Source organism: Rhodococcus sp. 06-235-1A (assembly GCF_002258785.1).
Classification (GTDB): domain Bacteria; phylum Actinomycetota; class Actinomycetes; order Mycobacteriales; family Mycobacteriaceae; genus Rhodococcoides.
In genome coordinates this window covers 57,672-115,342 of record NZ_NOYI01000011.1, presented here as the reverse complement: position 1 = coordinate 115,342, position 57,671 = coordinate 57,672, and the positions used below count along the sequence as shown (strand labels likewise).

Here is a 57,671-nt window from a genome sequence, read left to right as displayed (position 1 = left end):
GACGGCGAGGGAGTACTTCGAAGCAGTGGCACTGGCCCACCCAGGTCAGTACTTCTGACAGCTCGGTTGATCGATTCGACACCGAGTGAACTTTCGCGATTGGATGGAGCAATGAGCAAAGTTTCCGACAGGCGAACTCCGTGGCCCGAGCTGATACTACTTGCATTAGGTGTTGCAGTCGGGCTCACCGCAGGAAAGCTCGACTATGACGGCGTGGGAACGGTGTGCGCGTGGGTGTGCGCGTTCTCCGTCGTGGCCGTTCTGGTCACCTTGTTCCTATCCCCCTTCGGGTCTGCGCTTCAGATGATTGCGATTGGGATCGGTTCGGTCGCCGCGATCTACGCAATTTGGTGGTACCAGCAGCACCAAAATGAGCCGTACATCTTCTCACCTGTTCTCGTCGGCTATGTCGGAGGCGGCCTCGCACTATCGGGGTTCATCACCATCGTCTACCGATCAATCACACACCCCGACAGAGCAAACTCGATATAACGGCAGGACAGTCGAGCGGCGGACTCTTACACAAAGGTCCGCCGCTCGACCCATGCCCAGGGTTCACGACCCAGCTGAACGGCCGAGTGACCCAGCTGAACGGCCGAGTGATGCGCGCGTTCTAACAACGGCTACACCCCTGAGGCTCGCACAAGGAAGTCCTGCACCACCGGGCAGCGAACCAGAGTCGATCACCGGATAGGTTGCGCGGCGTCGGCGGGACACCACTGGTGATCGAGCTGAAGAAACCCTTTGCCATTTCCGATCGGTATCTGGAAGCTGAGGCAACAAATCCACTGTCCCCGTGACGTTTTCGCCCACGCATGGAGAAGACCGGGGGCCTTGACGTCCATCGAGAGCCCCTCCGACCGGACCTTGAGAGGCACCCCGTCACGGAAAGATCCTCCGGACGACCCCGCCACGGTAAGCGCGACGCTGACCAGGACTCTCTGCGGTGGATCGACGATGCGGCGTGTGGGCGGCTCGAAAGTGACGGGCCAGTTCTCGTACAGGGCGGGGGTCATTGCGCGACCGCCAATCGGTGCGGAAGGTGCGTAGCTGCCGCGTCGACGCTGACCGGGGTCCAGCGCAGGCCCTGCTCGCCGAAGGTGGGCGCGGTGAGGGTGTAGCGGCCGGTGCGCTCGGCGATACCGCGACCGTGCACGGTGGTCTCGAGGGTGATCGACCGGATACGGCCCCTGCTCTGCTCGATTCCGCCGTACGCGACAGGCCTCGAGGAAATTGTCAGGTCGAGACCGGGCATGCGGCCGTTCGTGATCGCGAGAATCCCAGCGTGCGTACGGTTTCGGGCCAACAGGGCACGCGCCCGGGTCGGCGGAACATCGCGTCCGTGCACGGTCGTCACGACCAGATCGAGGCCCTCGATACAGATGCTCGCAGCGTCGAGAGGGTCTGCTTGGCCTGGGTCGATCAGATGAATCTTCGACAGGTCGCCGCCCTGCTCGCGGACTGCGAGTAGTCCGAACTTCGACTGCCCGATCAATGCGACGTGGTGGCCGGCCGCGCTGGCGGTAGCGACGAGACTGACGAGGATCGATCCGGCACCGGTAATCGAGATGGCCGTTCCTCGGGCCAGCGCACCGCGTGGGAGGAGTTCTGACAGTGGCGTGGGCACGGGGATGGTGCGCAGGGTCTGTGGACGCACAGGGCCGCTGAGGGTCTGTGCGTCGGCGGGCGGGGCCGTTGGCTGAGATGGGGCGAACAGGGATGCGTCGACGGGCTCGGTGGGTGCGTGGTCACGTCGTCCGGGGATCGCGGCCATGCTGCGTCGGAGCGCGGCGAGCTGTTCGGCCTTGGCCAGGCCGGTGAGGTCCCCGATCGCGTCGACGGTGGCCATGTGAATCGACCTTTCGCCGTACCGGTAGGAACCACTGCACTTTATCGAACGCACGTTCGACTGTCGAATGTGCTGGTGGATGGGTTCAGCGGTGGACGGTGTGGGTGTCGAGGTCGTCTGCCGTGAAGGTCCAGGCAATGTGCCGGTACAGGTGAAGCGTTCGTTTCACCTGCTCGAGGGCGCTTACGACGGCCGGGTCGCTGGGGTCGCGCCCCTCGTCACGGATGGCTGCGCACTCGTCGTCGTCCATGCTGCGTTGGACGCACAGCGCGGCTTCGTGGTTCCCCGGCAACAGTCATTCATGTGAAGGACTGGACGAGCTGCGTCGTCGTTTCCCGGCATGACGGCGCATCGGTCTTCTCAAGCCTGCGTCGAGGCGTTCCAATCTACGTCTAGTTCGACGCGTCGGCCTCGGAGGCGGTTGCTGCGTCGTAGATCAGGTCGTCCGAGCCGTGGTAGCGGTAAACACGCTGTCCGCTGGGCAGAGTCACCCACCCCGCCTGTCCGTGATCGGCGTCCGGATCGAAACTACGGTCGTTGGTCATTCCACACTCTCATTCTCCGCAGGCGGGCGCACCACAGTCACCTTGCTCTTGACGACAATCGGGGCATCCGCAGGCCCCTGCAAATGCTCATCGATCCACATGGGTAGATGCCGCTTCTGCGATGGATACCAATGCCGACGCCAATGCCCCCGAACGACGTGGCGGTGCGAGAGCTTCCCAGATCCTTCCGACGATGAAGCACTGGACGCCGACCGCGGCTGCCGGTACGACAAATACGTCACCTCCCGCATCCGCTTCACCACGCCGTCGTTGTCTCGCATGCGCGCCGACTGCTGGCGGGTGGACTCCACGAACTTGTCGCGTCGCAGCATGTTCACCATCGAGAAGAACGTTCGCGCAACGTAATCCAGGTCATTCATGGCGGTCACGGAATGCGCAGGTTCGTCGGGACCGACGTCCGTGAAACCCGCGCCTCCGGATCGGTTCGGTGCACTGGGCGCGGTATCGGACTCCGCTGGGCTGAGCTGGACCTCGGCGAAAGGAAACAACGGTAGGTAGTCGTTGACGACGCGGTACAACCGGTTTCCGTCAGTAGGAAGTGCCCCGTCGGCCCGCGCCAACCACCACCGCAAAGCAGGAACGGTAAGCATGGCTATCAGGAGGACGTCGGTTCCACTTTCACTGTCGCGACCTGTCTCGTTCCACACCAGGACGCGCCCGTGGTCGGGCACTCCGTCTGCTGGAGCGAGATAGAGAACTCCTCTGCTCGAGGGAAGATCTGCCACGGTCACAGCAACGTCGTGGTCTCGATCGGCACTCTGGCCGGCCTCGATCAACGCAGTCATCTCCGGCGTCGCATAGTAGGCATATCGGTCCGCCGTCGACGCGCGCAGTAAGGAAGTGGCTGTAGTAGAGCATCTGGAACCTACGGAAGGGCTGCAGGCCGACATCGTGCGATTCCGGTTCGTCATCGAGCCAGAAGGGCAAGTGCTTGTGGGGCTCCCGCGCGACAGCTTCGACCGGCAGCTTCGTCAGCCGGGACAACCTGTGGAGCATCTCGCCTACGTTGGTCGGGTCGGACCGAAACCGGATGACGTCGTAGCCGCCCTTCAGGAATTTTCCCAGGTAGGTCTCCACCGGCCAGGCTGCGGCCTCGATGGCCTCGAGCACCAGCGGCCACCGCGCGGCGGTGACCTTTGCTTCCAGGACCTCGGCGGCTTGACGGCGGATACGCATGTCGACCCAAAATTGTTGCCCTGGAACGAACTCACCGTCGAATCCATCTCGGCGAACCCGAGTGTCCTTCGCACTCCGGGGCTTCTGCCCTCTTCTGTCCGATCGCCGCGCCATACCTTTTCCTACCCAATCCTTTCCGCTTACCGCTTGATCGCACAGACCATCGAACCTGCGACCGTCGAAACGAACTTCATCATGCCCGATTTCGGCCGCGCGAGGTATGAGCACCACGGAGTCGGCGACGTAGAGGCACAGGCCGCCGGTGCGCATCGAGCCGCGCACGCAGGTGCTTCGAGCGTGAGTTCAGAGATGGCTGGGGTGGTCGACCGACATCGCGCGGGTGCGCGCTCCTCTGCCGGTGATTTCACGTGATTGTCGGCGTGGACGACTCGTTGTGAACGAACACCGAGTTTCCGCCAGCATGCTTCGCGGCGTACATCGCGATATCGGCTCTTTCCAGCGCCTGCTCCAGGCCGGTGGTTGGTGAGCCTGATCCAGGGTGGTGAGTGACACCGATACTCACCGTCGCACTCAGGTCCGCTTGAGCCGCACACCATTGTCGCAGTGCATCGGCCTGGTCGGCTGCCTGCGCGAGTTCGGTGAACGTGACTACTGCGAATTCCTCTCCCCCGGTGCGCGCGGTGATGGACGGCGGCAGAAAGGTGCTGTGTATGGCATCGGCTGTACGTCGGAGAACGACGTCTCCGTGTGCGTGGCCGAACCGGTCGTTGACCAGCTTGAATTCGTCCAGGTCGATCACCATCACCGTGGCCGGACGACGATGGGCCCGATGCTCGACGATCGCCGCGTCGAAGCCGCGCCGGTTCCGCAAGCCGGTCAGCGGGTCGTAGAACGCTGTCGCCGCGTCACGGCGTAACAGCAACAACAGTGCATGCGTCAGGATGGGCGCGGAGAACAGAACGAGGGTCAGCACGAGCAGGTAGATGCATGCGAGGACCACGTCTGCTTCGGGCATCACGATCGCTCGAATGAAGAGTGAGACGACGGTAGCCAAGGCCTATACTTGATGTGCCAGAAAGAGTTTGGGGCTGTGGAACGCGGCGATGTAGCTGCCGATAACGCCGAACGCCGACGCGCAGGCAAGCGCGACGAACGGATCGGTAAGCAGCAACAATGCCATGGCAGCGGACAGTTCCAAGAACCCGACGAACACCCGAGAAACCGTCTCACCGGGAAATGGTCCGCACATCCACCAAGCACCGAGGACAGCCAAGCAACCGGCGAGGACATATGCAAATAGCTGTCCATAGACTGCGACGATGCCTGCAGGGGTGTGTACACCGAGGATGCACAGTGCGGCGTAGAGCCAACACCACGCGCCTACCGCGATATGGGCGTGGCGCAAAAGGGGATTGGTGCGGTGATACGCCGTCGTCCACGCATAGTCTGCGGGGTGGGACCACCATCGAAGGAGCAGGCTCATGTGTGGGCGTGACCCTTTGGTCGGAAGCCGGGATGTCACTGCGGCCCGATACACCGGTGTCGGGCCGACCCCACGTCCTGCAGTGACAGATCGCATTCTGCCAGAGACCTGGGCGTTCGGGACGAACAGCACTGACGAGCTCGCAGAGTGAAACGGCGCGCGCTCGTGAGCCACGCTGCCGCCTCGCTTCTACGCGACCACCCGGGAGTCGGGGGCCACCGTCGGGGTCAGCCTGACGAACATTTCGACGCAGAGCTCCCGTCCCCTGCTGGCGTGGTCGGCTTCGGCCTCGCTCCGGGCGTTGATCGCGGCGGCTCCGAGATCTCCGGCCACGCGGTAGAGGAACGAGGTCAAGAGTGCGAGGGTGCGTGGAGCGGTGGATGTGTCGATGGGTGTCTCTCCTTGCTTAATAGCGGCATCTGAGCTCGATCGACTTCCAGGTCTGCGTGTAGGGCGGATACCGTTCATGGGCTGTAGCCCCAGGTATGGAATCTGGTTGCGGTGCAGTCCGTGCAGTAGTTTTCGTCGGTGTCGTGACTCCGCTCGGGCTGAGCCCCGAGCGCGTGGTCGGCGGGGCGTCTGTCGACGATCGGTAGACCGCATCCGGTGCAGCAGATGCCCGACCACCGTGCGCTTTCGATTCGGTCGGCGTGCACGATTACCTTCCCGATCATGACGGCTACAACTGCCGAGACCACCAGTGCCCCAACGCTAATCGACACAATTGGGATTGTCATATGCATCTATTCCGGCTTCTCGTCGGTGGCGGTTGCTCCGTCGATGGGTCCGGTCTGGGGGTCTTCGGCTTGGACGGTGCGAAAAGTCGGCGCGCGGCATGATGTCTGGATGAAATCGCCATGGTGTGCGGCGTTCTCGTCGGTGTGGTGGCGGTGAGGCTTTTTCGGTGGGCATATCTGTTTGTTCCTTTCGGTGATGGTCAGTCCGTGTCGATATCTTCGAGTTGCACGACGAGCCTTTCCCCGACGCTCTGACCTGGTCGCTCGTAGGGGACGATGTGCGAGTTGACGACTCGGTAGCGGGTGCCCCGTGGGAGGAGGTGGCTCGTGTCGTCGCCCTTGTCCGATGCTCCGAGGTACAGCCCTCGTGTTGTTTGGATCTCGAATACGGCGTCCGTCGGATGGCTGTGTGCGTCGAGTTCGTGGATCGAGTGGCGAGCGCCGGTGAAGCGGTCGAAGGCTATGACCGAGCCGGGTGAGAGGGTCTCGGGTAGCTCGGATGGATGGATGACGGCGTGGGGCAAGCTCACGACGGTGTAGACCAGATGTCCACGTCCGGACTCACGCTCGTATCGCTGGATTGCGCGGTCGACTCTCTGGATGTGGCGGCGCTGGTCGTCGTCGAGCCGAACTGCATCACCGTTGACATCGGACAATGCGTCGTTGGTGCGTTTCCAATTGTCTGGATCTCCGATCAGTGTGCTCATCGCACGGTGCTGGGCGCGGGGAACGCTCTGCTCCACAGTCCTTTTGGTGGCTGATCGCGCATTGCGCTGGCGTGCGCTGAGGCTTCGGCGGAGTTCGATCGCGGCCGGCAGCGAACGTCGTTTTCGTTCGTTCATGATCGGCGCGGCGGTGTTGCGGGGGAAGGCGCGTTCGAGGTCGCGACGCGCGCGTGTCAGACCGGGCAGTCCTTCGATGTCGGTATCGAGGCCGCGGGCATGCTCGCGATTCGCGGCTCGGTCGGCGAAGGATGCGTGAGGGAGCACCACCCCTTGCTTCTTCTCCAGCTCTCCGCTGGATCCGCGATCGGGGTCGAACGCGCCCCCGTCTGGGGTGACGCGGTTGCGACTACGGCGCGCGGAGGACATCGGACCTCGCCCGGAGGGGGTCTTGCGGTCCCGGCTGCAGAGTCGGTACTGCGGCCCCGCGGGGGGCGGTACCGACTCGACCTGCAGCGCCGCCGAAGTATTCGACGGCGCTGCAGCAAGTGCACGCTCGGCGGACGCCGCCGCCGAGCAGTGCGACAGCTTGGGTCATCGTCCTGGCCGGCCGGGCAAGTCGGTTGCGGTTCCTATCGTCCATGCGACATCGACGACGTCGGACAGGGTCCGGCTCAGGTGGCCACAACTGGTGCATTCGCCGGGCAGTTTCTGTGAAATCAGATCGAAGAAGTGCTCGTCGCACGCGAGGTGGGCCATGAGCTGTCCGCCGGCGCAGCAATCCTTCATGGCCACCGCCCACCGTGCGCCCCGCGGTCCTGCTCCCCCGTCCCGGGGTTCCAGCGCGCAGACGTCGCATGCAAGCTCGATATGGGTGATGGCGTCGGTTCGTTCGGTGCTCATCGCACGGCCCCCTCTGGTTGTCGACGGGATGTCATGTCAGCTCGCCATGGCGTCGTGTTCGCTGTGCTCGTTCTGGTGGCGCTCGGATGCCGGCCCGTCGTGGTTCTGCTGTCCGCTCTCGTGCCCGTGGGGGTCGCCGCCGGTGGCGTCGGTTTCTGCCGGCGGGGTCTGCGTGGGTTCTTTCTTGCTGGTGGCAGGTTTTGCGGCTCCCTTCAGTGATGGACGGACGTAGCCGCCCTTCTTCAGTTGGGCGGTGGTGAAGCCTGCAGCTTTGGCGGCGTCGTAGGCCGCGATGAATTCGGCGGTCGAGTCGACGTGTTCTGCCTGGGCTTTGGCGACTGCTTCGGCCTTCTGTCGGCTGTTCTCGGCTGCTTCGACGAGGTTGCGCATTGCGGTGAACTGCGGGCCGAGGATCTCGCGGGTGGTTGCATCGGCCTGGTCGGCGGTCTTGGGCATGATTTCCTTCTTTCGTGTTGTGTGCGAGGGACTTTCATTTCCTCTTGGGGAGGAGATTTGTGTGGCCGATCGTGTGGTCAGTTCGCCGGTTCGGTCTCGCCCGCAGGGGTCGCAGCGGTGTTGTCGAGGCCGCAGAGTTGCGTGGCCGCGGCGGCATCGCCGCGGGTGATGGGCAAGGCGTATGTCTGCGCCACGCGAAGGTATTTCGCCGCGAATGCACATGCGAGGTCGTCGTTGTTCGGATGCCACTGAGAAAGCCCACGTTGGGCTCGGTGTTCGACTGCCTGCGCGCTGGCGACGATGATGTTGTTGTGGACGTCGCTGACGAATCGTTGCTGCTGTTCGGGTGCCCATGCAGCCGCGCCCAACGCCCACGCCGCGTCCAACGGGTAGACGTAATCGATTGCTGCAGCATCTTTTTCGGATGCTGCATCGAATTCGACGGTGACACCGGTGTATGGATCGTTCAACACGCCCTGTGCCACAACGCAATTTTCCGTTCCGACAGCGAATGTGACGTCGTCGAGCTCCGCTGCCAATGCGATGTTCTTGGTGTCGCATCCGTGATCGCTGCCTGGCGGCCGCACGAGCAGTTCCGCCGAGCGCTGACCGTCGGGCCACCTGGCCGTGCTGTCGATATCGTCGACGACGGGCAGGGCGTCGAGAAGGCTCGCAACGGTGATGACGTCGTGGAAGACCTGGGGTGGTGGTGGCGCAGTGTCGGCCTCGTGGTGATCCGTCGTGATCACCACGGCAGCCGCGGCCGCCACAGCGACCATCGCGGCTGCGGCAATGGCTGTCCATGCGGTCTGATGTGTCTTCGCCATGATGGCGATCACCTCTTCGGGAGCTGTCGAGTTCGGGGAAGAAAAGAAATCTGTGGCAGGACGACGTGCAGGGAGGAGAAGGGTCAGGACGCGACGAGGGCGAGCGCGGTGCCGAGTACGAGATACGGGCCCAGCGCGATATGCGACCGCGCAGGCTCGGATCGGATCGCTCGAAGAACTCGGGCGACGATCACTCCGACGAATGCCGTCAGGATCGAGAACACCAGCGCCGCAGGGAGAGCCGTCCAGCCGACGTAGCCGAGGACCATCGCGAGCGAGACCGTCAGGCGCGCATCACCGATACCGATTCCGCCGCGCAGAAGAACGGCAAGCGCGAAGAACACCACACCTGCTGTAGGGCCGGCGAGGAGGGCGCGGCCGACCGCGCCCCAGGTGCCGTGAACGACACCGGTGAGCAAGATCATTGCTGCAGTTCCGCTGGCGGCCAGATACGCAAGAGCGGTCGGAATCCGTTGCACGCGTTGGTCGATCCATGCAATCCAGGGCAATACGAGAGCCAAGAACACCAAAGCCGCATGCGGTGAACTCGTCGGAGTGCTGGCGGGCACAGAGACGACGCCCCACACGACGCCGGAGACGATGACGGGAACTTTCGTCCCCAGCGCCGCCTCGTCGACAGAGATCTCGACCCGTTCACACACTGCGATGACCGTGGGCCGCAGCGCGGCCGCCAGAAGTGCGCCGACGATCCCAGCCATCGCAACGATCGAGATGCGGTTGACAGCCGCAATCTCGGTTCCTGCCTGGGTGCCGGCCCAGGATGCCGACGAGGCCACGATCAAGACCCAGAGGAGGCCTGCCACCAGGGCGACAACGACACTTCTGACGTAGTCGCTACGCAGCATCAGCTTCTCGTTCACCATCAGAACGAGCGGCGTACACGGCCATCCGGGCACGGTAGCGAATCTTCTTCTTCAGCGCTGAGCCGAGATCGATTCCGAGCACGTCCGCGAGATGCTCCGTGGACCACTGCCGCCGAAGCGCGATCGAGACGATCTCTGCCTGCTCTGCAAGTGTGAGCGGCAGTCGCCATTCGCCGCACAACCGACGGTAGACGGCCGCCTCGTCGATGCCGCGGATGCCTCGGGGCGAATGCGGACGCGCTCGGGGGTCGTCGATTTCGTCGTCGTCCCAAGCAAGAGGCGTCGCCCATCCCTGCTCGCGGGCTGCGTTCCGTACATGTTCGTCCGGACCTGGTGTCATGGAGATCTGGTCGTAGACATCGTTGATGACGGACCAGACCTCACTGGGGACGACTTGATCAGACGGCAACGTCGAGAGCTTGGGGACCGACAGTCTGGTCAATTCGGACAGCGCTTGCACCGAGTAGCCCATCGCGACGAGTGCCCGGATTCGTCGCTGAGCTCCGACACCGAGTGTCATCGCCCGACCCCGGCTGGGGTGGAAGGTGACGCCGAGAATCGCTTTCGAGATGCTCGCGGTGATCTCGGTACATCTGAGGTTGGCGACCGTTTCCAGATCGCTGAGGTTGAGCTTCGTCAGGTCGAGGATCATCTGGTCGGGCATGCCGCCGAGCCGTAAGGACAGCAGATGGCGGCGGGCCGGGCCGGAGGGCACCGATGAGGTACTCCCACGGCGAGATGTTCTGTTAGATCCCGCCGTGGGAGCGGAGCGAGGCTGCGCACACGCAGCACCACTGCCGTCGCTCGTCGGACCGAAGGAACCACCCCTCGGCGTCGTCGAGCAACTCCATGAACCGGTATTCCGGTCGCGATTCATTGTATTGCTATCGGGCACTGCATCACACAGTGCGGGGGGAAGTTTATTTTGCGTACGCGAAACCACGTCGACGTCAGTCATAGTGCATCCCTTTTCAGTTGATGCGGTTGGTCAGACCGCACATCAGATGTTGGGGACACTACCTCGCGGGGGTGCATCGCGTCCAGACCGTCGGGTCGTTTTTCTTCGGTGATGAGAGCGCCGCGGTCGTACAGTCCGCCGGCCGCAACGCCGGTATAGCGATCTGCCTCGGCTCTTGTTCGGCATGCGACGAAGGCTGCGAGCGGGCAGATCTCGCATGCTTCGAGGAGATCCGCTGCAGCGAGGGTTGCTTGCCGGCGGCGTTCGAGGCGTGGGAGCCGTGACTGCAGCATCTCTGCGACGGTCACTTCACGCGGGGCCCAGTTGCTGTCTCGGACACACTGTCCGAGTGGCATCGTGAACGATTCTCTGCTCGCGATCGCGCGTAGTTCTGCGCGGCGACCACTGGTGGCTTTCGTTCTCATCCCCGGTCACCTCGGTGCAGACGAGCCTGTCGGGCTGAATAGGCGGTGCGGCCGGCGCTGATCGCGACGGCCCCGAGTGCGATGACGACAGCGAGAGCGATGATCAGTCGTCGACCGTCGAGACCGGCACCGTCCGATGCCGGGATCGCCACCATTGGGGATGCCTCACTGGCGATCAGGATGGAGTGGTCGACCATCCAGGCGATGGCTGTCGACCACCACAGGCCTGCGGATCCGAGAGCCATGGTGGCCGCGAGTGGGGCGATCCAGATTAGCGCCATCTGATCGTCGTCTGAGAGGGCTTTGCTGTTGTTGCCGTGCTGGGGCATGTGGTTGTTCCTCTTCTGATCGTGTGTGTCTCGCAGGGTGATTCAGGTGGCGAGGGCAAGAGGGCGACGAACTTGAACGGTCACATCGAGAGGAATGTCGAGCATCCCCTCGGCATCGCCGTCGCCGCGCCAGGTCAGCCCGACCATGTCGTCGCCGGAGTCGTCGCCGTAGATGTCGGGCTCGTTGTCGACGACCACCCAGATCCCGGCGTCCTCGTCGAGGAGAATCAGGTCGCCGGCCACGAGGTCGACCGGGGCGGTGTCTTCGGATTCGCCGTAGCCTTCCCAGTCGTCGACATCGACGTCCGAGTCGGAGTCGGGCACCACCTGCAGGTGCGGGCGGTCGAAGCGCACCGGCGAGGCCGGCACGAGGACGGCATGCTCCTCTTTCGGCGTCTGAGAGTCGTGCGCGGGCCCGCGAACGGCGGGGGTGTCGAGGTTGAGCATTGCCATCGGCGACGAAGCGCGACGAGCGGTCTCACTGTCCGCGCGAGTCTTTCGCCTGGCGACGGGATCGAGGTTGGGATGGTTCGCCGCGCGCGCCCACGGCGCACCGGTGACGTGATGGAAGCGGATCTCTTCTTCTCCGTCCTCGGTGCCGCCGGGATCCGGGTCGAGAATCACCAACCGCTCGTGCCGCACTTCGATAGGACGCAGGCGGTCCAGCACTGCGGCGTCCTCAGTGTCTGGCGCGGTTTTGCGGGGGTCGGGAGTGAAGTAGGTCTGAATTTCGACGGCTTGGTTGTGGTCGTTGACACTGGTCGCACGCCCACGACATCCGCGCGGGATACCGACTCCGGTGGTTGCCGATTCCCACATCATCATCGCGCCCTGCGGACTCAACCGACCCATCGATACGCGCTGGCGAAAGTTGTCTCGCATGTCTCCGCCGAAGTACTCGGCATCGGGACGCTGCGTTCCCAACACCATGTGGCACTTCGCTGTGCGACCTTTTCGCCCGATCGACGCCACTTCCTGGAGGGTCTTCGGCTTGGTGGGGTCGCCCTTACCTTTGATGCTCGAGTACCAGTTGAGCAGGTTGCCTCGGAAATCGGCGTACTCGTCGATGAACAGAACGACAGGCTCGAAGTCGGCCTCGGTAGCTTCTCCGTTGACGATCAGCGAGTACCGGGTTTCCATCAGCTTCCAGAACCGATGAATTACTGCGATCTGGTGCTCCATGTGACTGGCGACGATCTGCACGTTCGGCCAGTCCTGGAACCCCAAGAACTCGACCCCTTTTCCGTCGACGACCCACACAGGCCAGCCGTGCGCGGTGAGCTGTGTCAGCAGGGTGTGAGCGGTGACGGTCTTTCCGGTTCCGGATGCGCCGACGAGCATGAAGTGCGGGTCGATCGCCGGCCGCCACACCATGGGGTTGCCGTCCTCGTCTTCGCCGTACGAAATCGCGACCGAGTCGTAGTCGGAGTGCGCCAGGTCGCTGAGGTCGACAGCGGACTTTTCGTCGACGAGACCGGCCGGGTTGTAGAGCTTCTTCGGAAAGGTCGGACGCACCTCGAAACGCACCCAGTCCGTTTCGAGGTTCCAGCGAGCACGCCACCGCCCGGGCAGATTGACGCTCACCACGCGCTGCACTCGGGCCCGATAGCCCTCGGACTCGAGTCGATGTCCTACTTCGTGAGTGGCTTCGACAGCGAGTAGATCCCCGGTGCTCGAGTCCGTCTCGTGCTTGGTGATCTTTCCGGTCGGCCCCAGCAGCGCGAGAATTGTGCGCGTGGCTTTGACGAGTTCGGGCGATAGGTGCGTCTCGGAGACGGACCGAGTGTCTGGGACGAGAACGAGTCGGCGTTTGCGTGTGTTGTGCTTCTGGATCCGGTATCGGCCCCAGTTCTGCTGGGAGAGCAGTTCGACGACGCGGGGCTCCCACTGTTCGTCGAGAAGGAGCGCGGCCGACTGGTATCGGACGGTGATCCGGCCCGGGCGGCCGGGCCATTGTCCGCTCCACCGAGTCGCCGTCATTACATCGCGGGTCGGCGGTGCAGCGGTCAGCCTGCAGAGCTGCTCAATAGCCCGATCGGTCTCCTCGGCTCGGATCGTGGCTCGATAGCCGTTGTAGCTGACTGCCGCGCCCGCCCCGACGCCGAGGGCTCCCCCACCCCATGCGATCGCGGTGTCGAGGTCGAGTATCGGGCCCAGTGCTGCCGACACGACTCCACCGGTCACGCAGAGCACGCAGTTGCGGATCCACGGATTGTTTCGGGGCTCAAGCGAGGGTGCATCACGCAGCGACCGGTATCCGTCGAGGGGAGCCTGAGTCGGACTAGGTAGCGCGCACATCACGCATCCCGGGTAATCGTGATCAGGAATTCCTCACCGGAAGTCCGACGCATCGTCGCGGTCAGTGCAACGCTGCGGCGACCGACTTCGTTGTTGAGATGGGACGGGTTGTAGTCGAGGGTGAAACCGCACGCGGCATTGGCCCGGCAACGGACTGCGCGGACCGCCGCATCGACGAGCCTGATCAATCGCTCGTCCTCGGAATCGACGAGCAGGTTGCTCGAATCCCACTCGACGACGAGTGACCAGACCTCGTCGGTGGTTGCGATGGTCACGATCCGGTCCGCGGGATCGTTGAGCTTGAACGTCTCGATGCGAGCGAAGTTGGGTAGCGCTCCCCGATCGATGACAGAGCTGAGGGGGCCGGACGTGGATCGGCTGCTTCTCGACCGTGCCCTCGCTACGTGTAGTCGTGTCGGTGCGCTCATGGGACTCCCTGTCTCGTCGTGCCTTCTCGAGAACAGGTAGATCCAGATGGGCCGACTTCTGTGACAGCTGCGGGGAATCTTTTTCCGAACAACCCTTCATCTCGCGCAGCAGCGCATGCGTTCATTGCCTCATCAGTGGCGCACCGATCGGTCACCGGTGGTCTATCGGTGATGGTGCGGCCGGGGACCGGCACGTCGAGTCCCGTGTTGCGACCGACCGTCCCAGGAGTAGCTATGTGCGCTCGACACCCCTTGACATGGGGGGTACGCTGCAAACGGCGAAGCGAAGCGAGCAAGGCTTGCAGCGACCTTCCCACATCCGGGGCATATAACCCCCGATTTGCTTCAGCATCGGTGCCTCATCAACGGCTCATTGGATGTCGTTCGATTCCCCTCTCACGCACCCTTGAGCAGAGTTCTTCCATCAACTGCCGCGCCGGCATGACCGCCACGAGATTCGATATGCACAGGCTGCCTGAGGGTCTGGTCTTTGCATCGAGGATCTGCGAGTCAGGCGTCGACGCATTCCGTTGCCAGGGAGCGCGGGAGGGTCATGAGCGACGGTGACCGGGCACGGACACATCGATCGTGAGGCGTGGTCCCTGCCCAGGGCAGTCGGTTCAGCGGCCGGCGGCCATTCGTAGTCGGGACCGGCGAGACGTCAGAAGTCGAGCGTGTCCACACTCCACCCGGCTGCGGTCAGCACTGCCGATACCCACACGGTCGTGGTGGAGTCGACGGGGACCGTGGCGTCCGAGGTGACGGCCGATTGCGTTATCTCCGCGACTCGATAGATTCGCTCGGCGGTATCTGCCGGGCATCCGGAGCAGCCGATCGAGACGGTCGCGGTGATTTCGGCGTCTTCTTCCTTCCACTGTTCCCACTGGGCACCTGGGCCGCGCTCGGTCGTTGCAGGGGTGGAAAGTTGAGCCGCGAGGTTGTCGGTGAACCATCGGCGGGCGCGCAGAAAAGCATCGGTCGAGCTCGTGTCGGTGCTGGGGTACCAGGTGAACGAGGTCGTCAATGCTTGTCGGATTACGGTCTCCGCGGCGGCGGCATCGCTGTTGATCGGAGCGGGGATCTCGGTTGTCTCGAACGGCTGTGGGGTGATCTCGGGTAGTGCAGGCGCGATCGGCCCGCTCGTTGTCTCCGGTATCGAAGCAGGCTCATCGGGGTCGGGTGAGCTGCAGGACCAGGCGATGGCCACCACGGCTACAACGGCGACGAGTACGGCTATAAGGCGTCGGCCGACAATGGACATCAGATCCTCCGAGCTTTCATTCCAGCCATGAGCGGAGCCTGCTTGACGACGTCTCCTGTGGTGGGGGCATGGATCATCTGGCCGCCACCGATATAGATGCCGACGTGCCCTGGGCCGTTCGCCTCGAACGATCCGAACACGAGATCACCGGGCATCGCTTGATCGATCGGGATCTCCGAGCCCACTCCCCACTGGGCCTCGGATGTGCGGGGCAGGGTGATGTTCTTGCCCGAAAAGTAGGCGAAACTCGTCAGGCCCGAGCAGTCGAATCCCCCTCGGGAGGGACCGTTGATATCTCCGCCGCCCCAAACGTAGGGGGTTCCGAGGTACTGGCGTGCGGCCTCGACGACATTGTCTCCGTCAGCGCCGGTCGGCACGAAGCGGCCTATGGAACCTTCGGATGTGTACTGCGCTTGTCCGGCCAGAATCTTCGCCACATAGGGCTGTGTTTGCGTGGTGTAGTCACCGCCGGACGGCATTCCGCCGGCGGCGAGCACTGCGCCGGGGCCCGCGTTGTAGGCGGCAATGGTCAGTGCCGTCGGGTCACCCTTGACTTTTCCTGCTGCGATGGCGGCGGTGATATCGCCGTTGATGGCGCACATGAAGTGGGCTTGCGAGATAACAGCGTCGCCGATTGAGTTCGGATCGGCCCGGCCGTCTCCGTCGTAATCCTTGCCCCACGTCGCCCATGTACCGGGCATGAATTGTGCCGGTCCCATCGCGCCGGTGCTCGATACCGGAGCGTTGGGACCGTAGCGGAACCCGTTCTCTGCAGAGAGCTGAGAAGCGATCAGAGGAGCACTCACGCCCGGGCACACAGCCCCTGCTTTGCGAATCCACGGCTCGAACTCCGGCGGCGCGGACCCGGTTCGGAGATCTCCGCCGGCCGTGCCGAAGCCACAATCGACAGCAGTGCCGACGCCGGTCGGTGAACCAGCACCGGCCGATTGCGGGCTCCCTGCCTGACCGAGTTTGATCATCGGGTCGATAGCCGTACCGCCCTGCAGACGGCCACCTTCCCAGTACTCGAAGTGCAGATGTGGGCCGGTGGAACCGCCGGCATTGCCGATGTCGGCAATATGGTCGCCGACCTTGACCTGTTGTCCCTCTTTGACGAGGACACCGTTGGGGTACATATGCCCGTACACGGTGGAGACCGGTTTTCCGTCGACGATCGAGTCGAGAACGATCCACATTCCGAAGCCTTGAGCGGGCTCAGCTTTGACGACAGTGCCGTCGAGGGCCGCGTAGATCGGGGTACCGATCGGGCCTGCGAAGTCGACACCTCGGTGCATCGTCCCCCACCGCTGCCCGAAGGGGGACGTCATCGTGGTCGTGCCATCGCGGGTCGGCTTACCGATCGGACCGGACGGTGTCAACGGCGACGAGTCATCTCCACCGGCACCGGACGAGACCGTGGGAGCGCAGCCGCTCGAACCCGACGACGTGACGATCACGATGACCACCAACGGAACGAGAACAACTACACCGAGAGCGGCGATCCCGGCCGCCAGAGCGAGCTTCCACCATCGACGTGGCGTTTTCGAGTCCGGCGACACCACCGTCTCAGGTGGGGCCACCAAAGTCATCGCCGCGCACCTGACGCAGCTCGATGGAGGATCTCCGTCGGATTCGTAGTGGAACCTGGTTCGACGGTCGGTCGTGCACGGCGCGGAGCACTCGCCGGCCGCGAGGGCCGGGCGGGAAGCAGTAGCGGTGACCCCTCATCGGTGGAGTACTCGCGGAACCGTCCGCCTCCGGGGCCGGTCACTGTGGCACGGCTGACCCGAACGTCTCGGCTTCCAGGAGTCGACAGCGCGGGAGCGGTGGCCACCGGACGCTTGATACCGGGCGCGTTCGTTGCCCTGTCGGCTTGAGAGCTGCGGGCCGATCGGTCCCCGGCGGAGCTGGGAGCCGGAGTGTGGGATTGACCGGACCCGACGACGGACTGCGTCGGGGGAAGGTCGATGTTGACCGGCTTTTGAAGCCGGGGATGGGTTTTGGCTGCCTTGGGCGTGCTGACGCCGGCGGCCTCGGCGGCTTTGGCGTCGCTCCGTCGACCGACGACTTTCTTGACACCGGCCGTTGCGATTTTTCCGGCCGAGTAGACCACGGCAGCAGTCCCCAGCGTCGCTGCACTGCTAGCGGCTGCTGTCCCGTCGACGAGAGCTTTACTGGCTTTGGCGGTTCGGGCCGTCGCGTGGCTGGCTGTCTTGGCCAGTCCCTTTCCGCCCTGATAAGCCTGGCGGGCAACCTGCCCGGCATAGGCAGCTTGTGCGAGTGGACTTGTGGGGGTCTTGGTCGATATCGCGGTCGGTGCCGCTCCTGGTCTACTTCCGAGCTTGCGCGCGAGGGCGTCTGAGGCTTTCCGTAGGCCTTTCACTGCGCGGCGGTAGAGAATGATGCCCGCGATCAGAACGATGTCGGTCAGGATGAACTTCATCATCAGCGGAGAGTCACCGTCTCCTCTGAACAGCTGTCCGATCACGATCATGTACCCGACGAGAAACACCACCGCGAAGATGACGATGACCATCGACATCAGCACCGCGGCGAGGGTCTTCCACAATGCTCCGCGGCCGGCTCCGGGCAGGATTCCGATGACGGTCACCACGATTCCCTTGACCGCCGATGCGAGGGCGGTGAGGACCGCAAGGATGAGGGTGAACGCCAGAACCGTGGCGAAGCCGAGCAGGATGACACCGGCCAGCAGCATCGCGATTCCAGACCCGACCTGTCCCGGTCCGGGGTGATCGGCGAAGTCCTTCATCTGTTTTGCGCCCTCACCACCGCAGCCTTTGATGTTGTCTTTGAGGGTGTCTCGGGTGTTGCCGTCTGCTTTTTCGTGGCCGGCGTCCCAGGCTTGGGTGCAACGTTCTCCGTCGGGCGAGCCATCGATGACGCGGCCGAAGTTGAGCAGTTGGGTGGGCTGCCTGATGAACGTGTCGGCCATCTGCTCCGAGATCTGGTCGATGAGTTCGTCAGAACTCGACGTCGTGTCTCCTTCGTTGGCCAGTCCCGCCGCGAGCTGCACTCCGGCGTCGCGGGCCTGCATGATCAGGCCGTCTTGTCCTGCGACTCGTTCGACTGGATTGGAGAGGATCCCGACTGCCGCAGCAGCGATCGCTGCTGCCATCAGGAGCTCGTAGACTCCCGTCGACCACCGGCCGCGAATGACCCACCATGCTCCGATGCCGGCGGCAGCAGTGAGAAGTAGCCCCGTGAGTTGAAATTGGTCGGTGACCGTTTGCATCGCATCGCCGATCGAACGGAACGGCGCAGTCAACAGCTCGAGCCACTCGAACCGCAGAGCGTAGGTGACGAACCAAATCGCGAAGCCGGTCACCCCGCGGTACACCTCGTACTCGAGCATGATGAAGGTGGAGAACACGGTGTACATCGGGTGCCCGACCGAGCCTTCGTCGATGGACATGAAGTAGTCCCAGACCAGAATTCCGTGAGAGTCACGGACTTCCATCCAGCTGAATGTGCTGTTGGTGGGCAGGGTTTCACCCGGGTCGGCATGAGCCGGTGACGCCAGGGCGATCGCCAGCAGACCGATCATGTGCCAGACAGCGACACCTGTGACGATCGCGCGGCGGATTCGAGATGCCACTACCCACTTGACGACCGGGCCGAGCAAACGAGCGAGAACACTGCACCACGACCGCGGGATCCACGACCACAGCACGAGCTTGAGAACCGTCTTGACGCCGCCGCCAATCGAACCGGGCCGGCGCACAACCCGTTTCGACATCACCATGTCGCCAACTCCGCAGCGCGCTCCGTAGTCGATTCTTTCGGAGTCGTACTCGCCGCTTGATATCTCGCTTCCGATGCCGGAAGCAAAACCTTGATGCGGCCGACGTTGCCGGCAGGATCGCGCATGTAGCCCTCTCCGCGGCGATGCGGTGCGACGTATCCGTCTTTGCCTTCGACGGGCGACGTGTTCTCCATCAGCTCCTTGAGCAGGTCGACATCGTTCTCCCCGACGCCCAGCCATTTCAACGACTTCTGCGCTAGCCGTCGATCCGTTTGCCGGAACACGAGCCGGGTGGGGATGAGCCCTCGCAGCGTCTCGGAGCCGAAGTCCGCTTCGGGGTCGTGCGATCCGAGCATCACCGCGGCATCGTGTTTACGGCCGTCTCGAATGAAGTCGATGATGATCTCGACACCTTCGCTCGAGCGCGTCAGGTGATGGCATTCGTCGAGCAGGAAAACCGCGAGGGTGTTGGGGTCCGCGAAGCAAATGCCGCGGGCGATCTGCGCGATGAGGGTGTACATCATTCGCCCTACCCGCTTCTGGAGCGACATCTGCTTGAACAGATGCTCGTTCTCCACTTCTCGCTCCGAGGGCAATTCCAGTGTGTGAGTGCGGAAGACGATGGCTCCTGCACGTGGATTGAACGGCTCCAGGTCCGGCCGAAACAGCGCTGCTGCATAGGATTTGGTCGCGTAGACCTTCAACTTTCCGGCAAGCTCGGCAGCTCCGTCGAGGGTGCAGTCCTTCTCGAGGTGCGAAACCAGGCCTGGGGTAGTGAAATTGCCGAAGCGAGCGCGGTATTCCGGCTCGAGCACTTGAGACAGCAGTACCCCCAAGCGGTCGTCGGGCTGAAGTTGCAACAGCGGCAACAGAATAGACACCGCAACTTCCCCTCCTCGTGCGGGCGAGAACAGCCGAAGAGGGTCCATCGTGACGTCCGGTGCTGCGGTATCGACGACCACCGCGTCGGTGATCGCTTCGGCCCACAGTGCGTATTCGCCCAGAGGGGTCCGGTCGACCACGATGACTTGGCCGCCGCGGTCGACGACCTGGTTACCGGTTGTTTTCAAGTAGCCGGACTTGCCCGATCCCAAGTTGCCACACACTCCCACCGAACCCGAAACGTCACGTGACGCTTTCTTGGCGATGTCGTGGTGCACGACGCCAGTGCGGGCCGAGGAAATGTTGAGTGCGATCAGCGGGCCGTCCCCGTCGCCGAGATCGTTGCGGGTGACCGGTACGTACGCGGCAAAGTGTTCGGACGCGGTGATCTGCGCGAACTCGTTGCAGATCGCCGGCGTCGGCACGCCGGGTGTCATCGCCCAGAACAGCTCCTCCTGAAATCCGATCGGTGCCTGCAACCTGTATGTCGAACCCTCGAACTCCTTCGCCAGCTCCCGCTGATATGCGATGGCCGTCTCTTCGTCCGCGGCCGCGACACAGAAGATGGTGGTCGATTGCACTTCCATCTCCATCGCGTCCGCCTCCAGGAGCGCGTTGTACTCCGCGAGGGCGACGGCAGCATCGTCGAGGACACTGCCGGTGCTCAATTCGTCTTCTCGCTGGGTGTATTGGTCGTTCATCTGCACCAGGGCACGACGGTTCTTCTTCAGTACCTCTGAAGCAGCGGAGTTCTTGAACCGGATCGCCCAGTCGACATCGACGCCGCCGAGGTTGTCCGCGAGTGTCAGATACTCCGAGCCTGGAAACAACGTGCCGCCCGAAGGAGTGGCGGCGAGCACCAGGAAGCACTGATAGCTGGCCGGCGGTGGCGTTACCTCCCAGGGCTGGTCGACTTTGAGCACACGCGACAAGGTCGGTGCCTTAGCCCGCCAGCCCGATTCGGGGCGATCGCTTTGAGCCCCTTCGTCGAGCCGCGCGGCAGTGAAGGATCCTCGGGCAGTACCTGCCGGATGCTCCATGGCGGTGGGCATGTCGGTATCGAGGCCGAGGCCACGCTGCAGAGCATGTTGGTGCAGCCACACCATCTGGGAGGGGGTTGCTGGGGTCGCGTCGTAGAAAGCTGGGATGGCCGCCGCGATCTGCGCGGCCTGAGCTGCGCGGCGTTCTCTCTCCTCGACGGGAATCGACGAGGGCGGCATCCCCATAAGATCGGCCACCGAGGACCATGCGGCGGACGTTGCCGACTTGATGGTGTCGCCGAAGCCGTGGTTGGCCAGGGGGATGGAGAGCCAGTAGACGCGCTGGCCGGGTCGGATCTCTTCCAGGCGGTCGATCGTGGCGTCGCATTCATCCGCCCACGCGGGGTGAAGATCGAGATCGACACCTCGTTCCATGCGCTCGACGATGGTCATCGGGTCCAGACTGACCGCGACACTGAGCAGGAGGGATTCACCGGGAAGGGCGCGCAGAAGCATCTTGTGCATCGCCCGCGCGGTCTGCCGGTCCTCGATCGGTCGGTACCCGTATGGGATTCCGGTCAGGACGTAGTCCGCCCAGACGACCCCGGAGCGGGTCCAACGCAAGTTCGAGGTGACTAGCCTGTTCGGTTGCTGCATTACGCCTTCTCTCGGGTCGGGGTGGGGGCCGCTGCAGCCATGGCAAGCAGCTGCTGAACGCTGCTCGCCGGTGCCAGGTTGGCGACGTCGAGCGCTTCCGCCAGGGCTGGACTCTGCGTGCGCTGGCGTTCGTCGTCCGCTCGCGGCCGGGCCGGCGCAGGTACGGTCTTTCGCTCCGGTCGCGGCTGGGTCAGGGGTCTGAATGCTGGCGCGGCCGGTACTGCGTTGTCGTCGAGCTCCACCGGTGCCGCGGCATTCTCGGCTCGATCGCGGGGTGCCCTGGCGGCTATTGGTTCGCCGATAGCACCGCCGTCGATTGACGGGGTGTCGAGGATGATCACCGACCCCAGTACCGCGTGAGGGCGTTTGATCCGGATCGGCTCACCATTGATCTTCGATGGCGACATGGCCCCGGTAGCCGCCCGTCCGACACCCCGGACTACTGAGATCGGATTCCGTGCCCCCTGCGGCAGCCTCCCCAACACCCACAGGGTGCCGCCGGTGATGCCGAGGAAGATGGCACCGTTGGTGATGACACTGCCCTGCGCCCACAGCGACTGGGTCAGCCACAGCAGGCCGCCTGCGATACCCGCGCCCACGAACTGGGTCAGGGTGTAGGGGCCGCCGGGGATCTTTCGGCCGTCTGGCGCTTTGCCGATCAGCTGCGGAAAATTCCGCGCCTTGGTGAACATCTTGACCACGCTTTGCGAGGAGGCCTGCTGTTCGGTCATGGTCGGTCACACTCCTGCGGGTCCGTTAAGTCGAGGTGTTCGTGGGTGGCCGAGCAGTGTCAGATGAACGCCGAGATCGGATCGGGCACCACAACGACCTCGCTGCTCTGTGACGAGGCGGAGCCGGGAAGCTCGTCGCCGACACTGTCTTTGACGGCGGTCATGTTCCACGTCACCCAGATCAATGCCCCGCCGACCACGATCGTCACCAGCGTTTTGGCAATGGCGAATTGACTTTTGAAAGCAATGGCGGCGACAAACCCGACGACTCCGACAGCTACGACGGCGCGAACGAGGTCCTGCACCTCCGTGGTTTTCTGGTTTGCCCATTCGATGATTCCTACGGCGACGACGGTCGACGACGGATCGGCCAGGATCGAGGTAATGGTCATTGTTCGTACCTTTCGGATAGAGAGAACAGAGCGTCAGTTCGGTTGAGCCGGCGCTGCGGGAACGGCGGCGGTAGTGCTGGCACCAGTCGAGGTTGGCCCCGCAATGGTTGAGGTTGCTGCGCTGGCACCGGTCGAGTTCGCGAGCAACGGCATCGGGTCGAGCGCGGACACCTCCCACCGGCCGCCCCGAGCGATCGCGGTCAGCGGATATTGCACGGTCGAGGTCTGCGCTCGATCCGTCGCTGTGACGGTCGCGGTGGCGAGCACCCGTACCGTCGCGCCGTCTGCCGGCGCTCCGGACGCGCCCGCCGAGAAGTCGGTGTCCGAGACAAGGTCGGTGATCTGGACACTGGTGTACGGCGCAGGGGTGACGGCACGGATCGGTGCGCCGGGTGAGGTGTAGCGCGAGATTTCACCGGCACCGGCAACCATCGCCGAGAGAAACTGGCCGATCGACTGGTTGAGCGAGTGCTCGAGGCCGACTCGGAATCGGTAGCCGAGCGTGAGGTCACCACCGGTCGCCGGGGCCGCCACAGCAGCGGGTACCGCTGCAGCCCGCGCATCGTCTCCCACGAACACGACAGGGACCGAGAAGTATCGGCGTTCCGGCGTCGCAGCGGGGTCTGCACCGACCGGAACCACCGAGACCGACACCACGATCGCGTAGTTTTGGCCGGCAGCTTGTAGCGGTCCACCTTGCGACGTCGATCCCGTAGAACTCTGATTTCGCGTCGGTGGATCGATTGCTTTCACGCTCGCGATTCGAGGCTCGGACGCGGTATAGCTCGCCTGAGCCGGAAGCGACATTCCGTCCGTGCGGACGAAGCGCGCGAGGGCCTTCTCGTCTCCCCGCTTCGATTGCAACCACGTCAACACGAAGTCCTGCGCGAGGTCGGTCGCTGCTGCCTCACGGGCTGCGTCGATGACGGGCTGAGTGCTTGCCTTGCTCTGAATCGGAGTCGTGGACCCGACGCCGGCCAACACGAGAACCAATGCCACCACTCCGGAGCCGATCGCCGCGAACAGCCCCAATTTCGTTGCCTTGGTCGCGGTCGCTTGCTTGCCGGCCCACTGATGAAGCTCCGTGGACAGTGCTGATTCTTTCGGCTCATCCGAGCTCTTCTTGCGGAGACCGATCTTCATGAGATCTCCTCGTGCCGAGAGGGCTCGACCGAGGTGGGGGTGAAGCATTCGTCCACCAGTCGCAGGGACACTCGCCCCCGGGTCGCCATCATCCGTTCGAGCGCTGCTCGCGCCTGCTCGGCCGGTGCACCGAGCACGACCTCGCGGACCCGGCCGGCGATCTCTGCACTGAGCGGATTGTCACCGAGCTGCGCCGCGAGGCCGCGGATCTCTTCGGACACCGAGTGCACGCAAGCGGTGTCCGAGAGCAATGCGGCCGACGGATCGTGGTCGTCCATCCGGGGTCCTCCTGTCGGTAGCCCGCCATCTACGGGCTTCTGAGAACAGGTAGATCCCTTCGAGTGAGGGTCTGTGACACAGCCGGCCGAAAATTTCTCGAACTTTTTTCGCCGCCCCGCTTCAACTCGTCCGGCTGTTATCACCGCTGACGCGAAACTGCAGGTCACAGGGGTACATGGCGAATGAGTGGCGCGGCCCTTTTCCGATCCCGCCGGGCCCGACGGGTATAACAGCACAGCCGTTTCGAGGAAGAATCCGCAGCTCAGCGGATATAAGGCGCTGTTTGTGTCAGAGGCGATCGAACTTCAGTTGCCTCTTCCAGGAGCGCCCCAGTGACCTCGCCGCAGCCTTCCTCGCCTTCCTCCACACCACTCGGATACAGCACATCGCTATTTACGACGATCAACGCCGAATGGAGAACCCTCTGTGTCGACGCTCTCGCATGCCGCGAAGTCCGCACGTGGGCAGACCGACACCCCACATGGTCCGCCGCTCGCACCGTGGCCGACATCGCCGAGCTTGCCGCTCAGGACAGTGACGCCACCCTGTCCCTGCTGCTCTCCGAGCACAGTGCCGGTAGCGCCCTCGCCGGCACAGTGCTCGTCCGGCTGATGCTCCCCAAGTTGATCCGAATCCACCGTTACGCGCGGCTCGACGGCACCGATCACAGCCGCGAAGAACGCGCCTCACGCACCATCGCCGCCTTCTACGAGGTGATCACCCTGCACCGTCCCGGCGGCACTGGAATTGCCGGGGCGCTCTCGCTTCGAACGCTGGGTCTGATCACCAAAACCTGCGAATCCGCGGTGGAAACCCCCGCCGAACCCGACCAGCTACAGCAAGTGGCCGACGGATCCACTAGCCGCACAACCAACAATCCGGGTGAGGTATCAGCGCGGGAACTGCATTCGGTTCTCGCATGGGCAGTGCAGTCCAAGACCATCACTGCCGACGAGCACTCACTTCTGATCCGCGCATATCTCGTCGCCGAAGGTGCCGATCTCGCAGCGCTTGCCGCCGAGGAGGACTGCTCACCGGCAGCTCTTCGACAGCGTTTGAGCCGCGCTGTCGCGCGCGTCCGCGACGGAGTGGCAGCACGCACCGGCAGCGCTCCAGCAACCGGGAAGCGGACGTTTTTCTACACCCGATCCCACCATGAGTCCGCCTTGGCGAGCTGAAGTTCACCACCACCTCACCTACGAAGGACGCTCATCATGACCGCATCTCGTACACGCAAAAGGATTGTTGTCTGCGCAGTCGGAATCGCCGTCGCTGCCAGCATCGTCGTCATTCCCTCCGCCATTGCCGACCCACAAGCCGGTGCCCCGGCATGCCCGGACAACATCTTGGTGGCCATCCCCGGCACCACGGAAACCAACGAACAAGCCGACCCGAATGTGCCGGTCGGGATGCTCCGCAACGTCGTGGACCCACTCGACTCCGAGTTCTCATCTCAGGAACTGCAGACATACACAGTTCCCTACGTCGCGACGATCGTGAACGACAAAGCCCAGACCTACGGAACCAGCAAGAAAGAAGCGATCGACCGCGCATCGCAACATATCTCTGAGAAGGCAGCCGAATGCCCAGGCACCAAATTCGGGCTGACAGGCTTCTCTCAAGGTGCCGACGCAGCGGGAGATCTAGCCAGCAAGATTGGGAACGGCGAGGGCCCGGTGAGCGCGGATCGCATCTTCGCCGTGGGCCTGATGGCCGACCCCGGCCAGAGCCCGACAGCCGGTATTCAACTCGGAGCCAAGACAACCGGAAACGGATTCGTCGGTGCGCGCGCCGAAGGATTCGGAGCTCTCAACAACGTCACCGCCAGCGTGTGCGATCCCGACGACACCTACTGCAACACCCCCGGCGACGCCATCGCCACACAGTTCGTCGGGCAACTCGGATCGAAAATCGACGCCTCCGATCCCGCTTCCTCGGTAGCAGGAGTCGTCACCACACTGCTCGGCCTCGACGGCCAACCCCTGACCGACACGCTCGGCAAACTCAACACCGCAGTGACCACAGGCAACATGCTCACCGTGCCGCAGCTCGCACTCGACCTCGCCGGCAACGTCTCCACGCTGAGCGCAAAAGTGGCAGAAATGACCATCCCCGGAGCAGACATCGCCCCGATGGCCACTACCGTCTCGCAGCTCACGGATGCGATCCACCGCGGTGACATGTTCGCTGTACCGGGCCTGCTGGCGACCCTCACACCCCAAGTCATCACCTTCGCCAGTCAATTCAGTTCGATGATCGGCACCGTGGTTTCCAAACTGCCCATCAACGAGTACATCGCGATTGGCACCACCGCAGCGCGAATCTCCACCAACGCAGCCGCTCAGAACTATGTGGCACTACCGGCCGATCTCGGCAAACTCGTCGGCCAAGTCAACAACGCGGTCCGCAAAACCCTCCGCGCCCTGCCCCTCGACGAGTTCCCCCTCTTGAACCGGCTGGCCGACGATCTCACCCCAGGCCGCGTCCTCGACGAGGTGCTCAACTACGCCACCTCTCTCGCCACCGACTCGCACAACTCCTACGCGAGCAAGCCGATGGCCGACAACGGTCGAACCGGAGCAGACGAGCTCACCAACCTCTTCCGCACACGCATCACCAATCCCACTGCACAGATCGCTTCGTAGCCGACCCACCTCACTACGCGAACACAAGGAACCACCACGATGCTGACAGAGCTGGACGACCCCGACACTGACCCCGACATCGCTGTCCGCATCGAGCCATACGACGCTGGGGGTACCAAAACCTGGCACCCCCAGCGCGACGGCCATCTCCTCCTGGACGCCGATCCCGCGGCGTCGACGCACCTCGCACACACCCTCGCCGACACCCTCAGCGGCCACTCCCCGCACGTATGGATAATCACGGGCCCGTCCAGAACCCCTACGTTCTTGATTACCGCGGACGCGGACACCGCCCCTGACCCTGTCGACGTCATGGATTTCGTTTGGCGATTCACAACCCAACGCAAAACTCTGATCGACAACGGTCAAGCCACAACCCGCGACTTCACCCCCGCATACCTCGTCATCGACTCCCTCGAAGACGTCGTAGACACCCTCCGCCTCACCTGCCTGCGCAGTCTCCAACTACTGTCCGTCCTCGCTCACCGCGGACACCGCGCCAACGTCTACCTCGCCGCAATCACCGATCTCACCGCCCCCCGCATCTGCGAAGACCTCTGGAGAGACCTCGAAACCACGGCCCGATGACGGGGCTTCTTCTGGCAGGCAGAAAAACACTTCTACTCATAAACGAGTGTTGATTACTACGTTTGAACGCTCGACAAATCATCGCCTCCTGCAGTGTTATTGAGTTTCACTGATCACTTTGAGAGGCGAGCTATGCCATTGAAGAAATTGCGTCGCGCAGTTGCAGTGCTTGCGTTCACTGCGGCCGCCGCGGGCAGTTCAGTTGTCCTCGCCCCGGCCGCCGACGCTGTCACGGGATGCACCGTCTGGGCCGCCACTGACAATCGCGCCTACGCACAATGCTCAGGCGGGTCTGGCTACCAACGAGCAGGCGCAGCGTGCGCCTGGAACGGAATCTATGTGGGCACCGCCTACGGTCAGTGGGTGAAGGCCGGGCAGGTGTCGGTAGCCGACTGCTCCTACCCACGCAAGATCGACTTCCAGCGTGGTCGCCATGTCGTGTGGTGGGAAACAAAGTGAAGCCCAGCTGAATGACCCAGGGGACGTCGTAGGGCGTCCCACGAAGATGAGTAAAGCGCTCCGGCACCGGTGTGGTCGACACACAGCTACACCGACAGACTGGGATCCTCAACGACGCCCCAAAGCTGTTAGCAGGGACTCCCGCCCACTGCTGCGGTCGAACGCAGCGAAACAACCGGCGACAGCGTGCGCCCGATCCAGCGCCGAAGGAAATTCCGCGAGCTGCACATCCCACAATTCGCAGCACACCTCAAGACGCGGAATGTTGGTCGCGGGGATCCCATGGGCACCTGCGGTCAACGCCGCGATATCTACGGGCAGATGGTGCCAACACGACCGGACACCATGCCGGTGAAAGACCTTGCTCAAAAATGCCGCATGTATCTCCGGATCCGCACCGCCGAGCGTGTTTCCAGCCAACGCATCACTGAGCGCCGCGAGCTCCGATTCGACGGTCGACGCGTCATGCTGCGCCTTTTCCCCCAGTCGTCGGCGGTGGTAGCCGCTGAGCTGCAAAAACGTAGGATCTGCCCGTTCGAGCTGCACCGATGTCAAAGGCAGCGCGAGATCCCACACCCTCCCGGATGCACCGTCGATCGCGGCGAGCTCGAACACCTCGTGAGCCTCGAACGACGGCCCCGTGGTGTGGACGTCGACAACGACGAGCTGCCGGCCCCTCATCCCCGCAACTCCCCCTGCCACACCGAATCGATACACGGCACACCCACGCCGGCAGAATCAACATCGAACTCGGTCATCACCGCGGCGAACCTGCTCACGACGTGTCCCGCAACGTCCCCGCTTCCGTCAACGTTCACATCTCCACCGCTCTTGTCTCGCATGACCATTCATCCCCACCGAGAGGCCAAGCCCCTGTTGGCTGTCTCTGTCGATGCACATTAGCGGCAGGACCGGACACCACGAACAGCTCGAATCTCATCCGCAGGCCAACTCGTCTGTCATTCAGACGGTTGTCAGCCCTAACTACCAGTGACATCGCCCCCCAACACGAGGACCATCAGAAGCGGCCTGGTCGCAACGATCAGCTCAGCGGGTTCGCAGTTGCACCCAGTATCTTTACCCGTCGGTCTGAGTCGAGGACGACGAGTTACAGCGGGGCATGTGCCTGCTGCGACGAACACTCGTGGAGGTTCAGATGGGCGAAATGGAATGCCGACCGTTGATCCTGATCAGGGGGTTCGGCGGGGTTGATGTCGCCGATGAGCAGCGTAGTGCGTATCAGGGATACAACGACGGCACGGTCTACCCCACCAAGCGTGGTGACAATTACATCTACGAGGGGTTCCTGCTCCGCGCACTGAAATCGAAAAGGTACCGCTACACGGACGCAACGAACGTTGTGGGCTACTACGCGCAGGATGTCGACGCACCCGCCGACACGGGCGGACACCCCCCCTCGGACGTACGTGGCACCGTTGTCATCGATCCGCGCACGGCCGCGCGCGTTCTCAACGAGGCCACTTCGGGGACGATCTGGGTGTACCGATTTTACGACCTCTCACCGCGGACCCTGGCCCGATACGCTGACGGGCTGGCCCGCCTCATTTCCCTGATTCAACGATCGTCAGAACAGCACAACCAGAAGTTCGACGGCGTCGACGTCATCGCCCACAGCATGGGTGGGCTGGTTCTGCGGGAGGCCCTGATAGCGATGGGTAAAGACACGTCACAGGACCTGGTGCATCGCATCGTCACCCTCGGCACACCGCACCGCGGGATTGCGTTTCAACGCGTGCCCCGCTGGTTGCTCGATTTGCTGCCGGGCGCGCGCGACGCAAGCGACGAACTGGCCTCGTTCTCACCGTCGAGCACAAGGTTCTTGAAGGTCTTAGACGCATTTCCTGCCCGGCGGATCCTGACCGTGGTCGGCACCAACTACCGCACCTACGGCGCGAGCGGAGCTTCCATGGCGAATCGGCTGTCCACCCTGTTCGACGGAGGTTCACTCAGCACGAACCGCAGCGATGGGCTCGTCAAACAGTCCGCCGCGCAGCTTCCCGGCGCGCCCCGCACCTTCGTACACAAATGCCACGGCGGGGTGGACTCACTGGTGACGTGCAGGGAATCCTACGAGATCGCTATGCGGTTCCTGCACGGGTCGCATCACATCCAGCTCTGGCTCGACGAGGCAAATATCGAGCGGGGACAGGACTGTTTCGGAAAAAGTGAGTTCTACTTCGGGGTGACAATCAAACCGCGGTACGTGGACTTCGAGCTGTTTCACCAAAGCCCGGAGGCGGAGAACTGCTACGGCCCATTCGACCGTCCGGACCTGCTGGGCGGGCCACCCGACCTAAAGAGTGAACTCGAAAAGTCACTGGGCGATGCCGGCGATCACACCACGGGATGGGCTGGCCCGAAGCGGTTGGTCTGGGAAGGCTGGGTCGACCAAGACGACAAACCTGATCCGGACGCACTCGGACTGGTCTTCCGCCTCGACGTGTACGTCGGCGAGAGAGACAGCTACGGCGTAGGGTTCTCCGACAACGTGATCTTCCGAAAGCAGTATTACGTACAGGTGTTCCCTCGCGCTGATGGACCGGCCGTGTTCGTGCACACCGGTGAACGGTTTCTCGGCAGCAACGACCCGCAGTCCGAGGCCGAGCTGGAACTTCTCGCCGACAACACGGCCAACGGAGTGCAACAGCTGGCACGCAGCGACGCCGGTGACTGGACGTTCGACGTCGGAAGAACAGGCTCAGGGTTCAGCGGAAAGTTTCGAATCGCGATCGAGGAGGACCTCTGAAGGGACGCCCGATCCCCTCCTGTCAGGTGTATTGCCACATGGCCGGAACTCTTGCATGAAGGCCTCGGTCGCACAGAACCACGTCTGGACCGGCAGAAAACCCCTCAGCCTGTTCCACACAACAGCCCGGCGGCTTGACTCGATCGATGGGTAGTCAGCGCACCGGTATCGCCGCTCATCTCGTGTTCGGACGAGAGATCGGAAGTCTTAGAGATCGACCCATGGCAAATAAGAGCCAATGCTGCTGATTACAGAGCATTCCGGACATCGCTGGCTGGGCGTCGTCTTCTTGCGCGCATTGCATGCTTGCTGAGTCGTCAGCATCGATTACTCACACTTCCCACACTAACGCTTGTGCAGTTCGCTTTAGAGATCAACCAATCAATGTACAACAATCGATCGGGCAAACGTCTACGCCGGTGATCGGGAACGAATAGTCCGCAGATACGTGGCTCCTCTCGATGAAATCTCGTAACCAACATCCAGGCTGCGTGTCAGACCAAGGTTCTTCAGCTTGCGGACGTCGAGTTTCAGCGACTCTTTTTCTCGGCCAAGTAGAGTCGCCAATTCAGCTGCTCTGCATCCTTGGTTATCAGCGACAGCTACCAGCACTGCGGTCGTCCAAGCTCCACGCCGACTTGCCCGATCCAGACGCTCCAATGCCGACGAGATTTCACCAACCTCCAGTTCGGACAGGTCTGCGCGATCGCTCAATTCAATGCGCTCGTCGGGGCCCGTGTAGCGAACTTCGATTCGAAACACGGGGTCTAGTTCCGTACCGCGAAGAGTCGCCGAGAGTGCGGCCAGACTCTGTTCTCCTGCCGCGCGAGCGTCATCGTCCGAAATATCTTTTGTATCGACCCGATCTACACTGACAATCTCGACAACCCCGGCTTTGGTGTGAAGTTTGGTGCCTACGCGTACTCTCGGGGCGGCCCAGCGTCGGAACACACGAGTGACCTTTCCTGATGCAATTCCACGGGCGACACGATCGGTGAAAATCATTGCGACCGGACTGCGCCGACCCCGGCAAAATCCGCGAATGTACGTGCGGACCTTCCTAATACGTCGGCAACATCGGTCGTCGTCGATGCCGCGTATCCGTTCGCGATAGTCGAGAACAGACCGAGCAACGTGTCGATGTACTCGGCGTCCCAACTCAGTTCCAGGGCAAATCGTTTGAACTCTGAGTCCGACACCGCTTCGTAGCTTTCCACGCCGATACCGGTACCGGCAGTCAAAGCAGCTAACTCATGGAAGGTGAGCGAATCTGGCCCGGTCAACGCATACTCGTTGCCCGCGTGGCCGTCTACGATGAGAGCCTCGGTCACTACCGCCGCGATGTCGCGGGTATCGACGAAGCTGACCGCGGCCTGAGCAACTGGAAGCCGAAGTGTTCCAGCCCCTGCGGCGGCGATATCTTGCAAGGGCCCCTCCGTCACGTTCTGGTGGAACCAGTTCGGGCGCACGATCGTCCAGTCGAGAGACGATGCCTGCACTCGCAGTTCCAGTCGGCGCTGATCAACAGTTTCTGGCGCATGCTCCATCCCCAGAGCGGTCATGAGGACAACGCGCTTGACACTCGATCGTTCAAGTACGTCCAGGAATCTGACTGCGCCGTCGCCCAAACCGCGAACAGAACGATGGCCGTCGTCGCCGCCGGGAAGGACAATGAATACTTTGTCGATGCCGAGAAGTGCCTCCTCCCAACCGTGCGGATTCTGCCAATCGAACGGAGGGCAGGAACTGCGGCTGGCCGCCCGCGCCTCCACGTCGCGGCGGCCGAGTTCGGCGAGTACCTGCGACCCCACTTTTCCTGTCGCGCCGGTTACCAGAACTGTCACGTCTGTACCCCTAATGTAATTGCGAGCTGATCGAGAAGTACGGCCCGAAAACCGTCCATCTGCGGATACGGCTGTTGCAGCACCCGCGGAAAACAGAGGCCATCGAGCGAGGCCACCACCAAGTCGATGACGGAACTGATGTCGTGCTTTGGATGGAACACACCGTTGTCGACACCGAGTTGCAGTGTTGTTTCGAAGGGTTCCCGGTACCGTGCCTGTAGGCCAATGCTGTCGGCCCGCAGCTCGTCGTCATGCGCGGCGGCGGTCCAGAATTCCATAAGCATTCGCCATACCGGCGTTGGGGTGTTGATGCCACGATCAACCAGCAGCACCACTTGCTGCCATAGGTCCTCGGTGCTTTCACTGGCTCGACGCATCTCGGTGACCTCGCCCTCGGTCGCCGCCTGTAGAGCCTCGACGAGCATGTCTTCCCGTGATCCGAAGTAGCCTTGCAGCGTGCTGATAGCAACCCCGCTAGCATCCGCGACGTCTCGGAAGCGGGTGTTGTAATAGCCCCGCTCAGCAAGGACCTCGATTACGTTCCTGAGAACTGCTTGCCTGCGTTCGCCACCTGCACGTCGTCGCCGAGTATGAGCAAAAGTCATCGGCGAACTCTACCTCTAGCTCCCCTCATTGCCCCGGACGCGGTGCCGTCCTTGACTCCGACGCCGGCAAGGCCGAAAACCTTTCCGACGTACCGCTCATCCGACTCTTTGCCGGGCATGCGCCATTCCGGTATGCGGGTCATCCCTGGTTCGACCAGGTTGAACCCTTCGAACATGGCACGAACGGCGTCGTCGCTGCGATACCGGATGGGGTTGTCGGTCTTGGAATAGACCGCGGTGACATCTCCGGACTGTGCCGCTAAGCCTTCGGCTGTGGCATGGGAAAGCGCAAGATAGCTACCGTCGGCCAGTCGATCTCGATAGGCCGCAACCACGCCCCACGGATCGGCGGCGTCCGGAACGAACTGCAGCACTGAGAACAGCAGCACTGCCACTGGTCGCGAAAGATCCAGAACCTTGTTGGCCTCGGGGCTGTCCAGGACTGCGTCGATATCGCAGATGTCCGCGTGCAAAAATGCACATCTCGGGTCGCTGCCGAGTATTTGCCTACCGTAGACGGCTGCGGCTTCCTCACTGTCGACGTACAGAACCCGATAGTCCGGCGTCACCTCACCGACGACCTCGTGCACTGGGCCTTCGGTCGGAATGCCCGCGCCGAGATCAAGGAATTGATCTACCCCTTGCTCGGCGCAGAATCGGACCGCTCGCCTTAAGAACTGCCGATTGGCTCGCATGATCGTCGGCGTGATCGGCAACAGTGCGATGACTTCCTCTGCACGCTGACGATCCACTGTGAAGTTATGGGTGCCCCCGAGGTAATAGTCATACATACGAGCAGCACTGGCGTGGACGGGTTCGGGTGTATTCATACGGGAGCCGACCGGATCAACGAGTCGAACGGGACAGGTCGACCAGAGAGAACTGTGCGCCGAAGGGATCTCGCAAAGTCGCGACACGTCCCGCCGGGATGTCTGCGGGGCCGAACAGGACCTGCGCGCCTAGCTCGGAGGCCCGGGCAACGACCTTGTCAGTGCCAACCGAAGAATCGACGCCGAAATATGGTGTCCAAGAGGCGCTTTCTCCGTCAGATGACTTGAGCCGACCGACCGAGGTCTCACCGCCGAGTGTCCAGACTGTGTAGTCGAATGCCTCTTCTCCGATTTGATGGGTCTCGAAGCCGAACAGCGATGAATAGAATTCGTCCACCGAAGCTTCGGGTGTCAGCAATTCCGACCACACCAGCGTGTCGTCACGGCCCTGAACGAAGTCCCATCCAGCACCTGCCTCCCAAAGACCGAAAGCACCGAACGCGGTGTCCAGGCCGATCGCGACCTTGCCTGCATCACCGGCGTCGTTAGGACCGAAAACTACTTGCCCACCCAGATCGGAAACCTTTGCAGCGATGACGTCCACATCATCGACCCCGAAGTAGACATCCCACTTAGCCGATTCCTGATCGTTCAAGGGACGTATTCCGGCGACGACGGAACCGTCAACGCGCGCGTACCGGTATCCGTTAGGCCACAGCTCAGGGTCGAAGTCCCACCCGAACAGTTCACCGTAGAACTTACTTGCACCATTGGGATCAGAAACTGCCACATCCACCAAGGCCACTCCAGGCCGACCAGCTTTCGCGTTCACCGAATGCACTCCCTTACTAATAGTCAGATTCGAGTCCGCGCGTCAGGCAAACGTGCCACAAGCCCTCTCGGATGTGGCACTGGCGTGCCCTCTGAGCGATTTCCGCTCGAACTTCTCCCCACCAGTTCAGTACGATGGTACCGTATGGCTGTACCGACAAACAGTACCGTACAAGTTTCTGAAAAACTAGCCGCCGCATCGATTCAGGATCGAGACGCCATGAACTCCGCCTCCCCCCTTGCCGGCCCGCCAGAATCTCCCTCTGTATCCGATCCCGCACACCACATTCGCGAACTGGTAACCGGCTACCGACGTGCCAAGGTAACGGCCCTAGCAGTTGACCTCGGTATCGCTGATGCACTCAAGGATGGCCCTCTCCATGTCGACGAACTTGCTGTCCGGTGCCAGACCCATCCATCGGCAACCGGCCGACTACTCGAGTCGTTGCTCGAGGTTGGTTTGGTCACCCGAACTGGTGACAATTACTCGCTGACCCCCGCAGGTGAGCTGTTGCGCTGCGACGTGCCTGGGTCACTCTCTCGATGGACAACAATGTCCGCTGGAATGCAATATGCGGCGTGGGAAGGTTCCGCTCACGCCATTCGGACCGGGCTACCCGCCTTCGACGCAGTGTTCGAAACCTCGTTCTGGCAGCATCTGGCCAGCCGGCCTGATGCAGCTGCGGATTTCGACGCAGCGATGGCGGACTCGGTCACCGAATCGTGCGAGCTCATCACCCAAGACCCGGCACTACGTGGGGCGACTGTCGTCGCCGATATCGGCGGAGGTAACGGCAAACTCGCGTCGACCATGCTCGACACCCATCCTCATCTGAGTGTTCTTGTGGTCGACCTACCCGGGGTCGTCGAGCGCGCAGCACGTGCGCTGACTCGCTTCGGGGAACGTGCGCGCGTTGAAGGTGCCGACTTCTTGACCCGAGTTCCCACTGGTGGCGATACCTATGTCCTGTGCCGAGTGCTGTCGGACTGGGATGACACTCATGCCGCGATCCTCCTGGACAATTGCAGGGCAGCGATGCGCGAAGGAGACGCATTGCTCGTTGTCGGTGGCCTACGCAGACCTGGACAACCCGCGGCGCGTGGTCTCCTGGACTTACATCTGCTGATGATCATCGGGGGCCGCGAGCGCACCGAGGCGGAAACCGCCGACCTGCTGGCTTCGGCCGGATTCCGCCTCGATCGTGTAGAGCATTCGCTCAGCGAGCGCACGAGCCTCGTTGCGGCAACTGCGGTTTAATCAATCCTGACTTTGTTACCATCCACGCAGTCGTGTCGGCTCGATGAACGTCAGGGCTCGATGCGACTGCAGGAATGACTCCACTCCTCCGAACATCTCGTCGATCGGGCGGCGGTACTTCTCCAGATATCCGGCATCCGGTCCGATGTCGGGCGTTGTGGCCAGTTCGGCCTTACCCTCCATCACGACGATGTCGCGCCCATGAGAACCGCAGTCGAAGTGCAGCACAATGCCACTGTTGCGGCGCAGGTGTGCCAGCCGGTGCGCCCTGTTATCGTGGGCGACCACGATTCTCGCTCCATCCCAGTAGAACCACACCGGATTCGGTGCTGCTACTCCGCGCGAGTTCACGGTCGTGAACCACACCACCTGCTCGGTAACTAAACGGTGGTGAACACGTTCACAGTATTCCTTTGGACGGTCTACCAACAACGTATCCAAACCTGTTCCAGTGATCGTCATATCTACTCCTTCTCGACGGGGGTGATCGAACAACCGATTCGCACTTCAGCGCATTGGGGGTCTTGGGGTGGCCACCACAGGTCATCGGATACCGGCAGCATTTCGGTCACACTGACCTCGGCACCTGCGTACCGCGCCGCTTCACGAAGGCTCAGCGGGTCTGCGAAATCCAGGTACAGCGGCTTGGGTTCGGATGGGTACCTTACGAACACTCGTCGTGGCAGACCGAGGCGGCGGCGGAGCCTGTGCAGATCGAGCGCGTTCCCGGATACGGGGATGTTGCAGCGCCATCGTTCACGTTGGTACACGGTGCCGTCGATGGTCAGTCGCGGGGTATGCGCACCAGAGCCGACAGGAACCGGTACGACGGCCGGAAGTGCCAGGGCGCAGTACAGGGGGGCATCCAGATCTCCCGGATACAGCCTGCGCCTGCGCCCATGGATCAACACGGCGTCGCCTTCGGGTGCTACAACGACATCAGCGATCGGGACGATCTCGTGCTGGTTTTTGCCTGAGCGCCCTGCCAGTTCGATTGATATGCCTGGGAGCTCCGGGGTGACGTGAGCGCTCCGCCGACGCCCCACGATCGTTGCCGCATGATCGCCGACCATCGCTGCGACGTCAGTAGCGAATTCGTGCCATAGCCGATCAGGTTCGCTGAATAACGGGGATTCCAGCCCACCGTAGATCGAGCTGCAGTCGTCGTGCAGTTCTGCCAGAAGCCAAGATGTCGTGGACAGTTCCGGGCCGAGTGCCATGAGATCCGGACTCGGAAAACAGCTATCCGCAGTCGCGTCGGGCGGCACCGATGACCACAGATCAGCCAACGCATTATGTATGTCTCCCGACCGAACATTGGGGCTAGCCTCGAATACCGACTCGAGCCGGTCTCGAAGCTCACGCATGGCGGGCCCCTCAGCCGGCAGCGTGAGGCTGGTAAGCGCTGCCAACGGTGTGGCCTTGCCCCCGAGCACCTCTCGTAGCGCGGACTGCGCGTCGGCGCGGCGCAGCAAGGCTCCCAGGTAGCAGATCGGCAGTACCGATCCCAGAGCGTCGCCAATCCCTTCTAAGGCTTGACCGCCGATTCGGATTCTCTCGCTGTACGGGCCGGTTCGGTCCTCATGAAAGATCTCCCGATCAGCGTAATGACTGCCTTCTTGTCGACGGATCGTCCCGTTCGACAACTCACCGGCGATACGCCTTGCATCGAGGAGCATCGCACGCCGCTGCGGCCAGACTGTGCTCGCGTAGCGATCACGCACCACCGCGAGTTCTGCCACCACAGGGTCATCGGTGGCCTCAGATAGTCGCGTCAGCGCATGCAGCTCTACCGATGTGGTCGGGTGAGCGAGAACCGACAACGCTCCACCGAGTGAGCGTGCTGCGGCCAACACCTCGTCGACTTTCCAGCCCAATTCATGAGCCATTTCCTCGGCCGTACGCCCATCTGCGACCCTCCACACTATGAGCTTCTGCGCGTTGACGCGGAATTTACGGCCGCTAGCGGTGTGTATCAGCCCGATGCCATCGGGAAGCTCTGCGAACAGCGGATTACGTCGTACCGATCGGTCCGCGGGAACAGCAGCGGCAGTGAGGTGCCTGGTCATCGCTTCAACCAGCCAGCTGCTCGCCTCAACGATGACCCGCTCTGAGCCAGGCCCGTCTATGGTGAGCGGCTCCATTGCAGCCCCGTCGAGTGCAACGAACTGGACCGGGCCGAAGAATGACACTGTTTCGCATCTGGTGCTGAATCGCCGCAGATAGCGGTGCAACGTAACGAGCGTGCGACGAGACGATGCGTTCGGCGACTCGGCGCGGTCGCGGTCCCAAACCGCGACGGCATGATCATGAAAGTCGGGATTGGAAACGAAGATTGCGTGGCGAATTCGCTCATCGGCAAAGGCTTCGCGCACTCTCGATCGGGCTTCGTCCAACGCTTTGGATTCCGTGAACTCGTATGGGGCCAGAAGTGATCGATAGTCCTGCACAGCCTCGGTCCATCGTCTCGTCCAATCATCGATGCCTGCACTGAGTAACAGGTCCGTGGCACGCGCGTCGAGCTCAGCACGTTCGGTCAGCAGTCGACGGACATGACGTACCGCCCGCTGCGTCCGCTGTCGATTCTCCTGTCTCGTCGCGAACTCGCCGAGCCTCGGCGCGACCGCTTCGCCGAATTCAGTTGCGATCTCATCCAGGGCGGCCTCGCTGTCCAGAATGCGTGTGACAGCAGCAAAACGTCGGATGTCCACCGCGGCGTCGGCCAACTGCGCCGAAAAACCCGGGGTGCGTAGCAATGCCCACTGGCGCAACTGGATTCGCAGGACTCGATCGGGTAATACGACCTCTCGTGTCAGAGGGCTTCTACTCTGATTCTCGACCTGTTCGGAGTGGCCAGTTGCCGATTGCATCGTCATCACCCCTTGTCCGTCGATCGCCTGTGTTCCCGCAACCTGTCGGTCCGCGCCTGATCCAAGCGTGCTCGCTGATCCACGTCGGCGGCAGCGGCCGCAGCGGTCCAACAGAGGCCCAATGCCCCGTCCAGTACTGCGCGGTCGGCCGAGTCGGAGACGCATGCCGCAGCAAATTCGGGTTGATGGTTGACCGCAGCGCCAGAGTCGATGCTCAGCGTGGGATGGATACTGGGCACCACCCGACTGACGTTGCCCATATCAGTGCTACCAGTGGGCATTTCAGCCTCGGCTTGCTCGGAGAGTAAAGGACGCCCCAGTGCGCGCGCGGCACAGCGGTAGGCATAGACCAGCCAGGAATCATGGGTGAGTTCGGCATAGGCCGGCGTTGGCTCGGCGACGGTGAACGTGCATCCGGTTGCGGACGCCCCAGCCTGTATGCATCCCATGATTCGGTTCTGCAAATCCCGCAGATCCTCCAGATCCGACGCTCGCAGCAGAAATAGCGCACGGGTCCGCTCCGGCACAATGTTGGGCAATTTCCCACCCTCGGTCACGATGCCATGCACCATCTGCCGGGGCTTTAGATGTTGTCGAGCCAGCCCGATCGCCACTTGGGCGACAGTGACCGCATCCGCGGCATTGATTCCAGCGTGTGGTGCATAGGCCGCATGGCTGGCACGACCGTGGTATGTGACTTCGATGTCCATCACCGCGAGCGACCTCGGTGCACAGTTCTCTTCCGGCGCCGGGTGTGCCATCAAGCATATCGAGGCATCGTCGAAGACACCCGCTGCGAGCATAACGAGCTTTCCCCCACCGGACTCTTCGGCTGGGGTCCCCAAAACTCGTACGGTGATGCCGAGTTCGTCAGCAACATCACGCAGCGCTAGCCCTGCACCAACACCGACAGCGGCAATCACATTGTGTCCGCACGCATGACCCATTTCGGGCAGCGCGTCGTACTCGGCGCAGAACACGACAACGAACGGCCCGGAACCGTACTCGGCGCTGAACGCGGTTGCCAATCCACCTACTCCGCGCTGCACCCTGAAACCGCTCGCCTGCAGGAGATCCGCACAGCGTGCAGCCGCACGATGCTCGTCGAACGCAGTCTCCGGGTCGGCATGTATGGCGTGCGACAGTTCGCGCAGGTCCTCGGCCCAGTTCTCGATCGCACTACGGCATCGCTCGCCTATCTCAGCGCCGAGCAGATCGAAAACCGCGGTAGTCGGCGTCTGCCTCACGCCGGCTCGGCTCGTGTACCTGCGGCGACAGGTTCGGCCCCGACAAGGCGCTCGGTGCCACGCGGGCCGGCCCAACTGTCTCGGGAGCGGAGGACAGCTGCATTGAGCCGAGGATCCTGATCGAAAGCCTTCAATGCGATCCCGGCGGGCAACGCGCGAGCCACGAGCGCATCGGCGGCTGCCTTGCGTGCTGCCCACGCGTCGCTGGATTCGCTCTGCGGCAACAGTTTCGTCAACACTTCTTGCCCGAGCAGCAGGCAGTCGACCCCATCGAGGCCGTAGAAGGTCGGCGCGGTGGACTCCAGAAACCCACGCACTACCGGGTCACGGAATCGCAGCGGGGCACCGCCTGCATACACCTCGAGCAACGGCAGCAGACCTGAAATATCTGTGTTCGCCCGTGCGTCCACCCAGAACTCGGTGTCTTTGCGGGTATTGAAGCGGTAGTGCAGGGACAAGAACCATCGGATCTCATCCCACTTCTTAGCAAGTGCGGCGTTGACAACGGCGCGTGGGCTGGGTTCATCCCACGACGCAGGTAGCGAACCAACCAGCGACATGATCCCTAACGTGATCATCATCAACCCGCTGGACTCGAGCGGTTCGACGAACGCATAGGAGTTGCCGATCGCGATGACGTTGCCGCGCCACGCTTCGTCGTGTCGGCCGGAGCGGAATCGGACAGTCCTGAAAGAATGCGCGTCAGGGTAGAGCCGCTGCAACTCCGCTGTAGCAGCATCTTCGTCCAAGAACTGCGACGAATGGACGTAGCCGACGTGATCATCGGTGCGCGTCGGGATGGTCCAGCACCAGCCGGCGTCCATCGTGGTCGCGCGCGTATACGGCTTGATCGTGCCCTGGTGTGGCACAACCGCTGTGATTGCGCGGTCGGTTTTGAGGCTGTCCGTGAAGGGCACATAGGGAGTATTGAGCGCTTTGCCCAACAACAGCGACCGGAAACCGGAGCAGTCGACGTAGGCATCGAATTCGATCTGTTGGTTGTCGGTCGTGACCAGGTGCTCGACCCAACCGTCTGCGTCGAGCACGACTTGATCGACGGTGGCGTCGAGGTGATGTACGCCGCGACGACGAGCGAGCTTGGTGAGATACCGGACGAATCGCGCGTTGTCGAGGTGATAGGCGTAGGGCAAGTGGTTCATCAGCGACATGTGTTCGCCATCGCCGAGGTCGAAGACCGGCGCTCGGTCGTGGGCCATCAGCAGCGACTGGAGCGTGAATGCGTTGATGTCGCCTTGGCTGGCGATCGAGCCCAACAGACCGATCGAGTTGGAACCCCAGTCGAATGGTGCCATGAAGCCAGCGGGTTTGGGGCCCCAGTCGAAACGGATGCCCAGCTTCCACGTGGGTGCAACTTCGCGGTACAGCTCCTCGACGTCGATATCGAGGTAGTGGTGCAGGAACGGCACCATCGACGGCGTCGTCGCCTCGCCGACGCCGATGATCGGGATCCCGCTCGATTCGACAAGAGTCACTTCTAACCATGGTCTCTTGGCACGCAAAGCCAGCGCAGTGAGGTAACCCGCGGTGCCGCCGCCGACTATCCCGATACGACGAATTGCGCGGGGATCGTCATCGCGTGGGCGACTAGCCGAAATGTCGCGGAAGTCGTCAGCCTCGCTCTCGGCGACGCCGGCGCTGAAGCCGTTCGTGGTGGCGAACCACTCCCGCACTGCGGTTGAGTCGTCGTCAGGCAGGCTAGCGAGCAAACGATCGAGGTCGTTCAAGGGGTGTACGGACATGCGAAAACCTTTCAACGTGGACTTGCAACCGGGTCGCTGAGGCTGAATCGATCTACCGCCGCGAGCGCAGGCCATGTCATTGCGGTGCACACGAACGCCGTGAGCACCAGAATTGTGAACAATTCGGGCGCGAGCAGACCGAGATCCCGCCCGATACCCAGTACGACCAACTCCGTCATGCCGCGGCAGTTCAGGAGCGCGCCGAGCCGCGCCGAGTTCGGCCACGACGCGCCTGCCGCACGTGAGGCGAACGCGACTCCTCCGTACTTGCCGACGAGCGCCAGAGCCAAAGCGACTGCGAACCATCCCCACAATGCGCCTGCCGCTCCGAGTTTCGTTAGGTCTGTAGCCATGCCACTGCCGGCGAAGAACAACGGCATCAACAGGACTGCGGCGGCTGGACCCAACAACCTGATCGACCCTTCCGCCACTCCACCGACACGGGGTACGAGCAACCCGAAAACGAACGCGCCTATCGCTGCGTGCATTCCAGCCAGAGCAGCGAGTTCGGCGAATGCGACTGCGCAGCCAGTCAGAATGACGACACGGATCAGGAGTGGAATTGCCTGGCTGGTCAGCAATGCGCGCAGCCAGGGGCGTACCAGCATCAATCCCGCCATGAGCGCGACAGTAAGTCCGACGACGGGAAGTACCCCCCCGGCGAAGCCGCCGACCAGGCCTGCAACCAGTGCAAGAAGAATCCATGCTTGCACATCGGCGATGGTGGCCGCGGTGACTGCGATAGCTGCCAGTGCGGTACCTCGCAGCGGGCTACCCCGCAGGATCACAACGAGAACCGGCAATGCAGTGACACTCATCGCGGCCCCCACGAGCAGCGCGAACGGAAGCAACTGCACACCAGGAGGTGCAAGGTACGGGTATGCGAGCACCGCGAACAGCATTCCCAGCAACAACGGGAACAGAAAGCCGACTTGACTGACAGATGTGGTGAAGCGGCCGCTGCGCCGCAACAGTTTTGGATCGATCTCCATCCCGGCCAGAAACAAGAACAGGACCATACCGAGGTGGGCAACCCAATTCATCGGTGATCGAACCTGATCGGGGAACAGCGCATCCACAGCACCGGGCCACAGCTGACCGAGCAGCGAGGGTCCGATAGCAATTCCTGCGGCGATCTCTCCGATGACCCGAGGTTGGCCCAGCCAGACTGCCGCACGCCCAGCGAGCCGACACGCCACAATGACCACTGTCACGCCCAACAGCAACTGCGCGAACAGTACCGGCCCGACGCCGGCGGGCCGGGTCCACACCAGTGAGACGATCAATAGAATGCCGAATGCGGCTGTTGCGATGAACATTTCAGGGGCGAATGCGCGAAACGCGCGTGCGCGTGGCACCGCGGTATCGATGTCCATCATTCCGACCCGGCTGGGAGCGATTGCTTCGTGTGGTTCAGAGCGCGCGACATTTCTATCACCTGGTCGAGCATGCTCGGCAACTGTTGGGAGACAGTAAGGTCGGCGGGCAGCCCTTCCGAGGTGAACGGTGGGCGGGCGATTCCGACGCCGAGAGGGGTTGGCCAGGCACGTAGCGCGTGGCCGATCGCACGCAGAGCAGCGAGTGTACTGGCCGCGCCCTGCTCCCCACCGGCGACAGCCACGCAACCAAACACCCGTCCGTGCAGGTAAGGGCGTGTATCGGTGGACAGCTCGTTGATGTAGTCCAAAGCGTTCTTCAGCAGTCCCGAAATGCTGCCGTGGTACGCAGGTGAAATCAAGACGACACCGTCGGCAGCGCGGAGTGCATCTAGGTATCGGTCCACTGGCGAAGTGGCAACCCGGCCTGGTGTGTAGAAGGGGAATTCGAGCTGATGGCCATGAAATACCGTGGCATCGATGTGCGGTGCGCATTGTTGCGCGCACCAGTCTGCGAGTCGATTGCTCGCTGAACCGCGACTCAGCGAGCCGCTGAGTACTACTAAGGATGTGTTCACGGTGTCGTCTTCCGCTGATGGTTGTCCGGTCGCTCGCACTGTGCCCTCGTGTACTCCGTACGAGCGTGGTCCCAGGCAAGCCGCCACGGGAAGGCCCCCGCCACAGGGCTTGTCGGTCCGCCTGCGGGCAAAGAGCACACTTGTTCTCCGTACAGAACTGTGACGTCCCAGGCGCGCAACGACGACATGGCTGTGACGATCGCAGGATGGGCTAAGTGGTCCCGGGTACTGAACGGGACAACAACGAGCGGAATGCCTGCACCGATCGCTTGAGCGCATCGTCCGGTGGCGAGCGTGTCCGATATTCCGGTCGCAAGCTTGGCTATCGTGTTGGCTGTCGCTGGGGCAACGACCACAGCATCCGGAGGCGGCAACGGTTCCGGTTCGGTCGGTGATCTGAAAGAGTGCACCACGGGATACCCGGTCATCGCTATGAGAGCGTCGACGTCGAGGAACGGCAAGGCGGAAGGGGTGGAGATTATCCCGACCTGCCACCCGTCTGCCTGGGCAGCAGCCACCAGCGCGCCGACTCCACCGGCCGGCGGGGCACCGGTAACAATGGCGTGCAGTACCGGCGACGCCTTCACCATTGGAGAGTCACCGGGCCTTCTGCTGTTGCCATCTGCACTTCGTCGATGCCTCCGATGGGGTCCTCGACGATCTCGATACCGGGGCGCTCGCCGCCCATCCATGCCCTGTAGTCGGTCGCATCGGCGGTTCGTACACGAAGACCAGTGATGCCGGTCGGCACGCGATCGTGGGCCGCAGTGTCGAGGTCGACAGGCACCCTCTCTTGCCGTGTCGCCATGTCTCCGTAAGCCAGGAAGAACGGTCGCTCGGGCGTGGCCCATGATGCGGCAAAGCCTGCTTCTGCCCAAGGGACCACTCCCCCGTCTGCGCGTACCGATTCGCCGGTGAGCAGATCCGCCGACGCTCCGGTGGCGGCGATGCGTGCAGCTACTTGTTCGATGTCGTCGACAAGCGCAGCCCAGTTCAGAAGTGTGGGCCCATCAGCTGTGCGGTCGAGGAACAGCCGCCCGAATTCCGAACCAGCGAGCAGGTTCTCGTCGTGGGTTACGAGAATTTCCAGGTACTGCACCTGGTCGGTGGACATAGGTACGATCCAGCTGGCGGTACCGTCCGGGTTGGGACTGCCGTCGCAGATGCCGAACCCGAATTCGTCGCGTAACCGATCGCGCAACGCCTCGATGCTACGAGATCCGAGCAAAACATGGTCGATGCGCATCACTGCGGTCACCGAGCCGATTCGGCAGTGATTTTGCTGGGGCACATGCTGTATGGCAGTGAGTCCCAGTCGTCTTCAGTGAGGCCGGAGACCAGACCCATAGCGGTTGCTCGAGCGCTCAGCAGTCCGTGACCGGCATGCCCAGCGCAAACGAAGAGTCGGGAGCGATTCGGTATCGCGCCTACGATCGGTCGACCTGATGCGGTCGTGGGGCGAAGCCCGGCGCGCAGTTCGACCGGTTCGGCGCTCGCCAGCGCTGGCATTGCCGCAGTCGCGAACGACAACAAACCGGAAATTCCACCGGCAGTGACTTTGGCATCGAAGCCTACGGTTTCTTCGGTGGCACCGACTAGAACACCACCACCGATCGCCGGCGCGAGGTATAGCGCCGAGGAGAAGATCACCGGTAGCTCGACCTCGGTGCGCAACAGAATCATCTGGCCGCGCTGCGGAGTCACGGCCGGTGCTCCGAGAAAACTGCTCCATGCACCGGCTGCGACGACCGCACGCTCGGATCGGAACACACCGCGGCCCGTCGTCACACTGACTCCGGATAAGTCTTCGTTGAGTTCGTGTACTTCGGTTCCCTGCAACCAGGTGACGCCTTGGGCGACTGCGTGATCACGTACTGCACCTAGATATCCGGCCCCATCCACCATCAGCCCGTCGCTGAGGATGTATTGCCGGCTTTTCGGAAGGTTCAGTCCGGGCGCAATCTCACCGAGATCAGCGTGCTCGACCCACCTGCCGTCGACGTCTGCGAGGCTGGCGGCGTGCTGTTCGGCGTCGGTTTGTCGCAGTGCCCGAAGGATCGGACGAGCCATCGCGAACTGGTCCGTCTCCTGCTCGAGCCTCGCGATATCGGATGCCAGATACTCACTGGCAGCGCAGAGCCACTGATAGAACTCTTGATCGCCGAGATAGCGCAACGACGGTACTGCGACGCCTGCGGCGCGCTGGGTCGCACTTCCTGCGGTAGCGCCCGCGTCGAAGACGACAACCGAGGCACCAGTAGTGGCGAGTTCGTCGGCGAGGCAGGCGGCGACGATGCCACCTCCTACGATGGCGAAATCATGGCTGACTGACGGTGATGACATCGCGGTCCTTCTTGTTGAGCGTTTCTGCTGAAGGCAGCAACACGGTTGATGTGGTCACTTCGGCGTCGGTATAGACAGTGGAGACCGGGCCGCTGACCCCCATCGCATAGCGCAGCAGATGAATCGGGCGGCCGGTCAAAGTCAACGAGAACCATGTGCCGCAGTCGCTCTCGCGGGCAAGGCAGGTGAGCCGGACGATGCCGCGGGAGTGATAGCGCTGCAGACCCTCTACACAGTGGAGGAGTTCGATGAACCGCGGCGGCTCTGTCGCTCCTGGGCCGGTGAGCCGCCACCCGGTTATGGCCGGAGCAACCGTGGTGCCAAGGTCGTGATTCCACACCAGCCGTGGTTCGAGATCTGGGGCGAGCACTCGCCCGTTCTCTATCAGTTCGGTGACCATCGATATGCCGCCGAGATCGTTGGGTGTTCCTTGGGTCGGCCACACGGGTACTTCGGTAAGAGTGAGTCCCGGTAACAGTTTGCGGCCCGTCAACGTCTTGCGAGTCGCGGTTCCCTTGGCGGACAACAGTGAGAAGCCCGCCCCGGCGATGAGAACAGCGGCCACTTCCGGTCGTAAGCACAGCGGTAGCTGCGCCCAGTCCGTGGGAGGCTCGTCTAACCTGTTCGGCATCTTTGGCGGAGTGAGGGCGAGCGCGTCACTGAGTTCTGTTGGGTCCGCGGTGGTCGCCGTCCCGATCAGTACCGGGCCTACTGCGGTTTCGAGCCGCGCGAGCACGCTTGTGTGTCTGGAGTCTTGGCGTTGCAGCACGGTGACGATCGCGCTTTGCAGAGGCACGCCACGATCGATGCTCCACCGATCGAGTGTGCTGATCACTGCTGCATCCGGCTCTACGGAGTCGAAACCTTGCTCGGTTCTGCCGAGCCGGATCGAGGAGATGACCGCGCCCGACCGGTCGCGCTGTAGCGCGAGGGTATCGATCGCACGGTTCCGCCGCGGGCCGGCCAGGAGCGTGTGGGTGGTCCGATCAAATTCAGCCATGGAGGACCTTTCGCACGCTGACCACGTTGGCGGGCAGGCTCATTCCAGCGTTGGCGAACGAAGCCGGAAGCGGAAATTGGCCGAGTTTGCCGCACCCACGATTGGCTCTCCCGTACGCCAAGATCGCCGGGTCGACCGGCATCAGGGCACCGAGGGCAGTACCTGCGTTGCCGCAAATCTCGATTGCCCCGAACCGGCGTGTCACTGCACCCGGTTCGCACCACAGTGACTCGTTGGCACGGAAGACGAAATTGCCGGTGGCGAGATTCATCGACTCCAACCGCACACCCAGTGGTGCGAGGTACGGTCGCACAGGGGGCGCTGTGACAATGCCCGGCTCGATTGTTGCGACGGTGTGCGTCATCCGTGGGATTGCGGGGTGCCGATAGTTCAGGCGACGACCGTGGCCGGTTCGGCGAAAACCGAGACGCGTAGCCGACATAGCGTCGGTCATCGGCTCACAGACCCTACCGTTGTCGAGTAGAACTGCAGGTGTCGATTCGGTCCCCTCGTCGTCGATAGCGCTACGAAAGCCGCCCTCTGCCCCACTCGGTCCGTCGACAACGGTCAGCCAGCGTGGACCGATCACCTCACCTCGACGGCCCGAGAGCCAGCTGGTCCCGGTCGCCAGGACGTCAGCTTCGAGCGGGTGACCGACGAGCTCGTGGAAGAATGCTCCGGCTCGTCCCGGAAGTAGAACCAGATCCGCTTGCTGCCAATCGATCTCGCTCGGATCAGCGGAAGGCAGATACGCCCGCGAGCGTAGTTCGTCGACCAGCGCGGCAATATCATCTACTTCTATTGCGGTGCTGGTCGACAAACGCGCCTCGGACACCGGTCCACTCGGTGTGTCGATTTCGACTTCCACGGAGGCGTATCTGCGTTGATCTTCGACCTGGGTTTCCCGGTTGCCGGCGACTACTCGCTGATGTAGTCCGGCGAATCGCACGACCGCACCGGTCTCGCGAGCGAGCTCACGCAGAATAGGTTCGCTGGGCGCAGCGAACGCGTGGACAGACTGTGTCAAGACATGCGCCAATGCTGCAGCGGCCTCGGGTGGAAGTTGTGCCGGATCGTCCGCCGCACGGTGCTCACCCATCCCGGCGGCATCCACTGTTTCTACGCAGCCACCCGCGGTTCGGTAGTTCTCACGCTCGATGGTGCCGGTCGGATCGATCTGCATGACACCGCGAATAGTGTTCTCGGCGAACAGGACAACGGTCACCGTGCCTCCTCGGTGTCGTGGCCGATGAGTTGGATTCGGGCCTCGCTGGTATAGCGACGCCCCTGTTGGTCACGTAGCCACAGCATCTCCGGTTCCGGTGACATCGGCTCGATGTCGAGCACACCCGGCGTTTTGGCAATATGGGCCAGCAGGTCAGCAGCCAAGGGTGCAGCCAGATCCAGCATGTAGGGCTTTCGCTCAGTTGCGCTGCGGCAGAAGACGAACCGGCAGCCGGTCAGCTGGGCCAGGCGTCGTAGGTTCAGGAAACGGCTAGAAGGAGTCGTACCGGTGAGCTCGTCCGTCGAGACCTCCCACCGGGCGCGTTGCACAACCACGCCCTCTATTTCGATCTCGGGTTGATGTTGTTGTTCGCTGGAGAACACGGGATGGACTACCTGCGGATGTGACAACGAGGCGGTGGGCGGATACTTCACGAAATCGCTCAGAGGCACATAGCAACGCAAGTGTCGGCCTCGGCGATCCTGGAGTTCAACCCGATCGCCGACCGGAGTGACTGTCACATCGTCTGCGGTCAGTAGGTCCCTTCGCCGAGTGTCGGCCCACGACAGCGGCCGGAAGGCGATCTCCGGTCCAGGAAATCTGTAGTAGCCCTTGTTTCGGCGCCCGAAATCGAGGCCGACGAGACTGTCCGCACTGCGGGTGATCCAATCGTTTGCGTCGCCGGCGAACTTGTCTGGATTGTCGAACATGGTCGCGAGCCAGCTATGCACCAGGAGGTGGTGGTGTGTACGCGCGACGATAAGTGGTGCTCCGGGAAGTGCGTGTTCATCGACGGCGCGGGGGCAGAGGTCGACCACTGCGTAGCGGTCCCCCCGCTGGTCTTTGGCCTTCTCTAGGAGAGTGGCGATCTCCGCGTCGGCGGCTGCGCCGCAGTAGGTCGGGGCGTGTCCTGTGCGGAATCGCGAAGTGCTCACTTCTCGTCTTTCAAGGGCTGCAGCTGCGCGCATCGACCAGTCCGCGAGCGTCATAGCGTCGTCAGGGTCGTGTCCGGCGTCCGCGAGCGCGTCACGAACCATCGCCACTGCCGCTCGTTGGGTTGCAGCGCCGTGCGCGACTGCCACCTCGAGCAGAGGTGAAAGGCGGCGTTCCCATTCGGCCAGTTGATGTTCGGAGATCTCGAGGTCGAACTCGGAAGAGCATTCTTCGAAGAAGATCGCGCGGTCGGCATATGTAGCACCTTGTCCTCGCCGGGCCGGTTTACCGGTGATCTCAGTGAATCGGTGTTCCAAAGTTGCTACGGTAGAAATGCGCTCGTCCAGCGGCTGGTTTTCCATCGACGCGCGCAGACCTTCGAGTTCGTCGATACGGTCGATCCATTCGTCTTTTGCGGGCATCGGTGGGATCGCGGCGAGCTGGTCCCGCAGTGCTCTGAGGGGAGCAGTGTCGTATTCGCCTTCTCCGAGTTCGACATCCGCGGCACCGTCGGCCAGCAGTTTGCGAAGGTCGCCGGCAATCTCTTTGGGTGGACGACCGGTCGAACGGACCAGGTCGATGAACCGGGTTCCGCCGACCTGAAGGGCCGAGAAGGTCGCGGGTGCTGCGACACCGCTCACTGCCACGGGGTGGAATCGGAGATGAGGTAGTAGTCGCGTGTCACGGGCTATCGCGCGAATCAGGGTACGGACCGCTCATTCGGATAGGAAGACGCGTCTTATTCGTGGGCGTTGTCTGTGAAGCCGTGTCGTCTCACCCGCTGTTCCATACGCCATGGGTCCGAAAAAGCTCACGGTTTCGTTCTTGGCGCAGAATCGTTGAACGTAGGTGTACATCTGCCGTCGGACGCGACGCCACCGCGAGTTCAGCGCACCTTCGTGGGATAAAAAGGGCACCAGCATATTTCGGTACGCGTCGGGGTTTGACAGGAATACTGCCTCGCCGACTTCAGGTCGACACAGCACCTCGCGCAGCTGATCGCCCGCCGCGGCATCTGCGGCCGCGTAGGCCAGCTCGAAGCGACGGGTAGCGGCGGTCCATTCCTCCGCTGCCGCACGAGCGCGCGGGTTGGTCAGGCCAGGCAACCTGTCGCCCGAACCTCGACGCACCGCGGAACGCACTGAGTTGGCGGCCTGTCCGCCAATTGCGTCCAGTAGCGCTGCTTCGCAGTTCAGCACGTCCTGCGCCACGGCAAGGAGGTCGGCGTCCGCGGTGAAAGTTTCGAGCCAGTCGAACGGCATTCCGGCGTGGCGTAGGACGAACACGCGTCCTACACGCCATTGTCTGGTCACAGAGATCCCCTCCATACGCCGGCTCCGACCAATTGGCCGGAAAGCCGGTTACGAACCCGGTCGGATAGTTGCTGCGCAACCGATCTGTCGCCGCGCGCGAGCCGGTCTACGACCGAAGAGAGGCGAGGGTGCAGGCGAAAAGCGCTTCCTGAGCGCAAATTCACAACGAAGTACCCCGGTCCCCGGCTGTCTGGGCCTAGTCCGTCGTTGCGCACAACCTGAGCGTTGGCAGACCAGCCGTCCTGTCCTGTCGTGGACATCGGTGCGGTAGCAGCGAAGCGGCCCGGTAAGAGCTCCACCGCTGGCGAGAGCTCCGCCAGAAGCTCAGCTATGGTTCCCGAGATCATTTGGTGCTCGATAGTTTTCGCGGCGTCGAAGTCTCGACTTCTGGGCAGATCCCGGCTTGTCGGTTGCGGACGGTGGGTCAGTTGACGACCTCCCCAGCTGCCGTGTGCGTTCACGCTAAGACGGAACGGACGGAGGCCGGCGAGACGAAGTTCGTCGTCGTTGGCCAAGGCATGTGCTGTTTCCTTGACCGCTTCGGACTCCACCCCTGGTGCACCGACGAGGAGTTCGACACGTATCGGGACATCGGACGGCATCCGTCTGACGACATCGGCGATGTCGACGGTCGTGCCGTTGACGCCACTGGTGAATTGAGTTCGGCCGGACCGAGCAGCAGCAGTGAGGATCACGCCCCGGCACAGTGCTAGAGCAGACTCCGGCGTGTGGAGTAGCGACGCGACATCGAGCCATCCGACCCAGGGTTCACCCTGGGTCGGATGGGCCGGGTCTGTGACCGCAGTGACCCGTTTCCCGTCGGACCACTGCGGTGCCAACTGCCAGCGTGGGACCCACGCTGAGATTGTTGTGCCGCGTAGTTCGGGTAGGCGGGACAAGGTCGCCCGGTGGGCGAGCGCGAACTTTCCGCACAGCGCGATATTGTTCGATGCCGAACCGAGGACGATGGCGATCGCAGCTGGCAATTGCTGGTCTGTGTCGACGAGGACGCGCATCGGACCTCGGCCGGCGGCCTCCGCAGCCAGTGCGACCTCCGGCCCGAACAGCGTCGTACGCCGTCCCGCGTTTGCTACATCCTTGCTCGATTCGGTGCTGCCGTCGACGATCTCGACATCGTCGGCGGTCATCCGCAAGGTCTCGTCGTGTGCAGTCATCGACCGCAGCGCCACTCCCATCGCTCGCAAGGTTGCTTCGTCCTGGCGTTTACGAGCGAATATTGCTGTGGCAGCGTGTAGGAACAGTGCATCGAGCGGCTCGGCTGTCTCGGCGGACGCACTCAATCGGGCTGGGTCGGCGGCGCGGTTTCTGAAATTCGTGTTGAGGTCGAGGACCCGGGGCCCAGGGTCTGTGACTGTCCTCGTCGGATCGGATAGCGGTGGAATCACCAGCAGCGGTGCTTGTGGCGTCATGTCTGGTTCGCTCCCTTCCGGAGGTAAACACACCGCAGTTCTGCTGCGAAGCGCAGCTCACCGTCACGTAACCAGGCCTCTTCTGGAGTCGGCAGAACTTCGCTGACAGTTAAGGTCTCGCAGGTCGCCGCCAGTCGGGTCAATGCATCCAGCAACGACGGGGTTGCGGTATCGACGAAAATCGGCTTTCGCTCGGTTGGCGATTTCGCGAAGAAACGGGTGGGCAGCGCGCGTGCGGCACACATTCGCGCGGTCGCCACCAGTCGGCCGGTCTCCCCGATCTTTATGTTCGGCTGTGGAATTTCGGCTGAGGGCAGCTTCCAAGTGCGTCGACTCAGTACCGCGTTGTGCCACGTCAGGCGCGGTACATGCGGCAGGTCAGGAAGAACGGCGCGTCTTATGCGGGGCAACGCCAGTGCTGTGTGGAGTCCACTGTCGAGCTCCCCGTTGTGAAAGAGCAATGAGCGTTCTGGATCAGCGCGATCGACGAGGATTGCCTGCTTCCCATCGCTGCGGACCTGCAGTGCGTCGAGTCCGATCCGCGCTCGGGTCGTGTCGGCAGCGGTGCCGCCGAGTTCTAATACCAACCCAGGGAATTCCAGGGGAGGCAATCCCGTGCTGCGCCGCGGTATGACATTGACTGCGGTTTGCGTTCCGAGTGCAGCTTCGATGGCTGCGTCACGGTCAAGCAGTACGTGCTGGGAATCGGGATGGAACCGCAGTGCCCACGGGGTAAGTAGAGGCGCGTCGTGGATATCGCCGAGGACCAGTGGTGTCGATCCGGGTAGATAGCACGCTAGGTCGCCGGTCGCGGGGAGCATGTCGATCGAGCAAAGAACCGGATCACGCGGCGCAGGCGGATCGTCGAGATGCTCGGCGAGATCGACAACGGCTGTGTCTGGGTCGATCCTCTGTAGTGCGGCAGTGATGATATCGGTCAGCCAGTCTGCGGTCTGGACGGTCAAGTCGCCTACTTCTCGCAGCGCGGTGGCCAACGGGACCACTCGATTCCCAAGCCGCGCAGCGAGCTCGCGATTCGTGGATTCGCGTGTGAGGTCCGCCTGATATGCAAGTAAGTCCAGTGCGGGTGCGACGACTTTCAAAAGATCGCCCGCCAAGTCGCCGCGCAGAGTCGCTTCGGTGGTGCCCACCGCGGCTTCATGCACCACGACCCGGTCATTGTAAAAACGATCATCGCTGGCCTGGCCGGACTTGATCATCGAGTCTAGGTCTTCTTGTAGCGCAAGCTTCGCCGGCGCGGAGGCAGACGGGTACGCGGTGAGCAACTTCCGCACCTTTATGACTGTGTCGTGCGCTTCGCTCGGGTGACCCGCAGCCGTGCGCTGCGACAATCGATCATCGAGCCACCCCCACGGGTCGAGAAGTGTCGAAGGTGGAGTCAGGTCATGAGTTAGCCGACCCGAACGTAGCCCTGCACGCACGTGGTCAAGCGCCACCGACAGTGGCACTGCCTCATCACGAGCGATCTCACCTACGGTTCGGCAGCCGTCGACAAGGGCTGGGAATCCGGACGCTGTGCTCAACAGTGTCTTTCGACGTGGGATCGCATCGGAGAGGATGTTGTCGTCGGCATCGACAATCTGGTTGATCGCGTGAAGAACCCGGGCTGCAGTATGGGCTTCTCGGTCTCGAATGACTCGATGTCCCCGCCAGGTCACTGTCGACTGGTTCGAATCGAGCGGTGCGAGGTCCGCGTAATTGATCGGGCCGAAGAAGCTCATCGTTTCGCTTTTCGCACCGAAACGTTGCGCGTACGACGCGAGCTGGCGGCGAATGCGTGCGCCCTTCACCCCGCGGGACAGGTCTCGGTATGCCGGTGGCGAAGAACAGGCAATAGCTTCCCCAACGCGTTCATCGGACCGCAGCGCTGCGAAGGCTTGGGTTACCGCAGCTGCGTCAACTGTGACGGCTTCAGCGAGTTGTTCGTGCTTGTCTGCTAATCCTGACGTCAGTTTGTTCCACTCGGTCAGCCATTGCTCAGGAAAGTTATTCCCGCGAATGGCAAGTGGACGTAGTGTCCGAAGTTTGCTTTGGTCACCACGGCTGAGCCGGACACCGGGCAGTTGCTGTGCGAGAGTCCGCGCGTGATCTTCCATGTTGACGATTTCGGCGACGATTTCGGCGCTGTGTGTGTATCGAAGCGACTCGACCAGCTGCCAGGGGAAGCCCGCGCTACGCAGCACCAGCGTCGACAACATGGTCCAGCTGTGCGTCATGCATCGCTCCGGGTGAACGTGATTCGAAATTCCGAGGTCGTCGGCTTTTCATGGTGGCGCAGCCACAGCTGGTCCGGCTGGGGACGCATCTCGGTCAACGTGAATTGCTGTGCATCTGCCGACCGCAACATCGCGGCGAGGGCGTCGACTGCGAGAGGGTTGTCTAGGTCAATCCCAATCGGTTTGGGTTCTTGAGGAACTCCTGCGAAGCAGAATCGAGGCACACTGCTCAGGGCTCGCATCGACTGGATACGCCTCACGATTTCGGGTAACCGCGTACCTCGGTCTGGAATCAGATCCGCTGTCTGGCACCACCATCGAGCCCGCTGCACGAGAACGTCACCGACGATAATTCTCGGTGCTGCTTCACCGAAGCGCACTGTAGGTAAGGATGCTGCTGGCGCGGCGAACGCACGCAAGTGCAGGTGGTCATCCTCACCGGCATAGAGCACGAGTTCCCCGGTCGAGCAGTGAAGCTTCGGTCCATCCGGTGTCAGCAACACTCGCACCTGCGACAAGGGGATCGATCGCGCCGGGTTGTCGGTCGCTACCGCGGTTACTTCGATGAAATGGCCAGGAAAGATGTCGGAGACTAGCCCCTTGTGCTGGCGTCTACGAATGACAGTGGCCAGTCGGCTGGCGCCACCCCAGGGTGCCAGATCTACGTCCGGTAGGTCCTGTCCTTCATCCGAGAAATGGCTTTGCGAACCCCAGCTGAACACGTAGGGATGTAGTTCGCCGAGCACTAGCCGCTGCTCTCCCGACGAGTCGAGTTCAATCATGATGTCGGGGCTGACGAAGCGTGCCCCGGATACGTTTTGCGGCAGCAACGTTCGGAATGTTTCGGGATCCAGTACAGCATTTCCTGGGCTGCTGCCGGCGACGGAACCCGCTATCAATGTGGTGAATTTGTCGCGGAAGGCTTCCGTTGGCGCGTCCAACGCAATGATCTGGTCTTGGTTGAGGTCTTGGGTCCAACGAATCAGCTCGTCGTAGGCGATTTCGGTGACTCCTCGGGACCGCATCAGCTCCGCAACGAGCCCGGCCGCAGCTGACGCCCGCAGTTCACCGTAGTGAATGGCAACGTCGAGTACCGGGCCTAGCTGCGCTTCCCAGTCGCATGCAACATCGTGTCCGACTAGCACCGGGCTCTGATCTCCGCATGCATCGATCGATACGATTCCGCGGTCGGCATACATGCGGCCGGCCGCGCGCCGAGCTTGCACACCGGACACGGCAGCGAATTGTGCTTCCAACGTCTCCAGCGCGTCACGCCGAGTGATGTCGTCGGTTGCCTCGGCGTATCTGTCAGCGCCCGAGTTCAACTCGGTAAGGATGCCGGGCCATCGCGTATCCGCGGCGTAGGTGTTCGTCCACTCGATGAGCCAGGCCAACGGTCGTGATGATGTCGATGGTGGTTCCGGCACCGTTCGGACCGCGCCGATTCGGCTCAATCGTCCGACGATGTCTTCGACGGTTGCAACATCGAGCTCAGTCTCTTCCGCTATCGATGCACGTCCGCGTTCGTTGTCGATTGCATCGGCAACTTTCGCGCGATCACCGGTCAAGTGAACCCGGCGACCATCAGACAGATGTAATACGTCGGCTTCGAGTCTGCATGCAGGCACCCATGTCAGAGGCACCCGCTCTATAACTAGCGGCTCAGACGCGATGGATTCGGCGAGAGCACACACCGCCCAGAAGGAGAAGAATGCCTCAACCGCGCGTACCCCGGACGCGGTCTCTGTGCCCAATGCGATACCTGAGGTGTCGACATCGATTCGGCCGTGGATCAGTGGTCCGAAGAAGCTGGTGGTTTCATTTTTACCTGCGAGCCGTTGCGCATAGAGGTACATGCGTCGGTGAAATGCGCGGTCTTTGGCCTTTAGAACCCGTTCGGGCGGTCGTGCTGTCGACCGCATGACCTCGGCGTGTACCGAGGGTGCGAGCTGGAGTACCGCGTCACGGAAGCGCGGGTCGAGCAGCATGTTTCGTATTCGATGGGGACGATCCTGTAGTTCCTGGGTGCCGGCTTCGAGTAGTCGTTCCGCGGCGGCTGTCGCGGCACTCAGCGCGGTGCGGTATGCCTCGATCTGCCCGCTGAGCGACTCCAGGTCCGCGTTCGCCTCGATGTCGAGGTGTCTGTTGATTCGACTTCGCACCCGTGAGTATGCGCGGAGCCGAGCCTTGTCATTCTCCGCCGCAGCCTGGGTTACGGCCGAGACAACTGTCTCCAGCAGCTCGGCTCGCTTTGTCTCGAACTGCCTAACATCGCTTCGGTAGTGCCCCGATGCGTCAGTGGTGGCCTCATGACCGAGTTCACGCCACATGTCGACAGGAAAACCCGCCCTACGCAGCAGTAAACGCGACCCCATCTTCCAAACAGGTTGTCCTGTCATCCTCAGTCCTGGAAATTGACAAGGTCGAATGGCCGGTTCAGTTTCGTTCGTGGTTGCGGAAGCGAGTCGATCGCAACGCATCCGTTCGCAAGCTCAGCAGCCAACTCGGCCGCAGCGTGCGGATGTGTAAGACTCCTTCTTGCGATGTCGATGGCAGTTGTGGTGGATACCCTTGAGTCACCGGCAGCGTGTCTACCTGCTATGGCCTGTGCCGTGCGATACGGGTCGCCGATCCTCCGTGCAGCGACTTCTGCATGCACGAAATGACTTTCGGCAGCATCAGTGTTGCTGAGCCGCAGGTGAAGGCCACCGAGTTCGAGATTTACCTCGCACTCGTGGAAATCGTCGGTGCCCGCTCTCGCGGCGTCGAGCACCGTGCCGAGTTCGACCAACGCGGAGTCACTCTCGCCCACTAACAGCTTCAACCCTGCTGAGCGGTATGAGTGGTGCTTGCGGAAACTGATGGTGTCGGCACCCGGTACGCCAGCGAACCGCTCCCAAGTACGGAGCGCCATTTCAGGTTTGCCCGAACGCTCCTGCAGGACACTGATGTTCGAGTAAATGTTGATCCGTAGGTGTGCCGAACTCGCATCATCGAGATCAGCAAGGCACCCTAGCGCCTGCTTCTCCTGCTCGAATGCGGACTTGTGCCGCTTCTCCGCGAAGTAAGTGAGGCCGCGGAGATTGTGTAGCCACCCTCGCTCGCGCCGCATACTTGCGGGCTCACCGGGAGTCGGGGCAAGTGCGGCGAACCCAGCTTCCAGCTCGCTGACGGCTGCAGACAGTTGGCGTTTGCGTTTCGTCAAGGTCAGTGCGCTGTAGAGATGTGATTGAGCTCGGACCTCAGGCGAAAGCCCTTCGCCCGACTCACGCATTCGACGGAACCACTGCAGGGCTGAGGTCTGATCTCCGCGGAAGGTTGCTTGTATGCCAAGGACTTTGGCGAAGTATGCTGCCAGATCGGAAGCGGTGCGCAAGATTCCGGGTTCGAACTCGATGGCGGCTTCACGATCGTCGCCGGCGCGGATCGCCTGGTCGAGGATTTCAGCGACCCGTGTTTCGCCGAGACGTGGCAGATAACGTAGCGACTCAAGCGCCACGATCGACATGCCCTCCCAGTTGGCACTGAAGAAGCCAGCCTGGCAGTAGGTCAGCGATGCGGC

At 62.5% G+C, this 57,671-nt stretch carries 55 protein-coding genes and 1 pseudogene (2 of these 56 cut by a window edge); 9 read left to right on the top strand and 47 right to left on the bottom strand.

Annotated features, from left to right (window positions below):
* Positions 1 to 58, top strand: the end of a protein-coding gene (locus CH275_RS09810; protein ID WP_256990947.1) for a hypothetical protein. Its footprint begins 1,211 nt before the window's first position; the window shows 58 of its 1,269 coding nt (coding positions 1,212–1,269); its start codon lies off the left edge, out of view; it ends in the stop codon at positions 56 to 58.
* Between the two features lie 954 nt (positions 59 to 1,012).
* Here the strand turns inward: CH275_RS09810 and CH275_RS09795 are convergent.
* From CH275_RS09795 to CH275_RS09785, 4 genes are all read right to left on the bottom strand, one after another.
* Positions 1,013 to 1,849 carry a hypothetical protein gene (locus CH275_RS09795; protein WP_094677578.1) on the bottom strand — a complete coding sequence of 279 codons (837 nt, stop codon included), beginning with the start codon at positions 1,847 to 1,849 and terminating at the stop codon, positions 1,013 to 1,015.
* Between the two features lie 85 nt (positions 1,850 to 1,934).
* Positions 1,935 to 2,141, bottom strand: a complete 207-nt coding sequence (locus CH275_RS29165; protein WP_143546737.1) for a hypothetical protein — start codon at positions 2,139 to 2,141, stop codon at positions 1,935 to 1,937.
* Between the two features lie 100 nt (positions 2,142 to 2,241).
* Positions 2,242 to 2,394, bottom strand: coding sequence for a hypothetical protein (locus CH275_RS29445; RefSeq protein ID WP_179276079.1), 153 nt, complete (start codon positions 2,392 to 2,394; stop codon positions 2,242 to 2,244).
* Positions 2,391 to 3,200 carry a hypothetical protein gene (locus CH275_RS09785; RefSeq protein WP_094677574.1) on the bottom strand — a complete coding sequence of 270 codons (810 nt, stop codon included), beginning with the start codon at positions 3,198 to 3,200 and terminating at the stop codon, positions 2,391 to 2,393. The genes CH275_RS29445 and CH275_RS09785 overlap by 4 nt, the downstream gene beginning before the upstream one ends.
* A gap of 55 nt (positions 3,201 to 3,255) precedes the next feature.
* On the opposite strand from CH275_RS09785, the gene CH275_RS09780 reads away from it, so the two are divergent.
* Complete coding sequence (locus CH275_RS09780) at positions 3,256 to 3,963, top strand: hypothetical protein (RefSeq protein ID WP_094677572.1); 708 nt, start codon at positions 3,256 to 3,258, stop codon at positions 3,961 to 3,963.
* Here the strand turns inward: CH275_RS09780 and CH275_RS29940 are convergent.
* The 20 genes from CH275_RS29940 to CH275_RS09680 all read right to left on the bottom strand — a co-directional run bounded on the left by CH275_RS29940 (position 3,956) and on the right by CH275_RS09680 (position 24,029).
* Complete coding sequence (locus CH275_RS29940) at positions 3,956 to 4,606, bottom strand: GGDEF domain-containing protein (RefSeq protein ID WP_256990946.1); 651 nt, start codon at positions 4,604 to 4,606, stop codon at positions 3,956 to 3,958. The two genes, CH275_RS09780 and CH275_RS29940, sit on opposite strands and share 8 nt — an antisense overlap.
* 3 nt (positions 4,607 to 4,609) lie before the next feature.
* On the bottom strand, positions 4,610 to 5,035 hold the full coding sequence (locus CH275_RS29935; RefSeq protein WP_256990945.1) for a hypothetical protein: 426 nt from the start codon (positions 5,033 to 5,035) through the stop codon (positions 4,610 to 4,612).
* A 189-nt stretch (positions 5,036 to 5,224) separates the two neighbouring features.
* On the bottom strand, positions 5,225 to 5,389 hold the full coding sequence (locus CH275_RS29440) for a hypothetical protein (protein ID WP_179276078.1): 165 nt from the start codon (positions 5,387 to 5,389) through the stop codon (positions 5,225 to 5,227).
* A 583-nt stretch (positions 5,390 to 5,972) separates the two neighbouring features.
* Positions 5,973 to 6,863 (bottom strand): hypothetical protein, encoded by an 891-nt coding sequence (locus tag CH275_RS09765; protein WP_094677568.1) that lies wholly within the window; start codon positions 6,861 to 6,863, stop codon positions 5,973 to 5,975.
* Between the two features lie 165 nt (positions 6,864 to 7,028).
* Positions 7,029 to 7,337, bottom strand: a complete 309-nt coding sequence (locus CH275_RS09760; RefSeq protein ID WP_094677566.1) for a hypothetical protein — start codon at positions 7,335 to 7,337, stop codon at positions 7,029 to 7,031.
* A gap of 36 nt (positions 7,338 to 7,373) precedes the next feature.
* On the bottom strand, positions 7,374 to 7,793 hold the full coding sequence (locus CH275_RS09755) for a hypothetical protein (protein ID WP_094677564.1): 420 nt from the start codon (positions 7,791 to 7,793) through the stop codon (positions 7,374 to 7,376).
* Positions 7,794 to 7,870: 77 nt separating this feature from the next.
* Entirely contained in the window at positions 7,871 to 8,620 is a 750-nt protein-coding gene (locus CH275_RS09750; RefSeq protein WP_143546736.1) for a deoxyribonuclease, read from the bottom strand.
* 83 nt (positions 8,621 to 8,703) lie between these two features.
* Positions 8,704 to 9,504: a prepilin peptidase gene (locus CH275_RS09745; RefSeq protein WP_094677560.1), complete on the bottom strand. Its 801-nt coding sequence runs from the start codon at positions 9,502 to 9,504 to the stop codon at positions 8,704 to 8,706.
* Entirely contained in the window at positions 9,476 to 10,219 is a 744-nt protein-coding gene (locus CH275_RS09740) for a hypothetical protein (protein WP_143546735.1), read from the bottom strand. The genes CH275_RS09745 and CH275_RS09740 overlap by 29 nt, the downstream gene beginning before the upstream one ends.
* Before the next feature lie 664 nt (positions 10,220 to 10,883).
* On the bottom strand, positions 10,884 to 11,216 hold the full coding sequence (locus CH275_RS09730; RefSeq protein ID WP_094677554.1) for a hypothetical protein: 333 nt from the start codon (positions 11,214 to 11,216) through the stop codon (positions 10,884 to 10,886).
* 42 nt (positions 11,217 to 11,258) lie between these two features.
* Entirely contained in the window at positions 11,259 to 13,400 is a 2,142-nt protein-coding gene (locus tag CH275_RS09725; RefSeq protein ID WP_179276077.1) for an FtsK/SpoIIIE domain-containing protein, read from the bottom strand.
* A 113-nt stretch (positions 13,401 to 13,513) separates the two neighbouring features.
* Complete coding sequence (locus CH275_RS09720) at positions 13,514 to 13,942, bottom strand: hypothetical protein (RefSeq protein ID WP_094677551.1); 429 nt, start codon at positions 13,940 to 13,942, stop codon at positions 13,514 to 13,516.
* Between the two features lie 661 nt (positions 13,943 to 14,603).
* Positions 14,604 to 15,203, bottom strand: coding sequence for a hypothetical protein (locus tag CH275_RS09715; RefSeq protein ID WP_094677550.1), 600 nt, complete (start codon positions 15,201 to 15,203; stop codon positions 14,604 to 14,606).
* Positions 15,203 to 16,792 (bottom strand): peptidoglycan DD-metalloendopeptidase family protein, encoded by a 1,590-nt coding sequence (locus CH275_RS09710; protein WP_094677549.1) that lies wholly within the window; start codon positions 16,790 to 16,792, stop codon positions 15,203 to 15,205. The genes CH275_RS09715 and CH275_RS09710 overlap by 1 nt, the downstream gene beginning before the upstream one ends.
* Positions 16,789 to 18,966, bottom strand: coding sequence for a hypothetical protein (locus tag CH275_RS09705; protein WP_094677548.1), 2,178 nt, complete (start codon positions 18,964 to 18,966; stop codon positions 16,789 to 16,791). The genes CH275_RS09710 and CH275_RS09705 overlap by 4 nt, the downstream gene beginning before the upstream one ends.
* Entirely contained in the window at positions 18,960 to 21,452 is a 2,493-nt protein-coding gene (locus CH275_RS09700; RefSeq protein ID WP_256990944.1) for an ATP-binding protein, read from the bottom strand. The genes CH275_RS09705 and CH275_RS09700 overlap by 7 nt, the downstream gene beginning before the upstream one ends.
* Before the next feature lie 32 nt (positions 21,453 to 21,484).
* Positions 21,485 to 22,216 (bottom strand): hypothetical protein, encoded by a 732-nt coding sequence (locus CH275_RS09695; protein ID WP_094677546.1) that lies wholly within the window; start codon positions 22,214 to 22,216, stop codon positions 21,485 to 21,487.
* 59 nt (positions 22,217 to 22,275) lie between these two features.
* A complete protein-coding gene (locus CH275_RS09690; RefSeq protein WP_094677545.1) occupies positions 22,276 to 22,608 on the bottom strand; it encodes a hypothetical protein in 333 nt (110 codons plus the stop codon).
* Between the two features lie 33 nt (positions 22,609 to 22,641).
* Complete coding sequence (locus CH275_RS09685; RefSeq protein WP_179276076.1) at positions 22,642 to 23,751, bottom strand: conjugal transfer protein; 1,110 nt, start codon at positions 23,749 to 23,751, stop codon at positions 22,642 to 22,644.
* A complete protein-coding gene (locus CH275_RS09680; RefSeq protein WP_094677543.1) occupies positions 23,748 to 24,029 on the bottom strand; it encodes a hypothetical protein in 282 nt (93 codons plus the stop codon). The genes CH275_RS09685 and CH275_RS09680 overlap by 4 nt, the downstream gene beginning before the upstream one ends.
* A 501-nt stretch (positions 24,030 to 24,530) precedes the next feature.
* Here CH275_RS09680 and CH275_RS09675 point away from each other — a divergent pair.
* The 4 genes from CH275_RS09675 to CH275_RS09660 all read left to right on the top strand — a co-directional run bounded on the left by CH275_RS09675 (position 24,531) and on the right by CH275_RS09660 (position 27,722).
* Positions 24,531 to 25,208: a hypothetical protein gene (locus CH275_RS09675; protein ID WP_094677542.1), complete on the top strand. Its 678-nt coding sequence runs from the start codon at positions 24,531 to 24,533 to the stop codon at positions 25,206 to 25,208.
* 36 nt (positions 25,209 to 25,244) lie between these two features.
* Complete coding sequence (locus CH275_RS09670) at positions 25,245 to 26,675, top strand: cutinase family protein (RefSeq protein WP_094677540.1); 1,431 nt, start codon at positions 25,245 to 25,247, stop codon at positions 26,673 to 26,675.
* Between the two features lie 39 nt (positions 26,676 to 26,714).
* Entirely contained in the window at positions 26,715 to 27,263 is a 549-nt protein-coding gene (locus CH275_RS09665; protein WP_094677538.1) for a hypothetical protein, read from the top strand.
* A gap of 132 nt (positions 27,264 to 27,395) precedes the next feature.
* Positions 27,396 to 27,722, top strand: coding sequence for a hypothetical protein (locus CH275_RS09660; protein ID WP_094677536.1), 327 nt, complete (start codon positions 27,396 to 27,398; stop codon positions 27,720 to 27,722).
* A 108-nt stretch (positions 27,723 to 27,830) separates the two neighbouring features.
* Here CH275_RS09660 and CH275_RS09655 read toward each other — a convergent pair whose 3' ends face one another.
* Positions 27,831 to 28,337: a hypothetical protein gene (locus CH275_RS09655; RefSeq protein ID WP_143546734.1), complete on the bottom strand. Its 507-nt coding sequence runs from the start codon at positions 28,335 to 28,337 to the stop codon at positions 27,831 to 27,833.
* A 541-nt stretch (positions 28,338 to 28,878) separates the two neighbouring features.
* Here CH275_RS09655 and CH275_RS09650 point away from each other — a divergent pair.
* Entirely contained in the window at positions 28,879 to 30,489 is a 1,611-nt protein-coding gene (locus CH275_RS09650; RefSeq protein ID WP_179276075.1) for an esterase/lipase family protein, read from the top strand.
* A 411-nt stretch (positions 30,490 to 30,900) separates the two neighbouring features.
* On the opposite strand, the gene CH275_RS09645 is transcribed toward CH275_RS09650, so the two are convergent.
* The 5 genes from CH275_RS09645 to CH275_RS09625 are packed head-to-tail and all read right to left on the bottom strand — an operon-like array spanning position 30,901 to position 34,540.
* Positions 30,901 to 31,494 carry a hypothetical protein gene (locus tag CH275_RS09645; protein WP_094677530.1) on the bottom strand — a complete coding sequence of 198 codons (594 nt, stop codon included), beginning with the start codon at positions 31,492 to 31,494 and terminating at the stop codon, positions 30,901 to 30,903.
* The gene (locus CH275_RS09640) at positions 31,491 to 32,333 is read right to left on the bottom strand and encodes an NAD(P)H-binding protein (protein WP_179276074.1); all 843 of its coding nucleotides are present in this window, start codon (positions 32,331 to 32,333) and stop codon (positions 31,491 to 31,493) included. Before CH275_RS09640 ends, CH275_RS09645 begins: the two co-directional genes overlap by 4 nt.
* Positions 32,330 to 32,938 (bottom strand): TetR/AcrR family transcriptional regulator, encoded by a 609-nt coding sequence (locus CH275_RS09635; RefSeq protein ID WP_094677526.1) that lies wholly within the window; start codon positions 32,936 to 32,938, stop codon positions 32,330 to 32,332. The genes CH275_RS09640 and CH275_RS09635 overlap by 4 nt, the downstream gene beginning before the upstream one ends.
* Positions 32,935 to 33,768, bottom strand: a complete 834-nt coding sequence (locus tag CH275_RS09630; protein ID WP_094677524.1) for an SAM-dependent methyltransferase — start codon at positions 33,766 to 33,768, stop codon at positions 32,935 to 32,937. Before CH275_RS09630 ends, CH275_RS09635 begins: the two co-directional genes overlap by 4 nt.
* Before the next feature lie 16 nt (positions 33,769 to 33,784).
* Positions 33,785 to 34,540 (bottom strand): VOC family protein, encoded by a 756-nt coding sequence (locus CH275_RS09625; protein WP_143546733.1) that lies wholly within the window; start codon positions 34,538 to 34,540, stop codon positions 33,785 to 33,787.
* Between the two features lie 3 nt (positions 34,541 to 34,543).
* Here CH275_RS09625 and CH275_RS30350 point away from each other — a divergent pair.
* A pseudogene (locus tag CH275_RS30350) lies at positions 34,544 to 35,041 on the top strand (methyltransferase family protein); the annotation flags it as partial.
* Positions 35,042 to 35,092: 51 nt separating this feature from the next.
* Positions 35,093 to 35,797, top strand: a complete 705-nt coding sequence (locus CH275_RS09620; RefSeq protein WP_256990943.1) for a methyltransferase — start codon at positions 35,093 to 35,095, stop codon at positions 35,795 to 35,797.
* A 15-nt stretch (positions 35,798 to 35,812) separates the two neighbouring features.
* Here the strand turns inward: CH275_RS09620 and CH275_RS09615 are convergent, their stop codons facing one another.
* From CH275_RS09615 to CH275_RS09540, 17 genes are all read right to left on the bottom strand, one after another.
* The gene (locus CH275_RS09615) at positions 35,813 to 36,259 is read right to left on the bottom strand and encodes a pyridoxamine 5'-phosphate oxidase family protein (RefSeq protein WP_094677518.1); all 447 of its coding nucleotides are present in this window, start codon (positions 36,257 to 36,259) and stop codon (positions 35,813 to 35,815) included.
* A 2-nt stretch (positions 36,260 to 36,261) separates the two neighbouring features.
* On the bottom strand, positions 36,262 to 37,866 hold the full coding sequence (locus CH275_RS09610) for a hypothetical protein (RefSeq protein ID WP_143546732.1): 1,605 nt from the start codon (positions 37,864 to 37,866) through the stop codon (positions 36,262 to 36,264).
* Positions 37,867 to 38,672: 806 nt separating this feature from the next.
* A complete protein-coding gene (locus tag CH275_RS09605; RefSeq protein WP_218828775.1) occupies positions 38,673 to 39,866 on the bottom strand; it encodes a M20 family metallopeptidase in 1,194 nt (397 codons plus the stop codon).
* A gap of 44 nt (positions 39,867 to 39,910) precedes the next feature.
* Positions 39,911 to 41,674 carry a tryptophan halogenase family protein gene (locus tag CH275_RS09600; protein ID WP_179276072.1) on the bottom strand — a complete coding sequence of 588 codons (1,764 nt, stop codon included), beginning with the start codon at positions 41,672 to 41,674 and terminating at the stop codon, positions 39,911 to 39,913.
* Positions 41,675 to 41,685: 11 nt separating this feature from the next.
* The gene (locus CH275_RS09595) at positions 41,686 to 43,053 is read right to left on the bottom strand and encodes a cation:proton antiporter domain-containing protein (protein WP_094677512.1); all 1,368 of its coding nucleotides are present in this window, start codon (positions 43,051 to 43,053) and stop codon (positions 41,686 to 41,688) included.
* The gene (locus CH275_RS09590; RefSeq protein ID WP_094677510.1) at positions 43,050 to 43,628 is read right to left on the bottom strand and encodes an NADPH-dependent FMN reductase; all 579 of its coding nucleotides are present in this window, start codon (positions 43,626 to 43,628) and stop codon (positions 43,050 to 43,052) included. The genes CH275_RS09595 and CH275_RS09590 overlap by 4 nt, the downstream gene beginning before the upstream one ends.
* A complete protein-coding gene (locus tag CH275_RS30345) occupies positions 43,625 to 44,218 on the bottom strand; it encodes a flavoprotein (RefSeq protein ID WP_094677508.1) in 594 nt (197 codons plus the stop codon). Before CH275_RS30345 ends, CH275_RS09590 begins: the two co-directional genes overlap by 4 nt.
* Entirely contained in the window at positions 44,212 to 44,886 is a 675-nt protein-coding gene (locus CH275_RS09580; protein WP_218828769.1) for a VOC family protein, read from the bottom strand. The genes CH275_RS30345 and CH275_RS09580 overlap by 7 nt, the downstream gene beginning before the upstream one ends.
* Complete coding sequence (locus tag CH275_RS09575; protein WP_094677506.1) at positions 44,883 to 45,971, bottom strand: NAD(P)/FAD-dependent oxidoreductase; 1,089 nt, start codon at positions 45,969 to 45,971, stop codon at positions 44,883 to 44,885. The genes CH275_RS09580 and CH275_RS09575 overlap by 4 nt, the downstream gene beginning before the upstream one ends.
* Complete coding sequence (locus tag CH275_RS09570; protein WP_094677504.1) at positions 45,946 to 46,971, bottom strand: hypothetical protein; 1,026 nt, start codon at positions 46,969 to 46,971, stop codon at positions 45,946 to 45,948. The genes CH275_RS09575 and CH275_RS09570 overlap by 26 nt, the downstream gene beginning before the upstream one ends.
* On the bottom strand, positions 46,964 to 48,196 hold the full coding sequence (locus CH275_RS09565) for a metallopeptidase TldD-related protein (RefSeq protein WP_094677502.1): 1,233 nt from the start codon (positions 48,194 to 48,196) through the stop codon (positions 46,964 to 46,966). Before CH275_RS09565 ends, CH275_RS09570 begins: the two co-directional genes overlap by 8 nt.
* Complete coding sequence (locus tag CH275_RS09560) at positions 48,193 to 49,776, bottom strand: hypothetical protein (RefSeq protein WP_218828768.1); 1,584 nt, start codon at positions 49,774 to 49,776, stop codon at positions 48,193 to 48,195. Before CH275_RS09560 ends, CH275_RS09565 begins: the two co-directional genes overlap by 4 nt.
* Before the next feature lie 69 nt (positions 49,777 to 49,845).
* The gene (locus CH275_RS29775) at positions 49,846 to 50,442 is read right to left on the bottom strand and encodes a hypothetical protein (RefSeq protein WP_218828767.1); all 597 of its coding nucleotides are present in this window, start codon (positions 50,440 to 50,442) and stop codon (positions 49,846 to 49,848) included.
* Positions 50,439 to 51,872 (bottom strand): hypothetical protein, encoded by a 1,434-nt coding sequence (locus tag CH275_RS09555; protein WP_094677500.1) that lies wholly within the window; start codon positions 51,870 to 51,872, stop codon positions 50,439 to 50,441. The genes CH275_RS29775 and CH275_RS09555 overlap by 4 nt, the downstream gene beginning before the upstream one ends.
* The gene (locus tag CH275_RS29770) at positions 51,869 to 53,041 is read right to left on the bottom strand and encodes a lantibiotic dehydratase family protein (RefSeq protein ID WP_218828766.1); all 1,173 of its coding nucleotides are present in this window, start codon (positions 53,039 to 53,041) and stop codon (positions 51,869 to 51,871) included. The genes CH275_RS09555 and CH275_RS29770 overlap by 4 nt, the downstream gene beginning before the upstream one ends.
* Positions 53,042 to 54,105: 1,064 nt before the next feature.
* On the bottom strand, positions 54,106 to 56,271 hold the full coding sequence (locus CH275_RS09545; protein ID WP_218828765.1) for a lantibiotic dehydratase: 2,166 nt from the start codon (positions 56,269 to 56,271) through the stop codon (positions 54,106 to 54,108).
* A 239-nt stretch (positions 56,272 to 56,510) separates the two neighbouring features.
* A protein-coding gene (locus CH275_RS09540) for a hypothetical protein (RefSeq protein WP_218828764.1) crosses the window boundary here: on the bottom strand, positions 56,511 to 57,671 show its 3' portion. Its footprint extends 615 nt past the window's final position; 1,161 of the gene's 1,776 nt are visible here — the last part of the coding sequence; its start codon lies off the right edge, out of view; its stop codon occupies positions 56,511 to 56,513.

What these genes read in the sequence shown, in the direction of transcription:
- CH275_RS09795 (WP_094677578.1), bottom strand. Translation starts at nt 1,849, where the DNA reads ATGGCCACCGTCGACGCGATCGGGGACCTCACCGGCCTGGCCAAGGCC.
- CH275_RS29445 (WP_179276079.1), bottom strand. Translation starts at nt 2,394, where the DNA reads ATGACCAACGACCGTAGTTTCGATCCGGACGCCGATCACGGACAGGCG.
- CH275_RS09785 (WP_094677574.1), bottom strand. Translation starts at nt 3,200, where the DNA reads ATGACTGCGTTGATCGAGGCCGGCCAGAGTGCCGATCGAGACCACGAC.
- CH275_RS29935 (WP_256990945.1), bottom strand. Translation starts at nt 5,035, where the DNA reads ATGAGCCTGCTCCTTCGATGGTGGTCCCACCCCGCAGACTATGCGTGG.
- CH275_RS09765 (WP_094677568.1), bottom strand. Translation starts at nt 6,863, where the DNA reads ATGTCCTCCGCGCGCCGTAGTCGCAACCGCGTCACCCCAGACGGGGGC.
- CH275_RS09760 (WP_094677566.1), bottom strand. Translation starts at nt 7,337, where the DNA reads ATGAGCACCGAACGAACCGACGCCATCACCCATATCGAGCTTGCATGC.
- CH275_RS09755 (WP_094677564.1), bottom strand. Translation starts at nt 7,793, where the DNA reads ATGCCCAAGACCGCCGACCAGGCCGATGCAACCACCCGCGAGATCCTC.
- CH275_RS09750 (WP_143546736.1), bottom strand. Translation starts at nt 8,620, where the DNA reads ATGGCGAAGACACATCAGACCGCATGGACAGCCATTGCCGCAGCCGCG.
- CH275_RS09745 (WP_094677560.1), bottom strand. Translation starts at nt 9,504, where the DNA reads ATGGTGAACGAGAAGCTGATGCTGCGTAGCGACTACGTCAGAAGTGTC.
- CH275_RS09730 (WP_094677554.1), bottom strand. Translation starts at nt 11,216, where the DNA reads ATGCCCCAGCACGGCAACAACAGCAAAGCCCTCTCAGACGACGATCAG.
- CH275_RS09720 (WP_094677551.1), bottom strand. Translation starts at nt 13,942, where the DNA reads ATGAGCGCACCGACACGACTACACGTAGCGAGGGCACGGTCGAGAAGC.
- CH275_RS09715 (WP_094677550.1), bottom strand. Translation starts at nt 15,203, where the DNA reads ATGTCCATTGTCGGCCGACGCCTTATAGCCGTACTCGTCGCCGTTGTA.
- CH275_RS09710 (WP_094677549.1), bottom strand. Translation starts at nt 16,792, where the DNA reads ATGACTTTGGTGGCCCCACCTGAGACGGTGGTGTCGCCGGACTCGAAA.
- CH275_RS09705 (WP_094677548.1), bottom strand. Translation starts at nt 18,966, where the DNA reads ATGGTGATGTCGAAACGGGTTGTGCGCCGGCCCGGTTCGATTGGCGGC.
- CH275_RS09695 (WP_094677546.1), bottom strand. Translation starts at nt 22,216, where the DNA reads ATGACCGAACAGCAGGCCTCCTCGCAAAGCGTGGTCAAGATGTTCACC.
- CH275_RS09690 (WP_094677545.1), bottom strand. Translation starts at nt 22,608, where the DNA reads ATGACCATTACCTCGATCCTGGCCGATCCGTCGTCGACCGTCGTCGCC.
- CH275_RS09685 (WP_179276076.1), bottom strand. Translation starts at nt 23,751, where the DNA reads ATGAAGATCGGTCTCCGCAAGAAGAGCTCGGATGAGCCGAAAGAATCA.
- CH275_RS09680 (WP_094677543.1), bottom strand. Translation starts at nt 24,029, where the DNA reads ATGGACGACCACGATCCGTCGGCCGCATTGCTCTCGGACACCGCTTGC.
- CH275_RS09670 (WP_094677540.1), top strand. Translation starts at nt 25,245, where the DNA reads ATGACCGCATCTCGTACACGCAAAAGGATTGTTGTCTGCGCAGTCGGA.
- CH275_RS09665 (WP_094677538.1), top strand. Translation starts at nt 26,715, where the DNA reads ATGCTGACAGAGCTGGACGACCCCGACACTGACCCCGACATCGCTGTC.
- CH275_RS09660 (WP_094677536.1), top strand. Translation starts at nt 27,396, where the DNA reads ATGCCATTGAAGAAATTGCGTCGCGCAGTTGCAGTGCTTGCGTTCACT.
- CH275_RS09650 (WP_179276075.1), top strand. Translation starts at nt 28,879, where the DNA reads ATGGGCGAAATGGAATGCCGACCGTTGATCCTGATCAGGGGGTTCGGC.
- CH275_RS09645 (WP_094677530.1), bottom strand. Translation starts at nt 31,494, where the DNA reads ATGATTTTCACCGATCGTGTCGCCCGTGGAATTGCATCAGGAAAGGTC.
- CH275_RS09635 (WP_094677526.1), bottom strand. Translation starts at nt 32,938, where the DNA reads ATGACTTTTGCTCATACTCGGCGACGACGTGCAGGTGGCGAACGCAGG.
- CH275_RS09630 (WP_094677524.1), bottom strand. Translation starts at nt 33,768, where the DNA reads ATGAATACACCCGAACCCGTCCACGCCAGTGCTGCTCGTATGTATGAC.
- CH275_RS09620 (WP_256990943.1), top strand. Translation starts at nt 35,093, where the DNA reads ATGTCCGCTGGAATGCAATATGCGGCGTGGGAAGGTTCCGCTCACGCC.
- CH275_RS09615 (WP_094677518.1), bottom strand. Translation starts at nt 36,259, where the DNA reads ATGACGATCACTGGAACAGGTTTGGATACGTTGTTGGTAGACCGTCCA.
- CH275_RS09610 (WP_143546732.1), bottom strand. Translation starts at nt 37,866, where the DNA reads ATGACCAGGCACCTCACTGCCGCTGCTGTTCCCGCGGACCGATCGGTA.
- CH275_RS09600 (WP_179276072.1), bottom strand. Translation starts at nt 41,674, where the DNA reads ATGTCCGTACACCCCTTGAACGACCTCGATCGTTTGCTCGCTAGCCTG.
- CH275_RS09595 (WP_094677512.1), bottom strand. Translation starts at nt 43,053, where the DNA reads ATGATGGACATCGATACCGCGGTGCCACGCGCACGCGCGTTTCGCGCA.
- CH275_RS30345 (WP_094677508.1), bottom strand. Translation starts at nt 44,218, where the DNA reads ATGGTGAAGGCGTCGCCGGTACTGCACGCCATTGTTACCGGTGCCCCG.
- CH275_RS09575 (WP_094677506.1), bottom strand. Translation starts at nt 45,971, where the DNA reads ATGTCATCACCGTCAGTCAGCCATGATTTCGCCATCGTAGGAGGTGGC.
- CH275_RS09570 (WP_094677504.1), bottom strand. Translation starts at nt 46,971, where the DNA reads ATGGCTGAATTTGATCGGACCACCCACACGCTCCTGGCCGGCCCGCGG.
- CH275_RS09555 (WP_094677500.1), bottom strand. Translation starts at nt 51,872, where the DNA reads ATGACGCCACAAGCACCGCTGCTGGTGATTCCACCGCTATCCGATCCG.